The sequence below is a fragment of the Paenibacillus sp. S25 genome (assembly GCF_019454085.1).
Classification (GTDB): domain Bacteria; phylum Bacillota; class Bacilli; order Paenibacillales; family Paenibacillaceae; genus Paenibacillus; species Paenibacillus polymyxa_B.
In genome coordinates this window covers 857,501-915,171 of the sequence record NZ_CP073683.1, presented here as the reverse complement: position 1 = coordinate 915,171, position 57,671 = coordinate 857,501, and the positions used below count along the sequence as shown (strand labels likewise).

The 57,671-nt window shown below is 48.0% G+C and carries 57 protein-coding genes, 2 rRNA genes and 1 riboswitch (2 of these 60 running past the window's edge); of the genes, 16 read left to right on the top strand and 43 right to left on the bottom strand.

Going from position 1 to position 57,671, the window contains the following annotated elements:
• Together KAI37_RS04115 and KAI37_RS04110 are read left to right on the top strand one after the other, a co-directional pair.
• Positions 1 to 172: the 3' portion of a DoxX family membrane protein gene (locus tag KAI37_RS04115; protein ID WP_071639588.1), read on the top strand. Its footprint begins 347 nt before the window's first position; only the last 172 of its 519 coding nucleotides appear in the window; its start codon lies off the left edge, out of view; the stop codon is at positions 170 to 172.
• 214 nt (positions 173 to 386) lie between these two features.
• On the top strand, positions 387 to 1,310 hold the full coding sequence (locus tag KAI37_RS04110; RefSeq protein WP_220030770.1) for a hypothetical protein: 924 nt from the start codon (positions 387 to 389) through the stop codon (positions 1,308 to 1,310).
• 73 nt (positions 1,311 to 1,383) lie between these two features.
• On the opposite strand, the gene KAI37_RS04105 is transcribed toward KAI37_RS04110, so the two are convergent.
• The 3 genes from KAI37_RS04105 to KAI37_RS04095 all read right to left on the bottom strand — a co-directional run bounded on the left by KAI37_RS04105 (position 1,384) and on the right by KAI37_RS04095 (position 3,661).
• Positions 1,384 to 2,175 carry a dioxygenase family protein gene (locus KAI37_RS04105; RefSeq protein ID WP_023987081.1) on the bottom strand — a complete coding sequence of 264 codons (792 nt, stop codon included), beginning with the start codon at positions 2,173 to 2,175 and terminating at the stop codon, positions 1,384 to 1,386.
• Positions 2,176 to 2,267: 92 nt separating this feature from the next.
• Positions 2,268 to 3,092, bottom strand: a complete 825-nt coding sequence (locus KAI37_RS04100) for an alpha/beta hydrolase (protein ID WP_071644203.1) — start codon at positions 3,090 to 3,092, stop codon at positions 2,268 to 2,270.
• A 269-nt stretch (positions 3,093 to 3,361) separates the two neighbouring features.
• Positions 3,362 to 3,661: a hypothetical protein gene (locus tag KAI37_RS04095; protein WP_023987079.1), complete on the bottom strand. Its 300-nt coding sequence runs from the start codon at positions 3,659 to 3,661 to the stop codon at positions 3,362 to 3,364.
• A 197-nt stretch (positions 3,662 to 3,858) separates the two neighbouring features.
• Between KAI37_RS04095 and KAI37_RS04090 the strand changes: the two genes are divergently transcribed.
• Complete coding sequence (locus KAI37_RS04090) at positions 3,859 to 4,290, top strand: hypothetical protein (RefSeq protein WP_071639585.1); 432 nt, start codon at positions 3,859 to 3,861, stop codon at positions 4,288 to 4,290.
• A 161-nt stretch (positions 4,291 to 4,451) separates the two neighbouring features.
• Here KAI37_RS04090 and KAI37_RS04085 read toward each other — a convergent pair whose 3' ends face one another.
• The 10 genes from KAI37_RS04085 to KAI37_RS04040 form a co-directional block, all read right to left on the bottom strand.
• Positions 4,452 to 5,399: an ABC transporter substrate-binding protein gene (locus tag KAI37_RS04085; RefSeq protein ID WP_071639584.1), complete on the bottom strand. Its 948-nt coding sequence runs from the start codon at positions 5,397 to 5,399 to the stop codon at positions 4,452 to 4,454.
• A 128-nt stretch (positions 5,400 to 5,527) separates the two neighbouring features.
• Positions 5,528 to 6,553 (bottom strand): FecCD family ABC transporter permease, encoded by a 1,026-nt coding sequence (locus KAI37_RS04080; protein ID WP_071639583.1) that lies wholly within the window; start codon positions 6,551 to 6,553, stop codon positions 5,528 to 5,530.
• Positions 6,553 to 7,620: a FecCD family ABC transporter permease gene (locus tag KAI37_RS04075; RefSeq protein ID WP_481856611.1), complete on the bottom strand. Its 1,068-nt coding sequence runs from the start codon at positions 7,618 to 7,620 to the stop codon at positions 6,553 to 6,555. Before KAI37_RS04075 ends, KAI37_RS04080 begins: the two co-directional genes overlap by 1 nt.
• A gap of 218 nt (positions 7,621 to 7,838) precedes the next feature.
• Positions 7,839 to 8,813: an arabinan endo-1,5-alpha-L-arabinosidase AbnA gene (gene abnA, locus KAI37_RS04070; protein WP_023987074.1), complete on the bottom strand. Its 975-nt coding sequence runs from the start codon at positions 8,811 to 8,813 to the stop codon at positions 7,839 to 7,841.
• A gap of 220 nt (positions 8,814 to 9,033) precedes the next feature.
• The gene (gene ilvA, locus KAI37_RS04065) at positions 9,034 to 10,320 is read right to left on the bottom strand and encodes a threonine ammonia-lyase IlvA (RefSeq protein ID WP_071644201.1); all 1,287 of its coding nucleotides are present in this window, start codon (positions 10,318 to 10,320) and stop codon (positions 9,034 to 9,036) included.
• A gap of 333 nt (positions 10,321 to 10,653) precedes the next feature.
• Positions 10,654 to 11,493, bottom strand: coding sequence for a carbohydrate ABC transporter permease (locus KAI37_RS04060; RefSeq protein WP_104496698.1), 840 nt, complete (start codon positions 11,491 to 11,493; stop codon positions 10,654 to 10,656).
• A gap of 3 nt (positions 11,494 to 11,496) precedes the next feature.
• Positions 11,497 to 12,459, bottom strand: coding sequence for a carbohydrate ABC transporter permease (locus KAI37_RS04055; protein WP_023987071.1), 963 nt, complete (start codon positions 12,457 to 12,459; stop codon positions 11,497 to 11,499).
• Positions 12,460 to 12,486: 27 nt separating this feature from the next.
• On the bottom strand, positions 12,487 to 13,779 hold the full coding sequence (locus KAI37_RS04050) for an ABC transporter substrate-binding protein (protein ID WP_220030768.1): 1,293 nt from the start codon (positions 13,777 to 13,779) through the stop codon (positions 12,487 to 12,489).
• 240 nt (positions 13,780 to 14,019) lie between these two features.
• On the bottom strand, positions 14,020 to 14,244 hold the full coding sequence (tlp, locus tag KAI37_RS04045) for a small acid-soluble spore protein Tlp (protein WP_013308822.1): 225 nt from the start codon (positions 14,242 to 14,244) through the stop codon (positions 14,020 to 14,022).
• 73 nt (positions 14,245 to 14,317) lie between these two features.
• Positions 14,318 to 14,929 carry an alpha/beta hydrolase gene (locus KAI37_RS04040; RefSeq protein ID WP_220030767.1) on the bottom strand — a complete coding sequence of 204 codons (612 nt, stop codon included), beginning with the start codon at positions 14,927 to 14,929 and terminating at the stop codon, positions 14,318 to 14,320.
• Between the two features lie 217 nt (positions 14,930 to 15,146).
• On the opposite strand from KAI37_RS04040, the gene KAI37_RS04035 reads away from it, so the two are divergent.
• Complete coding sequence (locus tag KAI37_RS04035) at positions 15,147 to 15,458, top strand: autorepressor SdpR family transcription factor (protein WP_013308820.1); 312 nt, start codon at positions 15,147 to 15,149, stop codon at positions 15,456 to 15,458.
• The gene (locus KAI37_RS04030; protein WP_071639578.1) at positions 15,455 to 16,108 is read left to right on the top strand and encodes an SdpI family protein; all 654 of its coding nucleotides are present in this window, start codon (positions 15,455 to 15,457) and stop codon (positions 16,106 to 16,108) included. The genes KAI37_RS04035 and KAI37_RS04030 overlap by 4 nt, the downstream gene beginning before the upstream one ends.
• 92 nt (positions 16,109 to 16,200) lie before the next feature.
• On the opposite strand, the gene KAI37_RS04025 is transcribed toward KAI37_RS04030, so the two are convergent.
• Complete coding sequence (locus KAI37_RS04025) at positions 16,201 to 17,025, bottom strand: aldo/keto reductase (protein ID WP_025721170.1); 825 nt, start codon at positions 17,023 to 17,025, stop codon at positions 16,201 to 16,203.
• Positions 17,026 to 17,069: 44 nt separating this feature from the next.
• Positions 17,070 to 17,363, bottom strand: a complete 294-nt coding sequence (locus KAI37_RS04020) for a putative quinol monooxygenase (RefSeq protein WP_013308817.1) — start codon at positions 17,361 to 17,363, stop codon at positions 17,070 to 17,072.
• Between the two features lie 161 nt (positions 17,364 to 17,524).
• Here KAI37_RS04020 and KAI37_RS04015 point away from each other — a divergent pair, with 161 nt between their 5' ends.
• The 5 genes from KAI37_RS04015 (at position 17,525) to KAI37_RS03995 (ending at position 23,069) form a co-directional block, all read left to right on the top strand.
• Entirely contained in the window at positions 17,525 to 19,198 is a 1,674-nt protein-coding gene (locus KAI37_RS04015; protein WP_220030766.1) for an ATP-binding protein, read from the top strand.
• A complete protein-coding gene (locus KAI37_RS04010) occupies positions 19,191 to 19,913 on the top strand; it encodes a response regulator (protein WP_104496702.1) in 723 nt (240 codons plus the stop codon). The genes KAI37_RS04015 and KAI37_RS04010 overlap by 8 nt, the downstream gene beginning before the upstream one ends.
• Positions 19,914 to 20,113: 200 nt before the next feature.
• Positions 20,114 to 21,094: an ABC transporter substrate-binding protein gene (locus KAI37_RS04005; protein WP_220030765.1), complete on the top strand. Its 981-nt coding sequence runs from the start codon at positions 20,114 to 20,116 to the stop codon at positions 21,092 to 21,094.
• Positions 21,091 to 22,095 (top strand): FecCD family ABC transporter permease, encoded by a 1,005-nt coding sequence (locus KAI37_RS04000; RefSeq protein ID WP_071639573.1) that lies wholly within the window; start codon positions 21,091 to 21,093, stop codon positions 22,093 to 22,095. Before KAI37_RS04005 ends, KAI37_RS04000 begins: the two co-directional genes overlap by 4 nt.
• The gene (locus tag KAI37_RS03995; RefSeq protein WP_220030764.1) at positions 22,092 to 23,069 is read left to right on the top strand and encodes a FecCD family ABC transporter permease; all 978 of its coding nucleotides are present in this window, start codon (positions 22,092 to 22,094) and stop codon (positions 23,067 to 23,069) included. The genes KAI37_RS04000 and KAI37_RS03995 overlap by 4 nt, the downstream gene beginning before the upstream one ends.
• A 35-nt stretch (positions 23,070 to 23,104) precedes the next feature.
• Here KAI37_RS03995 and KAI37_RS03990 read toward each other — a convergent pair whose 3' ends face one another.
• The 8 genes from KAI37_RS03990 to KAI37_RS03955 form a co-directional block, all read right to left on the bottom strand.
• Complete coding sequence (locus KAI37_RS03990; protein ID WP_220030763.1) at positions 23,105 to 24,358, bottom strand: serine hydrolase; 1,254 nt, start codon at positions 24,356 to 24,358, stop codon at positions 23,105 to 23,107.
• A 183-nt stretch (positions 24,359 to 24,541) separates the two neighbouring features.
• On the bottom strand, positions 24,542 to 24,967 hold the full coding sequence (locus KAI37_RS03985) for an OsmC family protein (RefSeq protein WP_023987060.1): 426 nt from the start codon (positions 24,965 to 24,967) through the stop codon (positions 24,542 to 24,544).
• A 54-nt stretch (positions 24,968 to 25,021) separates the two neighbouring features.
• On the bottom strand, positions 25,022 to 25,768 hold the full coding sequence (locus tag KAI37_RS03980; protein ID WP_028541987.1) for an amino acid ABC transporter ATP-binding protein: 747 nt from the start codon (positions 25,766 to 25,768) through the stop codon (positions 25,022 to 25,024).
• Positions 25,769 to 25,785: 17 nt separating this feature from the next.
• Entirely contained in the window at positions 25,786 to 26,433 is a 648-nt protein-coding gene (locus KAI37_RS03975; protein ID WP_220030762.1) for an amino acid ABC transporter permease, read from the bottom strand.
• Positions 26,434 to 26,517: 84 nt separating this feature from the next.
• Positions 26,518 to 27,375: a substrate-binding periplasmic protein gene (locus KAI37_RS03970; protein ID WP_025723274.1), complete on the bottom strand. Its 858-nt coding sequence runs from the start codon at positions 27,373 to 27,375 to the stop codon at positions 26,518 to 26,520.
• 99 nt (positions 27,376 to 27,474) lie between these two features.
• Complete coding sequence (locus KAI37_RS03965; protein ID WP_220030761.1) at positions 27,475 to 28,152, bottom strand: TetR/AcrR family transcriptional regulator; 678 nt, start codon at positions 28,150 to 28,152, stop codon at positions 27,475 to 27,477.
• A 531-nt stretch (positions 28,153 to 28,683) separates the two neighbouring features.
• The gene (locus tag KAI37_RS03960) at positions 28,684 to 29,820 is read right to left on the bottom strand and encodes a collagen-like protein (RefSeq protein ID WP_481856584.1); all 1,137 of its coding nucleotides are present in this window, start codon (positions 29,818 to 29,820) and stop codon (positions 28,684 to 28,686) included.
• A 383-nt stretch (positions 29,821 to 30,203) separates the two neighbouring features.
• Positions 30,204 to 31,097: a TetR/AcrR family transcriptional regulator gene (locus KAI37_RS03955; RefSeq protein ID WP_071639567.1), complete on the bottom strand. Its 894-nt coding sequence runs from the start codon at positions 31,095 to 31,097 to the stop codon at positions 30,204 to 30,206.
• A 125-nt stretch (positions 31,098 to 31,222) separates the two neighbouring features.
• On the opposite strand from KAI37_RS03955, the gene KAI37_RS03950 reads away from it, so the two are divergent.
• Positions 31,223 to 31,801 (top strand): hydrolase, encoded by a 579-nt coding sequence (locus tag KAI37_RS03950; protein ID WP_029515795.1) that lies wholly within the window; start codon positions 31,223 to 31,225, stop codon positions 31,799 to 31,801.
• A gap of 725 nt (positions 31,802 to 32,526) precedes the next feature.
• On the opposite strand, the gene KAI37_RS03945 is transcribed toward KAI37_RS03950, so the two are convergent.
• The 5 genes from KAI37_RS03945 to purM form a co-directional block, all read right to left on the bottom strand.
• On the bottom strand, positions 32,527 to 32,982 hold the full coding sequence (locus KAI37_RS03945; RefSeq protein ID WP_220030760.1) for a DinB family protein: 456 nt from the start codon (positions 32,980 to 32,982) through the stop codon (positions 32,527 to 32,529).
• Between the two features lie 435 nt (positions 32,983 to 33,417).
• Complete coding sequence (gene purD, locus KAI37_RS03940; protein ID WP_071639565.1) at positions 33,418 to 34,683, bottom strand: phosphoribosylamine--glycine ligase; 1,266 nt, start codon at positions 34,681 to 34,683, stop codon at positions 33,418 to 33,420.
• Positions 34,684 to 34,753: 70 nt separating this feature from the next.
• Positions 34,754 to 36,301: a bifunctional phosphoribosylaminoimidazolecarboxamide formyltransferase/IMP cyclohydrolase gene (gene purH, locus KAI37_RS03935; protein WP_220030759.1), complete on the bottom strand. Its 1,548-nt coding sequence runs from the start codon at positions 36,299 to 36,301 to the stop codon at positions 34,754 to 34,756.
• 131 nt (positions 36,302 to 36,432) lie between these two features.
• Positions 36,433 to 37,047, bottom strand: coding sequence for a phosphoribosylglycinamide formyltransferase (gene purN, locus KAI37_RS03930; protein ID WP_220030758.1), 615 nt, complete (start codon positions 37,045 to 37,047; stop codon positions 36,433 to 36,435).
• Positions 37,047 to 38,087, bottom strand: a complete 1,041-nt coding sequence (gene purM, locus KAI37_RS03925; RefSeq protein ID WP_220030757.1) for a phosphoribosylformylglycinamidine cyclo-ligase — start codon at positions 38,085 to 38,087, stop codon at positions 37,047 to 37,049. Before purM ends, purN begins: the two co-directional genes overlap by 1 nt.
• A 59-nt stretch (positions 38,088 to 38,146) precedes the next feature.
• On the opposite strand from purM, the gene KAI37_RS03920 reads away from it, so the two are divergent.
• On the top strand, positions 38,147 to 38,368 hold the full coding sequence (locus KAI37_RS03920) for a hypothetical protein (RefSeq protein WP_220030756.1): 222 nt from the start codon (positions 38,147 to 38,149) through the stop codon (positions 38,366 to 38,368).
• Positions 38,369 to 38,810: 442 nt separating this feature from the next.
• Here KAI37_RS03920 and purF read toward each other — a convergent pair whose 3' ends face one another.
• From purF to KAI37_RS03895, 5 genes are read right to left on the bottom strand one after another with little or no spacing between them, the layout of a single operon-like run.
• Entirely contained in the window at positions 38,811 to 40,292 is a 1,482-nt protein-coding gene (gene purF / locus KAI37_RS03915) for an amidophosphoribosyltransferase (protein ID WP_023987052.1), read from the bottom strand.
• Positions 40,277 to 42,520, bottom strand: coding sequence for a phosphoribosylformylglycinamidine synthase subunit PurL (purL, locus tag KAI37_RS03910; protein WP_023987051.1), 2,244 nt, complete (start codon positions 42,518 to 42,520; stop codon positions 40,277 to 40,279). The genes purF and purL overlap by 16 nt, the downstream gene beginning before the upstream one ends.
• Positions 42,498 to 43,187 carry a phosphoribosylformylglycinamidine synthase subunit PurQ gene (gene purQ / locus KAI37_RS03905; protein WP_013308798.1) on the bottom strand — a complete coding sequence of 230 codons (690 nt, stop codon included), beginning with the start codon at positions 43,185 to 43,187 and terminating at the stop codon, positions 42,498 to 42,500. Before purQ ends, purL begins: the two co-directional genes overlap by 23 nt.
• Positions 43,188 to 43,191: 4 nt before the next feature.
• Positions 43,192 to 43,437, bottom strand: a complete 246-nt coding sequence (gene purS / locus KAI37_RS03900; protein WP_013308797.1) for a phosphoribosylformylglycinamidine synthase subunit PurS — start codon at positions 43,435 to 43,437, stop codon at positions 43,192 to 43,194.
• Between the two features lie 58 nt (positions 43,438 to 43,495).
• Complete coding sequence (locus KAI37_RS03895) at positions 43,496 to 44,377, bottom strand: phosphoribosylaminoimidazolesuccinocarboxamide synthase (protein ID WP_025719826.1); 882 nt, start codon at positions 44,375 to 44,377, stop codon at positions 43,496 to 43,498.
• A 167-nt stretch (positions 44,378 to 44,544) separates the two neighbouring features.
• On the opposite strand from KAI37_RS03895, the gene KAI37_RS03890 reads away from it, so the two are divergent.
• Positions 44,545 to 44,715 (top strand): hypothetical protein, encoded by a 171-nt coding sequence (locus KAI37_RS03890; RefSeq protein WP_158659088.1) that lies wholly within the window; start codon positions 44,545 to 44,547, stop codon positions 44,713 to 44,715.
• A 9-nt stretch (positions 44,716 to 44,724) separates the two neighbouring features.
• The gene (locus tag KAI37_RS03885; RefSeq protein WP_220030755.1) at positions 44,725 to 45,159 is read left to right on the top strand and encodes a hypothetical protein; all 435 of its coding nucleotides are present in this window, start codon (positions 44,725 to 44,727) and stop codon (positions 45,157 to 45,159) included.
• Between the two features lie 64 nt (positions 45,160 to 45,223).
• Here the strand turns inward: KAI37_RS03885 and purB are convergent, their stop codons facing one another.
• The 5 genes from purB to KAI37_RS03860 all read right to left on the bottom strand — a co-directional run bounded on the left by purB (position 45,224) and on the right by KAI37_RS03860 (position 49,629).
• Positions 45,224 to 46,522 carry an adenylosuccinate lyase gene (gene purB / locus KAI37_RS03880; RefSeq protein WP_013308794.1) on the bottom strand — a complete coding sequence of 433 codons (1,299 nt, stop codon included), beginning with the start codon at positions 46,520 to 46,522 and terminating at the stop codon, positions 45,224 to 45,226.
• Positions 46,523 to 46,524: 2 nt separating this feature from the next.
• Positions 46,525 to 47,700, bottom strand: a complete 1,176-nt coding sequence (gene purK / locus KAI37_RS03875; RefSeq protein WP_220030754.1) for a 5-(carboxyamino)imidazole ribonucleotide synthase — start codon at positions 47,698 to 47,700, stop codon at positions 46,525 to 46,527.
• Positions 47,697 to 48,182: a 5-(carboxyamino)imidazole ribonucleotide mutase gene (purE, locus tag KAI37_RS03870; protein WP_220030753.1), complete on the bottom strand. Its 486-nt coding sequence runs from the start codon at positions 48,180 to 48,182 to the stop codon at positions 47,697 to 47,699. Before purE ends, purK begins: the two co-directional genes overlap by 4 nt.
• Before the next feature lie 148 nt (positions 48,183 to 48,330).
• Positions 48,331 to 48,432, bottom strand: a riboswitch (purine riboswitch).
• A 350-nt stretch (positions 48,433 to 48,782) separates the two neighbouring features.
• Positions 48,783 to 49,217 (bottom strand): universal stress protein, encoded by a 435-nt coding sequence (locus KAI37_RS03865; RefSeq protein WP_071639558.1) that lies wholly within the window; start codon positions 49,215 to 49,217, stop codon positions 48,783 to 48,785.
• 148 nt (positions 49,218 to 49,365) lie between these two features.
• On the bottom strand, positions 49,366 to 49,629 hold the full coding sequence (locus KAI37_RS03860) for a DUF1294 domain-containing protein (RefSeq protein WP_025719814.1): 264 nt from the start codon (positions 49,627 to 49,629) through the stop codon (positions 49,366 to 49,368).
• 192 nt (positions 49,630 to 49,821) lie between these two features.
• Between KAI37_RS03860 and KAI37_RS03855 the strand changes: the two genes are divergently transcribed.
• Entirely contained in the window at positions 49,822 to 49,950 is a 129-nt protein-coding gene (locus KAI37_RS03855) for a DUF4023 family protein (protein WP_023987044.1), read from the top strand.
• 350 nt (positions 49,951 to 50,300) lie between these two features.
• Entirely contained in the window at positions 50,301 to 51,467 is a 1,167-nt protein-coding gene (locus KAI37_RS03850) for a type II asparaginase (RefSeq protein ID WP_220030752.1), read from the top strand.
• A 183-nt stretch (positions 51,468 to 51,650) separates the two neighbouring features.
• Here KAI37_RS03850 and KAI37_RS03845 read toward each other — a convergent pair whose 3' ends face one another.
• The 5 genes from KAI37_RS03845 to KAI37_RS03825 all read right to left on the bottom strand — a co-directional run.
• Positions 51,651 to 51,788: a hypothetical protein gene (locus tag KAI37_RS03845; protein ID WP_023987042.1), complete on the bottom strand. Its 138-nt coding sequence runs from the start codon at positions 51,786 to 51,788 to the stop codon at positions 51,651 to 51,653.
• A 98-nt stretch (positions 51,789 to 51,886) separates the two neighbouring features.
• The gene (locus KAI37_RS03840; protein WP_220030751.1) at positions 51,887 to 54,022 is read right to left on the bottom strand and encodes a DNA topoisomerase III; all 2,136 of its coding nucleotides are present in this window, start codon (positions 54,020 to 54,022) and stop codon (positions 51,887 to 51,889) included.
• A 129-nt stretch (positions 54,023 to 54,151) separates the two neighbouring features.
• The gene (locus KAI37_RS03835; protein ID WP_220030750.1) at positions 54,152 to 55,144 is read right to left on the bottom strand and encodes a ketoacyl-ACP synthase III; all 993 of its coding nucleotides are present in this window, start codon (positions 55,142 to 55,144) and stop codon (positions 54,152 to 54,154) included.
• Between the two features lie 214 nt (positions 55,145 to 55,358).
• Positions 55,359 to 55,475 (bottom strand): 5S ribosomal RNA (gene rrf, locus KAI37_RS03830).
• Between the two features lie 146 nt (positions 55,476 to 55,621).
• Positions 55,622 to 57,671 (bottom strand): 23S ribosomal RNA (locus tag KAI37_RS03825); it runs 881 nt beyond the window's last position.

Below are 57,671 nucleotides of genomic sequence, written 5' to 3'. Positions count from 1 at the left end.
GGGTACAGTAAGCACCAATGCAATCTACCTGCTGTTTGAAATCTTCCTTGTAGTTGCTGGTGCAAATGCCGGAAGAATTGGCTTTGACCGTTGGGTACTGCCCTTCCTGCGTGGACTGTTTCGTAAAAATAAAGATACCTTTCCAGCGGACCCTAGTCGAAAAATAGCTTAAACATCCCAAAATAACCGTTATCCTCCGGGATAATGGTTATTTTTTTGCGCTGTTATGCTCACAAGGGGTCTTTCAGCTCCTTCTAACTCGAACTCTTTTATCGGATTCATCATCCCCTCCAAACGTTTACAAGTTGGATACAACATGGAATGCTCACGATACATTTACCCTATACACTACAGTTACATCAAAGAACGTAATGGAGGGTTATATCATGAAAAAAATTACCAAAGCCTATCTCATGCTCGCAGCCGTAACTTTCACAGTGCAGACTATGGGAATGGGATATACGACATCAGCCAAAGCGGCGACGTCTACTACGACATCTCAGGCAGAAAGTGTACAACATATCTCCAAGACCTTCGAGCAGCTACTACGCCAACCCGGCAAGCTACCTCAGGCATTCACTTATTTGCAAAAGCATATTCAATCCATTCCAGCCTCTCAAGCTACCATCATGGTGCTTCATCTGGAAAATGCGCAGAACCAGCAATTGGATTCCTATGCAAAGACGTTCTACCCGGCCTCTGTTCAAACCAAAATAAATCAAATCTATAAACCCGGTGATTCGTTCACAAATGTAATCAGCCGTTCAAGCGATGCGAACCTGAAAAAGTTGCTAACTCAAACAAGAGATGCCGGCTACAAACTTGAAACTGCAGAAGGCATGTACTACCCAGTCATCAACTATGAAAAATATAAAGTCTTCGGGAAGCACACCTCGACAGATATCCGCAGCTATATTGACATCATGGCGATGGAATCCGGACAGACGGCTACCAAGGATGCCGCGCTCCGTATCGGCTACCAACAGTTAGCCGGACGAGTGCTGGCACAGGAGGCATTTTTAAACCAATATCCACACTCCAACCGTACACAAGCTATAAAAAAGTTGCACGATCTGTACTTCTTCTATACTTTCTATGGCACGAACAATACGCCATTATTCGATTATGATACCGGGAAGATTCATCCGAATGCCAAAAAAGGGTATCAACTCGTCGTTCAACGTAATATGGATTCGAAGAGTACCTACATTCAAAAGCTGAAAGCATTTATGACACTGTTGGATCAAAATGGATACCAGCGTACTACGCAGGTATCCACTTGGCTAAAAAAGAACGTGCCTTCTAATTAATCGAAGACGCAACATACACAAAAGAACTTCCATTCCCACACACCATGTGGATTTGGAAGTTCTTTTTTTACATTTACGTATCACTTTCTTGTCCAAAAGCCCAACAATTGAGACTCAACGAGCCAAGGACATACGACTGAAAAAGCTTATGCGCGGAGCGCTCATGATCTGCAGCCCCCATCGCATAAAACAAAGGTGAAAAATGCTCTATTCCATAAGAAGGTACCGCCTGTTTGGCATATGGAGCCTTTTTGTCATATTGGAATAGGTGACGCAAATTCCAGTCTTGGAGCTGCTGTGCAATCCAGTCATCATATTGAACGGCCCAATCGGCTGGCTCACTCGTCTGCTTGAGTGTCCGCAAGTTGTGGACCAATCCGCCGCTACCGATAATCAAAATCCCTTGTTCTCGCAACGGCGCCAGCATCCGTCCAATCTCGTATTGCTCCTGGGGAGCGCGCCGAGAATCAATGGATAAGGGTACGACCGGTATGTCCGCATCAGGATATATATGCCGCAAAACCACCCATGCCCCATGATCCAGTCCTCGGTTCCGAACCGGCTGGTGGAACAGGTTATGCTGACTGAACAGATGCTCTATCTCCTCATACAGCTTTGGATCGCCTGGTGCAGGGTAATCGATTGAGTACATTTCTTCGGGAAAGCCATAGAAATCGTGCAACGCTGCATGCTGATCATCCGCGCCGATACATTGATCGGGGCTATCCCAATGCGCGGAAAAAATGACAATTCCTTTGGGTCGGGGCAGGCTCGCGCCCAGCTTTGCAAGAAAGCTGGTATATGCGTTATTTTCTACAGCCAGTGTCGGTGAACCATGCGCAACAAAAATTGAGGGTAATGTCATCGCTGCCAACCTCCACACGCCAGTATAGTGTTACTCTTCCATTTTACTCCGGCGGAGGCGCAATTTCCAATACAATCCGTTACACTCTGAAATCAGATCATCCAGTGCTGCCAATCCCGTTGAATATTTTCCTGCTCATCCAGCCATTCAAGTGTCCGATCAATGAGCCGTTGCCGCTCTTTACCTGACGAGAAAGTGTGATCCCCCTGGAAAATAATCTCTTTATCACAGCGCCCCTCTGGGCGCATCCAGAATACCTTTTGAAACAGAAATGCATAATCTACAGGAATAATATCATCCGAGGTGCCATGAATAACGAGCACATCTCCGTTAAATTTAACGGCCTCCTGGAACGGCTGAAATTGAGCTAACGACTCAAAATAAGCAGGCGTAAACTTATAGCCCAAATAGTCGGCATGACCGGTTTTAACAGACTCATCGTACACGCTTCGCTCCGTAATTTTGACGATGTCGTTGAATGGATAGCCCACTGCTGACCAAAGAACCAGATTTTGTACTCTCTTATCCCGTACGGCTGTGAGAAGGGCAACCGCGCCCCCCAGACTGTGACCGATCAGCGTAACCTTGGTCGGGTCAATGTCCGCACAATTGACGGCGTAATCCAACACGGTACGTGTCTGATTAATCATGGACTCGAGCCCCTGCTTGCCGTATTCACCTGTGCTTTCCCCACAACCGGCAAAATCAAAACGCAGGACAAAGTATCCCCCTTCGGCCAGTTCACGCGCAGTCTTGACGAATAATCGATCTACTCCGATACGATTGCCTACAAAACCGTGACATATAACAACGAGGGGAACTCGTCTCTGACGCTCTCCCTCATTTGTACGGTTTGGATAATGAATTGTTGCGGCCAGTTCTTCATGTTCAAAGCGAATTCCAATTTGCCGTTCCATCCTGATTCCCCCTGTTTCAAGCTTCACTACATTTATGAATTCAAGCTCATATAGTAACGTGGAATATCCATCCAGGATATTCATTCACTTTAATTCCGATAAGTTTAATAAGTTTTATAGTAAAATCAGTCTATCATCGCCCTGCTTCCTTGTCAACCTGTCAGTTCACATCGTTAAAAAAGTAAACAAATAGCGCTCCCCGATGCGATTCCAGAGAACGCTATACTACACTTATTAGATTGAATCCACTACATTAAAGTAGACATTCGTTATTCGTAGCTGTTCCTAAACATTTGGTGGGTCTCCGTTCGTCCCTCCCACTCCAGCTTACAAGAGGCACCGTTATGTTCATCCTCATGCCACAGGCTGCGGTAATTCTGTGCACCTAGTTCACCTGCAAATTCTGTATCCTCAGCCACTTCAATATCATCCAGTATACGGTAGGTTGGAGAAGTTCCTTGAACACTCCGGTGACTCACATTTGTAGACGAGGCCACCCCGCTATTCCTGTTCGAAGCGTTTGCCAATCGTTTTTGGACTGAATAATCTGCCTGGTTCTCCAGTTTCATGATGCCACACCCTCTTAACGTTTATATTCAGGTTGCTCTATGTGCTCACCCTTTATCCAGTTTGAGGAGAATGCAGCGGTAATATACATTCTATAGATAAAGTCTTTTGCCATCCGACGCTTCCTCACGTATACTGTCTTTGTTACGAAATGGCGGTTCCATCAGCCCGGGATACGCTCATAAAGCAGGAGGAAGAAATGAATAAAGCAAAAAATTATACGCTTATTGCATGGATTGCCTTGTCTATGTTTTTTTTGACACAGGCAATTATCGGATGGTTTGTCACCTTTACAGGCGGGGATATCAAACCCTTTGAAAAAATCAGCCTATCCACCCTTATCATCATCGCCGCAGGAGCCATTCTACTCGTTGAAGCCCTGATGAATTTTATGGACCGTCCCGAAGAAGGCGAGGAGACACAACAGCCAGAACATGCCCCTGTAAAGCCCCAGATGAATCTTAAATCCATCTTGATGTATGTTGTGTTAGTTGTCGTGATTCTTGTCGCCGGACTAGCGTTGCGCAGTGTACTGCCGGTATTCAGGATCTCCCCTTGGGTAAATTTAATTCTCGCCGCCATCGGCTTTATTGGACTCAAACCGATTTTTCTGCGTAAAAAACGTTCATAGCCTGCAATTCTCATTATATGGAGCTGTCTCATTTTGGATCGTAGCAGCTCCTTTTCATTTCGATCGGGCAACCGACTTACAGCTTGGGTGTGCGCCAAAAAGCCGTATTCCTGGTCTGCAAGAAGCTGCATGGGGGAATACGGCTTGATATACTTTAGAACTTATTTGGAAAATAGTTGTTCTGCATTATCCAGAGCAATTTTATGTCCCATCGCGGAATAGTCCAGCCAAGGCTGTCCGTCCAACATGTAGACATGCCCTTGCTTCACCGCTTTGAGACCTTGCCATACTGCATTTCCTTCCAGCTGTTTGTATACCTTTTGGGCATCCGCACCTTTACTGATGATAACAAGGATCGCATCGGCATCATAATCCGGTAAAACCTCTTGGGAAACAACCTGATAAGCCTTGTTGATCTTTTCTACACCTTTGGCTGGCTTCAAGCCCAAGTCCTGATACAACAGCGGTCCTACGGGACGCTTCATCCCCATAACACGAACCTCTTTCGCCGTCACACGTACAGCCATAACCGTTCCGTCCCCAATTTTTGAACGAATCAGCTTTTTGACTCGTTCCTTCTGTGTATCATAATCTTTTAGAAATGCGTCTGCCTGTGCTTCATGTTTGACCATAACGGCTATTTTTTTCAATTGATCCTTCCATGTGCCTTCATCCAGATCAAAAACTTCAGTCGGCGCAATTTTTTCAAACTTGGCCACATCGGTCCCCGAATATTTTTTGTCCAAGAAAATATGATCAGGTTGAAGTTCCAATACCGCTTCCATATCCGGGTCTGTGACAACACCTAGCTTACGGGTACTTTGAAGACGATCTTTTACATGGGGCAGAAAATCCTTCACATCTCCACCAATGACCGAACCAGCCGGAGTAATGCCCAATGCCAGCAGGTTGTTCGTCAAATGAATAGACATCGAAGCAATACGCGAATCCGCACTAATGGTTGTCTGCGCACTGCCAGCCGCTTTCGTATCGGTAGCCTGTTTGTCGGCTGCTTGTCCGCAAGCGGACAGCATGATCATGCATACAACAAGAGTTGTGACTACCCATGAACGTTTAAAACCTGAACCCTTAAATTTGTGCTTTCTCATGATTACTCTCTCCTATGCTACAGAAACTCTACATTATAATGATCAATATAGAAGGCTTCTACTTAGTGTTTTTTTCAGCGTGTTGCAACCTTTGCAGCATTTGACTTCATATGTGCCTATTCCTTATGTCATTTTGTTCGGGACAACAGGAATAAAAAATACGGAGCTCCTACCACAGCAACCACCACACCTGCGGGAATCGCATTCGGCTGAAACACCGAACGCCCAATCGTGTCTGCGGTGACCAGAATAACGACCCCGACCAAACAGGCTACTGGCAGCAAATGCTGGTACATCGGCCCAACCAGACGGCGAGCCAGATGAGGCGCAATCAGCCCAATAAAACCGATGCCTCCGGCCATGGATACGCTGGCACTCGATAGAGCCACGGCTGCGCCCAGCAGTATCAGTCGCTGACGCTTCACACTTGTACCGATTCCAGCTGCAGTCTCGTCACCCAGCGACAGGTTATTCAGGCTACGCGTCTGCGACAGAACATAGGGCAACACAATGACAATCCACGGCAGCAAAGCCGCTGCATGTATCCAGTCCCGGCCCCATACGCTGCCAGCCAACCAACGTGCAGTAAATGCGTATGTATCCTCATCCAGCCGCAACGACCAATACAGCGTTATGGCGCTAAGGCCCGAGGCTACACCGATGCCGGACAAAATCAGACGCACGGGCACGATTCCTCTGTTGCGGTTATAGGACAACAAAACAATCAGCACCGCCGCAAGGACACCTCCTGCAAAGGTAAATAAGGGGATCAGCATGGCTGCCGATCCTTCCAGATCGCGAAAAAAACTAACGAACATTACCAGCCCCAACGCAGCCCCTGCGTGAAGTCCAAGAACTCCCGGATCAGCAAGTGCGTTCCGTGACAAACCTTGCATGACCGCCCCGGCTGCGCCTAGTCCCGTTCCAGCCAGCACCGTTACAACAATACGAGGCAGACGATACTCGAACAGAACGATATGATCACGTCCGTTGCCACCGCCAAACAACGTATCCAGCACGCGTAGCGGTGGAATACGAATCGTTCCGGTATTCAAACCCAAAACAAGGACAGCAAAGCTGATCCCCGCCAAAACCAAACAAACGAGCCAAGCCTTTGTCGTCCTTTTATCCCCGGTCCCTAAAGAGCGTCTCACTATAAATCCCTCCTTTCCTTACGGGCGAGAAAGAGGAAAAAGGGTACTCCGATAAAAGACACCATAATTCCAATAGCTAGCTCCTCTGGCGGGTTTGCCATTCTCGCTCCCAAATCTGCCAGCACCAGTAATACGGCTCCCAATAACGCAGACAGCGGCACGATCTGGCGATAATCCACACCGATTAGCTTGCGAGCAATATGTGGGATAACCAAACCTACAAAGCCGATGGCTCCGGCAGCCGATACAGATAGGCCAGCCAGTACCACTACAGTCAGCAGACCCAAAAGCCGGATACGCCTGAGATTCAACCCAAGGTTTAACGCCACCTCATCGCCCATCGAAATCAGCGAAATGGAACGTGCCAGCCCCATAGACCAGGCGATCACAATAAGCAAAATCGGTGCAAGAATCTCAAGCTGCGACCATTTAATCCCGGCTACACCACCCGCATACCAGAAGGCTAAATCCTGACTTAGATCAAAATAAATCGCAATCCCCGAAGTCATGGAACCTAACAAGGCAGCCGTCACAGCTCCAGACACCGTCAATCTCATAGGTGTCAATCCTCCAGGTGCAGATGCTCCCAGACCAAATACTAGTAAGGTACTCATCAGCGCCCCCAGGAACGACAATACTATTAACGTCCCATAAGGTAGATTGGGGAAAAAGGCAAAACTCACTGCAACTACAAACATCGCTCCTGCGTTAATGCCCAGCACACCTGTATCTCCCAGCGGGTTGCGTGTAATACCCTGAATCAGAGAGCCTGCCACCGCCAGCGCAGCTCCAATAACAGCTGCACCGAGTACACGCGGTAATCTCAGCTCGTGAATGATCTGATGTGTCATTAGCGAACGATCATAGTGAAATACTGCCGACCACACGGTGCTTACGATCAAATCCTTGGCTCCGAGAGAAATGGCGGCGAATATGGCCAAAGCCAACAATACAGCCGAAGCTGTGAACAACAACGCCTGCCGAACCCTACCCGCTCGAAGCACTGGACGTGCTGTTATGTCTACTTCAGGAACTGCCCTCTCTGTCTCAGCTGTATGTTTGTCCATGCTGTCTTTAGACTGCATTTGGTGAGGTCACTCCCTCCATACCTGAAAATCATCACGTCTCTTATAACGATAACGATAATGATAATTATTATCAACTTGATACATAATAGCATGTTTCTATGACATTGCAAGCCAAAAACTGTTCCCCCTTAGGAGGAACAGTTTTTGAATATATCTATATGATTTTACTGCACAAATGACTCCAAACGGGCCTCTCTTTAGTACGTAGGCCAGCCTGCCGAATCCCACTTCAAATCACTAATCAAAAGCTTTGGATTTCCACCATCAGTGGCATCATAGGCATGACGTGCAATCACACTGTTGTTATAGACAGATTGTCCACCCGGTCCCTTCCAACGGTCATTCCCTGCATCCAGTATCGTTCCACCGCCATCCATCAGGCTTTTGCCGCTCTTGTCCACATACGGTCCGGTAATACTAGTAGAGCGACCGTAAATAATCTTATAATTACTGTCTACGCCTTTGCAGCAGTTATCAATGGAAGCAAACAGATAATAATACCCGTCACGGTATGTAACATGTGGCGCTTCCAAACCACCAGCCGTACGCTTGGCGATAGAATAGATCTGGCCCGTAGGCTTCATCGTATTCTTGTCCAATCGAGTCACTTTCAAGCCTGAATTCCATGAACCAAAGGAAAGCCACGGGTTACCGGAAGCGTCAATGACGAGATTCGGGTCAATGGCATTATAATCGTTAGCATCCGTCGTACGCAGCACTAGTCCATCATCTCTCCAACTCCCCGCGCCAATGCTCGTTGCGGAAGCTAGTCCGATAGCCGAGGTCCGGGCACCAAAAGTAGAAATGGAATAGTACAGCCATACCCGTCCATTGTACTTTTGAGCATCCGGTGCCCATACATCGTTAGTCTTTTGCTTAGGTACATACGATTTCCACCATGATGGCGGCGACAGGAATATTTGCGGCAATCTGTAAAAATTGCGTCCGTCGTCCGATCTTTGAACCTGTATCCCCTGCCCTGTGGAGAAAATATACCATGCGTTGCCTTCCTTCGTAATGGACGGATCATGCACTGCCACATCGCCAGTTAACGCCCAATGCTCTGCGGATGCAGATGGCATCACTGACAGCATTAAAGCAGCCGAGGTTACGGCAGCAAACGCCGTTCGGGTCAATTTACTCTGTACTGATTTTTTCCATGCTTTCAACATTCTTTCGCACCTCCGAATGAGTATCTTATAATGAAATTCAGGTGACACGCCTATTACATTAGTGTTTTTACTTATGAAGTTACCCATATATTAACCTATCACATTCAGTTTTGTAAACGCTTTATTTCAAATAAAAAGAAATTCATAAACTACGCATAACACTATAGATACGAGGAGTTTGCAAAATCCTGATACAAAAAAGGAGCCCGTAGGCTCCTTTTCAAATTAACATATTAAATAGATTTTCGTTTTTGTTCAGTTCCGTATATTTAAGCCCCTTGCGGTTCATTCGTTCAATTAAAGGAAGATAGTCTTCCTTGTGGAACAGCTCAATGCCGACCAGAGCTGGTCCATTTTCCTTATCATTCTTTTTCGTATATTCAAACCTAGTAATATCGTCGTCTGGTCCAAGCACATCCTGTAGAAACTCACGCAGTGCCCCAGCTCTTTGCGGGAAATTCACCATAAAATAATGCTTCAGTCCTTCGTAAATTAGGGACCGTTCCTTAATCTCCTGCATACGATCTATATCGTTGTTACCACCGCTGACGATACAGACAACCGTTTTGCCTTGAATCTGCTCGCGATACAAATCAAGTGCTGCAACAGGCAGTGAACCCGCAGGCTCCACAACAATCGCATTTTCATTATACAGCTCCAGAATCGCGGTACATGCTTTGCCTTCCGGTACCTTCACAATATCGTCCAAGGTATGTTTACAAATATCGTATGTCAGCTGACCCACACGCTTCACTGCAGCTCCGTCAACAAACTTGTCTATTTGATCCAGTGTAACCACCTTGTGCAAACGCATCGCTTCCGTCATCGACGCTGCGCCGAGGGGTTCCACGCCAATTACCTTGGTGGACGGACTCACGGTTTTAACATACGTACCTACGCCTGCCGCCAAACCGCCGCCGCCAATCGTTACGAACACATAGTCCATAGGTGTATCTAGGCTCTCCATCACTTCCATCGCAATCGTACCATTGCCTGCAATAATTTTCGGCTGATCGAACGGATGGATGAAGGTCATTGCCTGCTCGCTGCACACCTTCATGGCCTCGTCATAGGCATCGTCAAACGTGTCTCCGGTCAGAATGACCTCTACACTGTTACCGCCAAAGCGACGAACCTGCTTGACCTTCTGATTGGGCGTTGTACTCGGCATAAATATTTTACCGTGGATACCAAGTGCATTACATGAAAAAGCCACACCTTGCGCATGATTCCCCGCACTCGCACACACGATTCCTTTTTCCATTTGCTCAGGGGTCAAGCTGCGGATCATGTTGTAAGCTCCACGGATTTTAAAAGACCGCACGACTTGGAGATCCTCTCTTTTCAGATACACATTACAGTTATATTTGGCCGATAGGACGGCATCCCTCTGTAAAGGTGTACGTACAATCACCTCACGCAGCATATGATGCGCCCGTACAATATCCTCCATGGCAACGGTTGACGCCATGGTCGGGTCAGTTTTCTGGGTTTCTGTTGGTTCCATAGGTTCTCCACGCTCCGCCTGAATATTTCTGTATTTGGGCATTTTGCATAAATCCCAAGAGCGATTTCAAATCAGCAATATACAGATCGAAACGATTTAGTTCGTCTATATATTGTACTTTTGAGCGTCAGGAATCGAATTATGCAAAGTGCTGTATTTGAAATCTTTCAAATATCATACCACGTTTACCCATAGCTTGTGCAGATGATAGTCATGAAAATGAGAATGAAAATCAATCGAATCTAAAAAAGGCAGACCGGGACAATGCCCGCTCAGCCTTTTCTGACGTTGCACATTTCTTGTATTCCATTGCTCTATTTAATACCTTTCCGATTATCCTTTTACTCCGCCTGCCGTCATCCCTTCAATAAAGTAACGCTGGAAGAACAGGAACACGACGAGAATCGGTAAAATAGCCAAAACGGATCCCGCGATCAGCACATCATAATTGTTGCCATACGGCGTCAGCAGACTGGACAGTCCAATTGGCAGTGTCAGCATGTCGTTGGTACGTAATACAATCATCGGCCACAGGAAGTTATTCCAACTGTTCATCGCCTGCAAAATAGCCATTGCCGCAAATGCAGGCGCCATCAGAGGCATCATAATCCGCAAGAAAATGCCATATTCTGAACAGCCGTCAACCCGCGCAGCATCCATAAAGTCCTTGGGAACACCACTCAAATATTGACGGAAGAAAAAGATCGGGATCGGCGCGACGACGAAAGGTAGAATTACGCCCCATACTGTATTAATTAGCTTCATGCCAATCATTAGCTTGTAGAGCGGCAGCATGATAATTTCTACCGGGATCATCATCACGACCAGTACCAGTGTGAAAATCACATTTTTCAATCTAAAACGGTACATCTCCAGACCGTAGCCCACCATCGCGGACAATATCAGACATAATACCGTAAACAAGACGGTAATGACAATACTGTTCCAGTACCATTGAAAATAATCCGTCGTCCCCTGAAAAATGAACGCATAGTTTTTCAAGGACATGATGCCCCACTCCAGCTTAAGATTCAAGCCGTAGCGCAGCAGCTCCGTCGATGGCTTGAACGAGGCAAGCGTCACGGCAAATAGCGGAAACAGGGCAAACCCGGCAAACAGAATGAACAGGACAACGAGCAATACGGATAACGAGCCTTTTTGTTTCTGAGCCATCGCTTAATCCTCCTTCCGGAACATGCCGAAAAATTTGAGCTGGATCAGGTTCAGCACGAGTGTAAATACGAGCAATACAATGCCCACCGCAGCTCCAAAGCCCATACTGTTCTGCTCCAGACCTTGGCGATAGAGATAGCCAACAATCGTTAAACCAATATCGTTCGGGGAGTTATTTCCGTTCCACAACATGTAGCTCTCCGTGAACATGGACAACCCCGCATAAATGCTAATCGTAAATACGTAGATCGTCACTGGTTTCAGCATAGGAATCGTTATCCGCCAAAATGAATCGAAACGACTGGCTCCATCAATCTGCGCAGCTTCATACAACTCGGGAGGAATGTTCTGGAGTCCCGACATGTAATAGAGCATGTTCACGCCCAACCATCTCCACAAGGCCAGCACGATCAACGCTAAAAAGCCGGTGTTCGCGTTCATTAGCCATTTGTAAGGCTCCAGACCGAATACCCCCAACAGGGAGTTCATCAGAGAACCATCCAATTCCCCGAACATGAGGCGGAAGATCGTTCCTGCTACCACCACCGAGGTTAGTGCAGGTATAAACATCACGGAGCGAAACAACCCTCTGCCCGGCATTTTAGGCGAATTCAGCAATACCGCCAATACCAGCGGCAGAGGAATCAGCACGACCAGGGTAAGCAGCGTGTACAGGACGCTATTCAATATCGCCTTTCCAAACGTAGGATTGATTAAGTCCTTATAATTCTCCAGTCCAACATAAGTTGTTATCCCTGGCAGAACTTCCTGAAAGCTCATAATGACTGTCGAGATGACCGGATAGGCAAAAAATAGCGCAAAGGACAGTAAAAATGGAAGGACAAACACATACGGTGCCGTACGGCTGGAATGAATAAAGCGACTCCATCGGCTCCTGGTCGGACGCTGAGGCTGTGGCGGCTGACCTGTCGGTACATTAGCGTTCGTATGAACGGGCGTTGCCATGAATCTCACTCCCTTTCCTGTTGGGGTCTATCTCAGTTCATCTGCCAGCTCATGTAGCACCGTGGCTGGATCTTCGCCATTCTGTAGTGTCCGATAAAGTATTTTATTGCGCACAGCACTGGCGATATCAGGCGTTTTCGGTCCAATATGCACCGCATTGATTTCATCTTTGACTTCGATGAGCGTGTCAAAAATATTCGTTCCGAAATAATCCGTAAATTTATTCTTGGCTTTGGCTTCCGGCAATGCCCACACTTCACTACGGATGGGATCAAAACCTAGCTGCTTCCAGATCTCCACATTCCCTTGCTTGGATAGCTTGGCAAAGGCCAGAAAGCGCATCGCCAGATCCTGGTGCTGCGATTGGTTCGTGACTACCGTTCCGGTTCCACCCATACCCGCTGAGCGATAACCGCCTTTTTCCCACGCCGGCATAGGTCTGATGATGATTTTACCTTTCAGGTCAGGCATGTAATCCGTAAAACGCCCCATGTACCACATCGGCATCCATACCGAAGCGGCCCCACCTTTGTTCATAAATCCGTAGTATTCCTCCATGTGATGCCCGCCGCCCGGTGCGGGAATAGCGATTTTGTCTTTTACCATCTGTTGAAGAAACTCGAGTGTTTTAATATTGGTTTCGTTATCCAACGTCAACTCTCCCTTGTCATCCAGAAAATCTGAATTTTGCTGGGAGATCATCGGCCAATAGCTCCATAGATCATTCGTTTCTAAGGTCGCCATGGGCTTGCCTGTTTTCGCCAGTACTTGCTTGCCAGCAGCAGCATAGTCTGCCCAGGTGACGATGGAATCCGGGTTTACCCCCGCCTGATCCATAACCTCTTTATTGTAATACATCACTTCGGCCCCAACGTGGAAGTCAATGCCGTAATATTTACCGTCTTTGCCGTAAATCTGTACTCTGGAAGGCACAATGTTATTGATCTCGGGGTCAATCACCGGATTGAGCGGGACCAGCTGCGGTATGCCTTTGAGGAAATTACCGATCTTGTTCACCTCGATATCCGCGATATCCGGCGCTCCCACCCCCGATTGCAGCGCAATCGACAGCTTACTGTGATGGTTGTCATAAGGAAATGTATTCGCTTTCAAATTAATCAATTCATCAGGGTGCTGTTGGTTCCATTGGTCAGCCATTTGCAGAAAAAACTTCTCATGCAGTTCATTGAACGTCCATAATACAAGTTCTGTTCCCGGCCCATCCTTTTCATCGGTCTTGAAAGAACAGCCTTGCAGCAGTCCAGCCATCAAAACCACCGCCATAAGCATCAAAGCCATGCTTTTTCTTCGCAGCAGCATATCCTTCCCCCTTCGCATGATGAAATCCTAATTCGTAAATGATTGCGCTTTCTTTTATTATTTAACATCAACACAAATTAGTTTACAACAACATTATTTATAAAATATTTATTTTCAACGCAGATTAGCGTCTCCTTTGCATTATAGGGGGAAAATGAATTGAATGAGGCTATGATGATTTTTGCATAAAAAAGAGGCCCCCCTCGAATTGAAACTCGAAGTTGGGCCTCGCTTTTTTAACTACTCTTGGGAATGGGCTGCTTCGTCCTTCACTTCTTCCCGAAATGATCTAATACTTTCTTTACGACGATTATTTTTTTCTTCGATCTGCTTACGCTCCTCGTTGCTGATTTCAGAGGAAAATTCGTTTAGATATCCTTCAGCTTCATGCAGGTTCTGCTGTGTGTTCTGAATACTTTGTTGCAAATGTTCAACATTATCGGCTCGATTATCTGGTTTTGCCATTCGTTTGTCGCCTCCTAATAATGGGGTCGCTCAGTAGAGCGCTAATCCGTAGCTTGATCGCTATCGGGTCATTTTATGCATTAAAATGCTCCCCAAACCACTTTCCTGCGGCTTCGGCTTCAGTCCGAGTCAATTGATGACCATTGCGTTCCCAATATGCTTCCACCTGCGCTCCGGCCCCATCCAATAATGCTTGCAGCTCCTGAGATTCTGAAATCGGAACAATCGGATCATTCTCACCGGAAGACAAAAATACAGGGATACCATTCAAAGCTGGCAAATCCAGGCCACGCAACGGCACCATTGCATGGTGCAAAATAGCTCCACGTAACGCTTTTGCATCGTGAAAGAGCATGCTGGCGGCTATGTTTGCACCATTGGAATAACCAAGAGCCACCACGTTATTACGGTCAAAATCGTATTGCTCTGCTGCTGTGTCCACAAATTCGCTCAGTTCTTTGGTGCGAAATACGAGATCCTCGATGTCGAACACTCCTTCTGCCAAACGGCGAAAGAAACGCGGCATCCCATTTTCCAGCACGTTTCCTCTCACGCCTAACACAGAAGCTCCCGGTGCTACCATCTCAGCCAAAGGTATCAGGTCTTGTTCGTTCCCGCCTGTACCATGCAACAGCAAAATAACCGGGGCTTGCGGATGATTTCCTTTACGAAATACGTGTTTCATTTATATTTCCTCCTCATTTTTTCTTTAAATTAAGATTCTTATTTTTAGTATAAATTAATTATAGCCAACTTCGCTGGCTTTTACAAACCTAATTAGCCTGATCTACATCTTTTTTCTAAAATGATGCCTTGTTCCATTGACATGTAGAATAGCTCTACTTTACTATGGTGTTAGATATTTAGAATATTATCTAAATATCTAAAGGAGGAAATGTATTTTGAACGATGCCTTCAAAGCTTTGGCTGATCCGACCCGGCGTACAATCTTACAGCTTTTAAAGGAGAAAAGTATGAGCGCAGGTGAAGTGGCTGAACATTTTCAAATTAGTAAGCCCAGCATCTCCCACCATCTCAATATCCTGAAGCAGGCTGGGCTGGTGCTGGATGAACGACAGGGGCAAAACATTATCTACACCCTGCATACAACGGTTGTGGCGGATGTCATCGGTTGGATGTTCAGCATCGCCCACTCCGATACCCCTGCCCAGAAAAATGTGAATCATATCAAGGATACGGAGGGATCTGAATGAAATTTCGAACACCTTGGGGCTTTACGGATGTTTTGACGACTTTGATTGCCTTATCACCCGCTATAGGCGCTATACTGCTGTACGACCGACTTCCCAATGTTCTAGCCTCGCATTTTGGCTTTGACAATACAGCAGACGGGTATATGAGCAAAAGTGGTTCTATTATCATGCTCGTGCTGTTGGGTCTAGTACCGTTGGTCATTCGATTGGCACGCTACATGGACCCCAACAGAGCTAATTATGAGAAATTTTCAAAAGCCTATGAAGTTACGCGTGCAGGTATTTCTTTGGTTCTCGCTGTAGCTGGATGGGGGATGCTGCTGTATAACCTGAACATACGACTGCAAATGAATACTATAATTTTGGGGGTAATAGGCCTGCTGCTGCTGGTGATGGGTAATTATATGACTCAGGTGCAGCCGAACTATACTTTCGGTATCCGCACGCCGTGGACTCTGTCCAACCCGGAGGTATGGCGTAAAACGCACCGTTTCGGTGGACCTATGATGATGCTCGGTGGTGCTTCGGGTTTGGTGGCGGCATGGGTCGATGGAGTGGCGGGAACGGTCATTTTTCTATCCGTGCTGACCATATCTGTCATCTCTCCCATACTCTATTCTCTCTTGTTGTATCGTAAGCTAAACCAGTAAGCAGACAAAGCCAATCCTGAACCTAAAAAAGGAACCTCCCAATCCACGATAAACGTAGAATAGGAGGTTCCTTGTACATTTAAATATTAATATTAGAACAACAGCTTATCGGGATGCGTGCCTACACGCTCATCAAGATGAAGACCATTGATTCGTTCAATATCCTCAGTCGTCAATTCAAAATCGAATAAATCAGCATTTTCGCGAATACGATGCGCGGTTACAGATTTGGGAATCGTCACAATTCCCCGATCCAGATGCCAACGCAAAATAACCTGCGAAGAGGTTTTACCGTATTTGGCAGCAATCTCAACGATGTCCGCTTGCTCGGTTAATTTCCCCTTCATCAGCGGACTCCACGATTCAAGCTGAATCTGGTGCTCCCGGCAGTATTGATGCAACTCTTGTTGAGTCAGACGAGGGTGAAGCTCCACTTGGTTGATGACAGGAACCATGTTGCTGTCTTTGAGGAGGTCTTCGAGATGGTGAACTTGGAAGTTACTAACTCCGATAGCGCGTACGCTTCCTTCTTCATACAGTCGTTCGAATGCCTTCCAGGTTTCCTTGTACTTATCCTTGCCAGGCCAATGAATGAGATACAGATCAATGATATCCAGACCCAGCCGCTTACGGCTTTCCTCAAAGGCACGCAGTGTTGAATCGTAGCCTTGATCCTGATTCCATAGCTTGGTGGTTACAAACAGGTTTTCTCTAGCCGCTCCACTATCACGAATGGCTTGTCCAACCAGTTCCTCGTTGCCGTAGATCGCCGCTGTATCAATGTGACGGTAACCGACCTCAATAGCTGTTTTGACCGCTTCGTAGACCTCATTGCCTTCCGCCTTGTAAGTACCGAAACCAAGCCAAGGCATCTGAACTCCGTTATTCAGTACAGTTGTATCCGCAATGTTCCCCATGTCTATTCCTCCTGTTCCTGATTATGAATTATCCAACGGGATGATTACAGTTTAGTTGCATCCTGAAAAGCATTCACTTGAAGCGGAGCAGCCAACAATTCTTTAGCCGCGGCAACAAATGCCTGGAAATGGGCAGAATTATTATGGAAATCTACAGCAGCAGCATCTTTCCACTCTTCAACCATCGTAAATGCGTTGGGATCATTCAGATCCTGCATTAACGTGTAACGTACATTGCCCTCTTCAGCTTGGGATGCGCTGATCAGCCCTTGGGTTTGTTGCAGAAAAGTCTCTCTTTTTTCAGGTAAAACTTTCATATCGGCATGAATAATAATCATATTATGTTCCTCCTCGTATTATGTAACTATTTCTATTATAGACCATTCTTTCGACAGAATAAAAGTGCGGGCATTTCTGTAATACAGTAAAATGGATCGTATGGGGGAGAAGATCGGCTGATCCGTTCCTCCTATATTTTATTTAACGGCGGTGAAGGCATGTGCGTTTTCAGACAAAACTAATGGTATTTATATCCCTTTTAGTACTGGTAGTTACCGGGCTGTTGGGATTATCCTTTCGATATATGATCACCTCCGCTCTATATGATGAAATCGGAAAAAGGGCACTAACCGTCGCCAATACCCTCGCCGTAGATGCGCAGGTCAGAGACGCTCTGGAGCAGACCGAGACGACGCAATTGCGTTCGCGTATCAACGAGGCCATAAAGCCCGTCCAAGCCAGCAGCGGCGCTGATTTTATTACTATTGCTGATCGTCATCTCATCCGGCAGTGGCATGTAAACCCGGAACGCATCGGCACGCCTATGATAGACCCCATGAATGATAAGGTACTGCAAGGGCAGTCCTTTATCACTGAATCAACAGGCTCTCTTGGACCCTCACTACGCGCCAAAACTGCCGTTTATGATCAGCAAGGTAAGGCCATCGGGCTCGTCTCTGTAGGTTTTTTAATGACAGATGTGCAGCAAAATATTCGTACATACACATATGCGTGGCTCTGGTTTATGGTGGGCGCGCTGATGATCGGCATATTGGGAAGCCTGGTTATAGCACAACGGGTTCGACGCGCACTGCATGGACTGGAGCCAGTGGAGATCGGACGGCTGTACCAGGAAAAGCAAGCCATTATTGAGTCCATCGGCGAAGGGATTATCGCGGTTAATAGTCATGGACAAATCACACTTGCCAATCCACAAGCGGCTCATTTGATCGGACTCCCCCCGGAAACCTCTATATACGGATGCGACCTTCGTCACTTGACGGGTGTCCCGGATGTACTGGTTGATATGCTTGTTGCCGATTATACAGTGGAGCATGCAACGATGGGGCCAGAGCAGGGACAGCTCGTATGGAATGAGGAAATTGAGGTCCAGCAGCGAATTGTAGTCGTCAGCCGTGTACCGATCCAGGATCGGTCCGGTCGCATCATAGGCACGGTTGCCAGTCTGCGTGACAAGACCGAACTGCTCCACATGACACAACAGTTGACAGAGGTCAAAGATTACGCGGAAGTACTGCGATCACAAACACACGAATACGCCAATCGGCTGTATCTCATATCCGGCCTGATTCAGTTGCAGTGTTATGACGAAGCGGTGGACTTTATCACCCAGGAATCAGAGGGATATCGTGTACACAGACCGATTGCCACTGCTCTCCTGCCCGATTCAATCATCGCCAGCCTACTGATCGGGAAGAAGAAACAGGCGCTGGAAAAAGGGGTATTACTCCATTCTGATATTAAAGGAGCATTCTCAACCCAGTCTCCTACGTTGGAGTGGTCCTTTCTCGCTTCCATAGCCGGAAACCTGCTGGACAATGCCATGGAAGCTGTTGCGATGTCCGCCATCCCTGACGGACAGGTCTGGTTCCGGCTTGAAGAAACGAATGAAGCCATCATCGTCGAAGTTGCGGATAACGGATCGGGAATTTCGGACGATATCCAAGAAAAGCTGTTTGTCAGGGGAGCTTCGACCAAAGCAGAAGCAGGACATGGATATGGCCTTGCTCTCGTGCTGGAGTACACGGAACGAATGGGCGGCTCTATTGAAGTGCATGAGCGGCCTGGTGGTGGAAGTATTTTCGAGGTATACATTCCTTTACATAGGATAGATATGAGTAATGATGCAAACGGAGGTTATGCCCATGAATGAACGGGTTTTATCGCACATTGAGGTTCTTATTATTGAAGACGATCCGCGAATTGCGGAGATTAACCGCCGATTTATTGAAAAGGTAGACGGGTTCACTGTATGTGCAATCGCGACGAACGAATTTGAGGCAAAACTTCAACTGGACGTGCTCCGTCCTCCTCTAGTCGTGCTGGATGTTTATTTTCCTGATACAGATGGTCTAACCCTGCTATCGTTCATCAAGCAACACTATCCGGGTACAGATGTTATTATGCTGACTGCCGCCAAAGAAGCTGAAACAGTGGTACAAGCCGTTCGAGCAGGCGTGTTTGATTTTATCGTAAAGCCGCTTATATTCGAGAGATTGCGTGCGACCTTGGAGGAATATGCCCGATTTCGGCGACAAGTTACAACATGGCAAGAGGAACAATCCACAGTGGAGCAATCGGAAATTGACAGTTTGATACAAAGCGCGGGCACCGGTCGGATGACGGGGAACGGAGAACTATGGGCCAAAGGCATCGATAAAGTAACTTGCGACAAAGTGCTAGATCTCCTGAATCGACGGGGTGAGGTGACTACAGGGACAGTGGGAATTGAGCTGGGTATGAGCCGTTCTACAGCCAGAAGGTATCTGGAGTATTTAGTGGAAAGTGGCGACGCGCACCACGATCAGGTGTACGGAACCGTCGGCAGACCGGAGCGTATCTATCGCCGACAGCGGGGAGATGCATAAACCACCCAACTCTGATGTCCTGGTACTTCTCTCTCCTCCTATTCATAATTTTAATGAATTTAATTCACTTAATCGATCAAAACGGTTTAAATGACCACATTATTTACGTCCTCCTTCCCGATTGCTAGAATGATCAACAGTTAGTTAATTGATAATGATTATCAGTTTCTCTGATAGCATACTGGAACGGGGGATAACATATGGCAACACCGAAACAACCACTGCGCACAGGCATGCTGCTTGCAGCGATCCTGGCACTACTGACGGTCATTATGGCGGGATGTGGAAGCCAGTCACAAGATAACAGCACAGCAGCACCTCAAGCAACAGGCGACACTCGAATGATTAAACATGAGATGGGAGAAACCAAAGTTACAGGCACACCCAAAAGAATCGTAACCCTAGAATTCTCTTTTGTCGATGCCACAACCCAACTGGGCGTTACTCCTGTCGGCATAGCTCAGGAAAATGACGATGATATTGATGGGCTGCTCGGTAAGAAAATCAACTTCATACCAGTAGGCACGCGCAAACAGCCAAACCTGGAAACGATCAGCTCCCTGAAGCCGGATTTGATTATTGCCGATCTGAATCGTCATAAAAGCATATACAAAGAACTAAGCGAGATTGCTCCGACCATTGTTCTAAAGAGCCGCAATTCCTCCTATGAACAAAACCTGGCATCCTTCGGTGTCATCGCCGATGCGTTGGGTGAGAAGGAAAAAGGCGAGCAAATTCTCGCTGCGCATAAAGCTACCATGGAAAAGTTGAAAGAAGGCATCAAAGCTGGCGAGTCACGTAGCGTATTGCTAGGGGTATTCCGCTCTGATTCACTATCGGCTCACGGTGCTTCATCCTTTGATGGACAATTGCTGGAGCAAGCGGGTATTCACAATGCCCTTCAAAATACAAGCGAGCCTACCGTCAAGCTGACGCTGGAACAGATTGCACAAGCGGATCCTGATGTGATCTTTTTGGTGGAAGCCGATGAGAAGCTGATTGCGGAATGGAAGCAAAATCCGCTTTGGCAAAACATTACGGCCGTCAAAAAAGGGGAAGTTTACGAAGTGAACCGGGCACTGTGGACCCGGTACCGTGGACTCGGCTCAGCCGAGAAAATACTGGAGCAAGCCATTTCGCTTCTGTATCCTGCGCAAAGTAAAGGAGACGGCTCCCGTTGATCGGACAAGTCTCACGCGACCGGCTGAATAAGCCGGTCTTCTTTGCACTTATCGCTGCGTTGCTGGCTGGATTGCTGCTCAGCGTGGCGATTGGCCCAGTCAGGATGGACATCCCCACCATGCTGACTGCGCTGTTCACCGAGCATCCGTCCAAGGATCAGCTCATTGTCTTGACGGTACGCCTACCGCGTGCCGTTATTGGCCTAATCGTCGGGGCTGGGCTCGCCGTGGCTGGAGCCCTGATGCAGGCCATCACACGCAACCCGCTGGCCTCGCCGCAGGTATTCGGGGTCAGCTCAGGCGCTTCGCTGGCTGTCGTGCTGTCCGTCGTGCTGCTGCCGAATATCGGATCGTCCGGCAGCATTTATTTTGCTTTTGCCGGGGCCATCGCAGGCGGCTCCTTCGTATATGCGCTGGCCGGAACGGCGGGTATGACGCCGGTTAAGCTGGCCCTTGCCGGGATGGCCGTGCATCTGTTGCTGGCCTCCATCACCCAGGGACTGCTCGTGTTCAACGAGCAAATATCCGATGTGCTGTATTGGCTCGCCGGAGCCATCGATGGTTCCACTTGGGCCGACACGCGTCTGGTGCTGCCATGGTTCGCCGTGGGTATGATCCTCGCGCTGGCGCTGGCCCCCTCGCTATCTGTGCTGAGCCTCGGGACGGAGGTCGCACAGGGATTGGGACAAAACGTACGTCTTGTCCGTCTACTGGCCTCGGCCTCAGTGATTTTGCTGGCAGGCTCTGCCATAGCGGTAGCCGGGTCCATCGGCTTTGTGGGCCTGATGGTGCCGAATATCATCAAGATGTTTACAGGCGACAATTACAGGCGGGTCATTCCCCTGTCTGCAATCTGCGGAGCTCTGCTGCTGACATATGCAGACGTGCTTGGACGATTCATTGCATTTCCTTATGAGTCGCCCGTTGGCATTGTAACGGCGCTGGTGGGTGCGCCCTTCTTTTTATATCTGGCGCATAAGAACGGGAGGGCTTCACGATGAAAAAATTGTGGATTTTACTCGCACTAATGCTGGGTGTTTCTTTTATAGCTATTGGCGTGGGCAGCACCTACATTACGCCCTCTGAGCTGATCACAGCTCTGACTGACCGGAATGCCTCTTCCTGGTTCATCGTTCACCATTATCGGCTGCCACGCGGTCTGCTGGCCATCATGGCCGGAGCTGGGCTGGCAGTAGCCGGTGTTCTGCTGCAAGGCATGATCCGCAACCCGCTGGCCTCGCCAGATGTGGTAGGTGTATCCAAGGGGGCCGGCTTTGCGGCGGTTCTCGTCATCGTACTGCTGCCCTCATCCCCAGTGGCGCTGTTGCCTGTAGCCGCCTTTGTCGGTGCCGGACTAGCTGCACTGTTGCTCGTACAGCTTTCGATGAAGGGAGGCATGCGTCCCAATATGCTAGCCTTGACCGGACTGGCGGTGGGCGCTATTTTTCAGGCTGCGACCGATTATATTCTGGTCAAGTATCCACTCGAAGCCAGCGACACGCTCACTTGGCTAGCTGGAAGTCTGTGGGGCAAAGGCTGGGACGAAGTGTATGGGCTACTGCCGTGGTTAATCGTGTTGCTGCCTCTCGCCTATACCCTACAGCGCAAGCTGGACATTATGAGCCTAGATGAGGAAAGCTCTGCTGGGCTGGGACTTAGCGTGAAGCGTGTGCGTACAGGACTGCTAGCCGTGTCAGTCGCCTTGGCTGCCTCCTGTGTTGCTGCCATCGGCTCCATCGGCTTTATCGGACTGCTGGCACCGCATCTGACACGGCGGTTATTTGGCAATCGTCACCGCTATCTACTGCCCGGCTCGGCGATGATCGGCGCGCTGATTCTCGTCCTCGCCGACGCGTTGGGACGGGGGCTGAGGCCGCCGCTAGAAATTCCCGCTGGCATCGTGACAGCTGTCATTGGCGCGCCATATTTTCTGTATCTATTGCTGCGGGAACGCAAACAAAAAGGCAGCGGATAGGAGTAGGATAAGAAGTTGCGCAGCTAAGCGCTGCACTATACCCTAGCGTTTAGCAGCGCTACCTGTACACCGATACGCCGATTAACTTCTTTTCTAAACGATTCATCATGTAGTAACCTCTTTTTAAAAACATTTATCATTTCAGGAAAGCTGGCATTTGTGCTAGGGTCCAAATCGTTAAAAAAGACAGCTAGCTCTGTCGAATGCCCTTCCTTATCTGTCGCATACATTGCCAGTGTCAAAACGTAAGCCGTGGAGCCTCCTTTTTGCCCAGTATGTTTCAGAAATTGCTGGTTTTCAGGAAGAACCATAAATGGTTCCTCCATGACCTCGGACAATAACTTTTGCTCAGCTTTTGTGAACCCTTGACGGCGGTTCAGCTTACTCATTAAAGAGGCATAATCGGCTGTCGTTGAAGCTATAAAACGATCCGTATTAATATGGTCATAATCCTGATCATACCAGGCCTCGATATCTGCGTTTTTCTTGTAAGAACCACTCACATCACGGCGCAGCTTGTTATGAATCACGCGGGCATATCGGCGAAACTCCGTGTCCGACATCGCCTCGATGGCTTCTTTGGCAGAAATATTATTCTTTGCATTATTCCAATTCTCACCTTGGCTCTCCTTCATCCGTTCGTAGGGAATCAGAATAGAAGATACAAACGGATAAATGGGATCATGATTTTGCAAACCCAAGTTAGCTCTCGTCCGATTGATCGCTTCCAACCCCAATTTGTCCATTAAATACTCCGCATTGGCGTTGGAACTGAATTGAATCATCCCCTTGGCGACGTCACGTACAGATACAGTTTCATTCTGTATCCGCCCTTTGGCCTCCATATTCTGTAGCCACGCTGTATGAGCACCACCATCCAAACCCGGCAAATAAAACCTTTCCAGCGAAATCAGCTTCACTCTTTCATCAGGGTTGATCTGATCCACCGCCGCTTGCTTGGCATATTCGATCGCAATAATTGTTTTGACGGTGCTCGCCAAAGGCATCATCCGGTTTTCCTCTTGGCCTGCCAGCTTTTTTCCATCTCTCAGAATCGTAATCGAAACTTTTTCTGCATTCTCCTCCACAAAATGAAGTAAACGACGAGCAGCATCCTGTTCCTTTGTTTCACCCTTAATCTCGGTTGCAATCGCATTTGTGGGCCGGACGGTATTCGGAGGATTAGCCACTTGATTCTGCTTTAAAGAGAGTAATCCTGTTGCCACCCCCATAACGATGAGCACTGTAGCCAAAATAGTTGCTACTATGATAAGGCGCTTTCGTTTCACTATAACCTCCCCCTGCATACATTTCATGCACAGGTTTATTTTCCCATTTTTATATTTCGATTTCTATTTTAAACGAAAACACAGTACAAAAAGTTTCATTACGTGTCATATTTGCAAATAACATAAAAAAGAGAGCCTCCTGTATATAACACAGGCTGACTCTCTTTCATTACCCTTCTACACTTATGCAGGATAGGGTACTTCGGTTCCATTCAATATAAGGTGCATCCGAATTTCCGCTTTTAAGGAGTCGGATACCGCACAATATTTTTCCTTACCCATCTGAATCGCTTTCCATACGCGGTAATCTGGAATATCTCCATCTACGTGGAATGTCAGATCAATCGCTGTAAAGCCTGTCGGCATTTCTTCCTTGCGCGTACCTTCTGCGTCAATATCAATGCGAGTAATGTCCGACAAGAAACGATCCAAAATCATTGTGATATCGATACCCATACATCCTGCCAGACCTGCCAACAGCAGTTCCATGGGTGTCATCCCTTTACCATCACCGCCATAAGCCGCCGTAGCATCCATCCCTACAGAATAACCGGATGGTCCCTCCGAAGTAAACGCGCGTTTGCCGTGCCAAGTTGTAGATACTTTCATGTCCAAAGGCCTTCTTTCCATCTTAATAATCTATGATTTATACTCGATCTTACTTTAAAATTCGCTGATTTGGCGTAAAAATTTCTGTGTTCTCTCGTGCTGGGGAGTGTCAAAAAACGCCTGTGGCGCTGCCTCCTCCAAAATGATACCATCTGCCATAAATATAACCTTGTCTGCCACCTCGCGAGCAAATTTCATCTCATGAGTAACGACGACCATCGTCATTCCGTCTTGAGCCAACTCTCGCATAACACCCAGCACTTCCCCTACCAGCTCGGGATCAAGCGCCGATGTCGGCTCGTCGAACAGCATAATCGCCGGGTCCATCGCCAGCGCACGTGCAATGGCTACTCGTTGCTGTTGTCCACCGGACAGACGTGAAGGATGTACATCCTGCTTGTCCGATAACCCCACCCGCTCCAACAACCGTTGTCCGATGGACATAGCCTTGTCGCGCGGCATTTTTTTTACTGTCAGCAGTCCTTCAATGACATTGCCTATTGCGGTTTTGTGCGGATACAGATTGAATTGCTGAAACACCATCCCCGTCTGTTTGCGAATATCACGAATGGCTGCTTGGCGGACACGAACGGGAGCCGTAGCATCGACCTCAATCCCATTCACCTCAAACTTGCCGGAAGACAGCTCTTCCAGACCGTTCAGGCAGCGCAGCAAGGTACTTTTACCTGAACCGCTCGGGCCGAGTAATACGACGATTTCACGAGCGGCAACCTGAAAATCAATGCTTTTCAGAACCTCTACCTGTCCGAATCGTTTACCTAATCCGTTTGTTGTTATCATCACCTATCATCTCCACCTTAATAAGCTCGAGCCAGACGCTTTTCCACCCGCTCCAGTATAGCGGAGAATCCAATGCTCATAATCCAGTACATCAGGCCAATTTCGAGCAGAAACGGCATATAGAGCAAATACTGTGCCTGTAAAAGCTGTGCCTGTCGCATCAATTCACTGACCCCGATAACCGACACCAGCGACGTTTCTTTAAGCATACCTACAAATGTATTCCCCATCGGTGCAATTGCAATGCGTACCGCCTGAGGAAGAACAATACGCCACATCGTTTGACCGGGCGACATTCCCGTCGCATAAGCTGCCTCGGTCTGTCCCTGGGGTACGGCTAAAATAGCTCCACGGAACGTCTCCGATAAGTACGCTCCTGTGTTAATACTGAGTGCCAGACAAGCAGCCGTCAGCGATCCAAATGATATTCCATAATCATCTAGTCCATAATAAATGACCGCAATCTGCACCAAAACCGGCGTCCCCCGAATGATCGATACATACATGCGCGCCAGCCATCGAACGGGTCGATTCCCCTTCAACCGGGCCACAGCAACAACCAAACCAATGATTAGGCCAAAAAACATAGAGACAATCGTAATATATAGCGTATAATAAGCACCCTTTAATAAAAAAGGGACGTTCTCCCACATTAATTCAAGCATCGTTATATTCCCTTCTTTCAGACGAGTGGCCCCATGTCAGCATAAAAGCCAAGACTGGAGCCAGACGCCTCTAACAGGCTTACGTTATTCTTTTGGCTCCTCGCCAAACCATTTTTTGAAAATTGTTTTGTAAGTGCCGTCTTCCTTCATTTCCTTCAAAGCCTTGTTCAAGGCTTCTTTGAGCTCAGGAGTTTTCTGGTTAATGGCTACACCCGCTTGATCCGATTTAATCGGCTCGCCTACGGCTTTAATTTGGAACCCGTTTTTATCGATAATCGGCTTAAGAGCATACAGATTGTTGATTGTTGCGTCAATACGACCAGAGTTTAGATCCTTTAAGGAAGTAATGACATCATCATACGTTTTAATCTCAAAATCGCCTACCTTCGGCAGTACTTCATTCCGCAGATAAGATTCATCATTCGTTCCCAAGCCGACACCAATAGTTTTGCCTTTGAAGTCCTCCAGCTTGGTAATATCATTTGTTTTGCTGTTTACGATAATGTTTACATTGTTTGTGATATAAGGCTCAGTGAAGTCAATGGCCTTCTTACGATCCTCTGTGATCGTCACCTGGCTAATCACTGCATCGAATTTTTTCTTTTGCAAACTTGGAACCAGTCCCGAGAATTCTTGTGCCGTGAACTCCGGTTTCACTCCAATCCGCTTCGCCAATTCTTTGGCGATATCCACATCAAATCCGTCCAATTCCTTGTTGTCGTTCAAAAAATTGTACGGCGGATAGGTGCCCATCATGCCTACCTTAATTACACCAGCCTTCTTGATTGCTTCGAGCTGGTTACTCGCTGCCACATTACTGCTACCCGCTCCATTGCTAGTATTAGAAGCTTCTGGCTTAGTACCGCAAGCGCTCAGCACAAGGCTGAACAATGCCAGAGCCATAAGTGTAGTTACCAAGAACCCTTTTTTACGTGTTTTCATGTATCGTTCTCTCCTGTCTGGATGTAAATGATTGAGTTCTTCTATGTGATTTGGCTATATTATTTGTTGCCAACGCCCCATTCATGCGATGTTGCACATCTAGCTTTGACCTAATAGTCCATAAAACTCAAAATTAGCCGCCTCTGCCGCCAATCTTTTAGCAGTTATCTGCGTGATGTGGTCATGTGTTCCCTCTGAACCGAATAGCCAGCGTGTAATGACACCTTCGATCATACTCATGAGTAGTGCCGCCCTTAATTCGACATCCAATTCAGCAGGCAACATGTTCAGCTCGATCGCTCTTTCCATATTGCGCCGGAATGCCAGTTCCATCGCGACCCTTGTCTCTCGGATACTCTGGCGCACCGGTTCATCGACACCGCTGCCGATCAACAGCAAACCCATCAGATAGCGGTTCTCCAATGCAAAATCAAATAACCGAACAAACAGCGCCTCCGATGCCTTAACCATATCAGCCAGCGTTCCCGCGTCACGGCGATATCCCTGTCCGATCGCTGACAGTAGTTGTTCACGACCGGTAGCGATAATCTCTAGCGCCAGTGCCTCTTTACTTTTAAAATGCCAATAAAACGTGCCTTGGGCTACTCCCGCCTCTACCACGATATCTGAAATCTTCGTTTGATGGTAACCCTGCTCGGCGAACCGCTTCAATGCAATGTGAAGAAGCTGTGTTCTGCGGTCTGTTTCTTCCCCCGCATGCTCAGCAGGTTGGTCATTTGAGACGGCCTCGGACTGCTTCGCCTTTCGTGGCTGCAATGGGTTTCCTCCTCCCGATTGATCAGTCAGTCAGTTTTGTATTTTTAATCCTATAGGATAAGTATACTTTTGTCAAAGAAAAAAGTGTCAGAATAAAATAAAGTTTTGCTGCTCCAAGCGGCTTTTAAATTTTAAAAACCGACAAATCCCATAAAATAAGTATTAGACTGGCGACAACAAAAAAGACAGCGGCAGTCTTAGACTACCGCTGTTTTATTAAACTAACGTTCCCCGTTAGTTTAATACATTTATCAAAGAAGGGATGTCCCCCATCACAGATGTCTGGAGAAACACCCCTATCTCTTGACTTTCCGTCTGGTGCATATGGCGGCCGGACGATGTGCCTGATTCCTTGCTCATTCCGCAAAAATCAGCTCCTGTTCGCCTGTCGGCGGTGATCGCTACAAAGCAATACATTTATGTCGTAGGAACACAATGTCCCCGTACCAAATTATTGCACCGCAGAAATATTGAGGGCGGCCTCTATTTGATATTGGCATTATTATCGAAAAATACTGCATTTCTTTCCCTCTATGCAACCTGCGTAATAACAAGGTGCGCGGAAACTGGTCTTGTTCCTCCAGCTAATGGAGTGATCGTGAGTGCCGCGGCATTGCCAGCAGGATTTCGCACTGTGAGTACTGAATTAATGACCGTTGTTTGCACAAGAGCCATTCCTACTATTTGAGAAGTACCTGTTGCACGCCCGACCACCGTATAAGCCAGGTCAGCGCCGTTGAGTGTTAAAATGAGTTGACCCGGTTCGTTTACACCTACCTGAAACAAAACCTGATAAGTGCCAATTGTAGCCAAGTTAAAAGAACTCGCATTTATACGGGTAATTGCAGTCCCACTGATTGGACCATCTTGCGGAAAACTCACGTCCGTGTCGGGAGCAACAGTTGCTGCATTATCAGGAGGCATCAAGGCAAAGAAATCTGCAAAGCCTAATACTCCACCTGCTGGCCCTGCTGCTCCTGTGGCTCCTGCTGGACCTGTTGCTCCTGTGGCTCCTGTGGCTCCTGCTGGACCTGTTGCTCCTGCTGCTCCTGCTGCTCCTGCTGGTCCCGCTGGCCCTGCTGGTCCTGCTGGTCCTGCTGGTCCTGCCAATCCAGCTGCGCCAATTGCTCCTGCAATCCCTGCAAGTCCCTGTGGGCCAAGTGCTCCTGCAAGTCCTTCGGGGCCAAGTGCGCCTATCGCTCCTGCAATCCCTGCAAGTCCCTGTGGGCCAAGTGCTCCTGCAAGTCCTTCGGGGCCAAGTGCGCCTATCGCTCCTGCAATCCCTGCCAGTCCTTGGGGGCCAAGTGCTCCTGCAAGTCCTTCGGGACCAAGTGCTCCTATCGCTCCTGCAAGTCCTGCCAATCCTTGGGGGCCAAGTGCTCCTGCAAGTCCTTGAGGTCCTGCTTCTGCAATTGCTCCCGCAAGTCCTTGAAGTAATTGCTGACCTTTAGGTGGGGGACACGGTACCCGCACTATTTTTTTAATAACTAGAAGACGTCGTTTCTTTTTTTTCCCTTTTGGATGGCAAACAGTTGCGGTTTTCTTTTTGCACGATTTTTTTTTATGCAGAAAACTCAACAGTTTCTTTTTTCTTTTCTTTTGGAAGGCAAACAATTGTAGCTTTCTTTTTGCACGTTTTTTTTTATCTGGACAACTCAACAACGACACCTCCCTATAAATATGGTTCAGTGTACGTGAGTTGTTTATTTTAGGCATGGACGAATAGCCGGTTATTCGCTAGACTAAAAACCATTTTTAGAATATTGGGTGTTTAGTAGGGTGATGTTATACCACAAACCACCACACTATTTCAGTATGATTACAAAATTTAATCATCCTTCACTGCGTCAACCAAAATCACATTTGGGTCTCTTTTTGTACCTCACAGTGGCAGTGTGCTCCCTGTTCTAAATTCAAATATCGTTTCCCGTTAGCGGAATGCTCGCTAACCGTAACAACATTAGACGTACCTTTCTCGCGTATTGTTCTCTCCACCCCTAGAGTCTTCACTCTTGTCCCCGATGGGGTTAGATTTGATTTCACATAACAAGCTATCTCCCCCTACCTGAATAAATAATATTCCTTAACTGGATGACCTGACTTTTAAGCTCTTTCTCTCTCTCCAAAAAGTAGAGCGAAGCTTGCAGCAACGGGAAGTTCGGTTCCGCTTTACGAGTTTCGTTCTGGATAAAATGGTAAACCTCTTTCAACTCTGAACGATGTTTTGCGCCGGATGGAAGAACATTAAGGGCCGAATCCATCTCCCGGAACAGCTCGGTAAGGAACTGCTCTCTCTCCCCTTGGCGGTCCTCGAGCCCCCAGCTTAAATACCTCTCGAACGAAGCCAGTTTCAGCAGAGGCTTCAGGTTAGAGGCCATCATATGCTTAACGAGCACATTGAGCTTATCCAAAATGAACCTTGCCGTTTCCTCAAGCGATAGAGACTTTTCTTCATAAACGATCCAAAATAAGTACTCCTTCAGAATCGCACGATAGATGGAAACCAAATCCCACAGGAACGGATAAATTTCTTCGCCATAAACCTGTATCAAGCACTCTTTATGCCATCGGATGAGCCGCCCTCTAACCTTGTGTCTAAGCGGCTGGAACTTGGGATCCTGTTGGATGGGGAGCTCCGTGAATTCGACCAGAATATGCTTGTATTCCATAAAATAACGGAATCGCAGAATGATCTGCTGCAGAAACTGCTCTTCTGGCGAGAGTTCGGGAAAGCGTTTCAGTTCATCGACTTGATCAAAATAGGCGTTATGGCATTGATCAAACACCTCGCTGAAGAGGTCTTCCTTGGAAGGGAAATATTTATAGACTGATCCTTTGGCAATACCGCAATCCTCGGCAATATCCTGTATCGTCGTCGAAAGAAACCCATGTTCCTTAAAAAGCTTCATCGCCGATTTTAAAACCTCTTCCCTTGTCACACTCATAAGAAAAATCTCCCCCTTGACTATTCATGAATGATAGTACAAAATACGAAACAGGAAGTCAAATGACTATATGTTCGCGTAATTAAACATACGGTCAAATCGAAGAGATGAGGAGAACATACAGAATGGAACGATTATGGGATCCACAAAAAACAGCGTTGGTTGTTATTGACTTGCAAAAGTGGATAGGAAATCAATACGCCCCTTATTCTGCTGAGCAGGTAGTGTCTAACGCCGCAGCCTTGGCAGATACTTTCCGTGAGCAAAGCTCAATGGTTGCACTGGTCCGGGTATCTAGTAAAGATTTGAAGGATATCCCGCGTCCTAAGTTGGATTCGCCTGGACCACCCCTGAATCTGCCTGAAGGATGGGATCAAATCGTCCCGGAAATGCGAGTCACCGAGACAGACCATATCATCACGAAGAAGCAATGGGGGGCTTTTTACGGAACGGAGCTCGACCTTCAGTTGCGCCGCCGGGGAATTGATACCATCGTCTTATGCGGCATCGCTACTGAGTTGGGCGTTGATACGACTGCGCGGGAAGCGTTTATGCATGGGTATCAGCTGATTTTGGCGATTGATGCTATGACTGGATTTTCCGAAACCGGGCATGATTACGTAAAAAATTTCATTTTTCCACGCATCGGGCGTACCCGGACAACACAGGAAATCCTCTCTGCCCTTTCAGGCAACTGTTTATAGTTGAAAAAATGACTTTCCCATTCCCCGTGTATTATTTGACCGAATACACGAAGAACGCCACAGCTTGAAACTCGCTTTGCGTTTGCTAGGAATCTCATCTGGCCATACTTAAAGGACGATTATGTGTTCTCAGGGTGCACATATTGGCTGACGGCATGGGATACGACCTGCTGCACCAAATATACAAAGTAACCGCTGAATGATATAGAGCGAACGGCTCGTCGCAATTGGCACGCGCTTCTTATATAGCAACCAGCATGAGTTCCGCAGTGCCCAATGGGACGAGTACGCCTAGTGGCGCAGCGCTAATGCTAATAAATTTGCATAATTGCCAGTGGAATTGGTGGTGCTCTTTTAAACGGTCTTTTCCAATCATGAGCTGCGCTTTTATTGTCTTTCGTAAGGCCATACGATTTATCGAAAGCTTTAAACTATCCTGCCCGTTAGCTTAAACAAGTACCGGCAGTCTAATGTAGTGTAGTGCTTATGAAAAGTAAATAAGCCCATAACCGTATTTGGAAGCAAATGAATTTTCCAATTTATAAGGGTATGGGCTCTCTTTGATCCTAAATAAGGCAGTGTAGGTTCTTATCACTTATAAAACATCATCGTCTGCTAATATACATTATCATTTTGCTCTTATATGGTAAAAGCAATTTGTTGAGCTATCGTACCCGTCGTTCAATGCCAATCCCATTCCGAGTAATGGTGATTATTAGGCCCTGTTAGAGCCTCGCGAACGCGATGTAATCGACTTGGACAGGCTCTGCCGATTCGATCCGAAGCGCCCGGTTGATCTGTCCCCGGTGATATTGCCCATGTAAGAGGACCTGTGACAGGATGTCCCGGACGGACGTTTGGAACGGACCCCCGCTCTGATTCGCATAGTCGATCATCTCGTCCAACTCGGATTCCTCAAGTCCTTCGATATAGACGCGATATTGCTCGGCATTTTCTTCGAACATCGTCCGGATCGCCGTCAGGTCTTCTGCTTCCTCCCACAACGAATATTGGGCGCTGCCCTTGCCCTGCAATCGGGACAGCCAGACTCGTTCCGCGACCGCGACGTGCCGAACCAGCTTAAGAAGGTCCTTGTTCTTCGTCTCACTCTCCTCGAGCGCATCCAAGATGCGTCCGTCCGCCCAGTACAAGTGGTCCATCATGCACTTGATCGTCTTCATTTCGGTTCCCCCCTCTTCGTCTCATCGATTACTTGAACCTACTATTAACCGTTAGTTTAATCATTTGAATGAACTAAAACAACCTTTACACCAGCCTCATTTTTACGTTCAGCCTTGAAAAATCTTTGATACTTTAATTTCATAACTCATCTCAGGCACTGCCTTTTAAAAAAAAATCATTTGGCTAGGTCTATTTTGTTATTGTCTTTTTCGGGTTTTTAGATGCTTTAATTTTCATGGGAGTTCAATAAAAAAGGAAGCTCCCGCGCCAAATATTAATTAAAGAACATACGCGGGTAGCATGTAGTGCTTTTAAAGAAGCCTTTATTTAATCCAAGCACTAAGAAAACGCTTTATTTTCTCAGTCTACAACTTTATTTTCTTTGAACAAAAAGAGAACCCCCTCAGAGGTTCTCTTTATCCTTTATATCGCTACTACAGCAATGCTTTTGCCGCAATATCCGCACGGTTTTGTTTACCTTCAAAGGTAATACGATCCGCCTGTTCGTAAGCTTTGTTCCGTGCCCCGGCAATATCACGTCCCAAGCCGACCACACCTAATACACGTCCGCCGTTCGTTACCCACTCACCCTGTTCGTTGATGCCTGTTCCAGCATGGAACACAATGGCTTCGTCTACCTGTTCCAATCCGTGGATAGGTACGCCTTTGGCGTAAGCTGCAGGATAACCTCCGGATGCCAGCACCACGCACACCGCCGCTTCATCCTTCCACTCAATCTCCACCTGATCCAGCGTGCCATTTACAGCAGCGAGAAATATATCGAGCAGATCGGATTTTAAACGAGGCAGAACCACTTGAGTTTCCGGATCACCGAAACGTGCATTAAACTCAATAGTCTTCGGCTTGCCGTCCGGCGAAATCATCAATCCAGCAAATAATACACCTCGGAACGGGCGCCCTTCAGCAACCATAGCCTTGGCCGTCGGCTTAATAATCGTTTCAATAGCTTCCTCAATAATGGAATTGGCTATGTGAGGCAACGGAGAATACGTACCCATGCCACCTGTATTCGGCCCTTTGTCACCATCAAAAATGGGCTTGTGGTCTTGCGCTGCAGCCATCGGACGAACCGTTTCACCGTCGACAAAGGAGAGAATCGACATTTCCTGGCCAGCCAGAAATTCCTCGATCACGACCTGCGCCCCGGCTTCACCAAACACCTTGGTCACCATAATATCGGAGAGAGCCTTTTCCGCTTCCTCCATCGAGTACGCGACCGTTACCCCTTTGCCTGCCGCCAGTCCGTCTGCCTTGATGACGACTGGGATCGGTTGCTCCTTCAAGTATGCATGTGCTTCCTCGTAAGTATAAAACTTGCGATAGGTTGCTGTCGGAATATGATATTTGTGCAGCAAATCCTTCATGAAGATTTTGCTGCCTTCAATTTCCGCTGCATTTTTACGCGGTCCGAATACTGGAATGCCTTTCGCTTCAAATGCATCCACAATGCCATCTGCCAGCGGATCATCGGGGCCAACCACGACAAGTCCTACCTTTTTGGATTCCGCCAGCTCTGTCAGCGCGTCAAAGTCACTCACCGGAATCGGCACACACTCCGCTAACTGTCCGATACCAGCATTGCCTGGCGCACAATAGATTTGTCCGGCCTTGGGGCTTTTCTTCAGCGCCCATACAATTGCATGTTCGCGGCCGCCCCCTCCGACAACCAAAATATCCATTCAGGTGATTCCTCCGCTCCCATTAAGATTGTTCAGGTGAAAATACTGCTGCATCCTCAACTCATTCAAGTTAGTGCTTGAAATGACGTACGCCCGTAAAGACCATGGCAATGCCGTATTCGTTAGCAACCTTGATGGACTCTTCGTCTTTGATGGAGCCGCCCGGCTGAATAACTGCTGTGATGCCTGCTTTAGCTGCCAACTCCAACGTATCCCCCATCGGGAAAAATGCATCGGACGCCAGTACGGCACCTTTTGCTTTGTCACCGGCCTGCTCGATAGCAATCTTGGCCGCACCGACACGGTTCATTTGTCCTGCGCCTACGCCAATGGTCATATTATCTGCCGCCAGTACGATGGCGTTGGATTTCACATGCTTAACCACTTTCCAGCTAAACAAAAGCTGTTTCAGTTCTTCCTCGGATGGTGCCCGCTCCGTTACAACTGTAAGTGCATCCGGGTCTACAGCGTGAATATCATTTTGCTGAACTACCATGCCGCCTTCAATGGAAGTCACGACGAAACGGCTCTCTGCCTGTTCAGACCGGGAAAGCTCACCCAGATCAAGCAAACGAATATTTTTCTTTTTCGTTAAAATCTCCAATGCTTCTTTCGTAAAGCCCGGTGCCAGTACAATTTCCAAAAAGATTTCGCTCAGCTTATTTGCTGTATCACCGTCAATAATCCGGTTAGCTGCTACGATGCCGCCAAAAATCGAGGTTGGATCAGCTGCATACGCCTTGCTGTACGCTTCATAAATACTGCCGCCAATTCCCACACCGCAAGGATTCATATGCTTAACTGCTACTACTGTAGGTTCGCTGAATTCTTTGACAATTTGCAAAGCGGCATTAGCATCATTGATGTTATTGTAAGACAGCTCCTTGCCGTGAAGTTGCTTCGCTGTTGTCAGTGTACCCTTTGCCGCCAATGGCTCACGGTAAAATGCCGCCTGCTGATGCGGATTTTCGCCATAACGTAAATCCTGAATTTTTTCATAGGTTACGGTGTATCGCTCAGGCAACGGCTCACCTGTCACATTCGACAAATAATCGGATATCAAAGCGTCGTATGACGCCGTATGACGGAAAACTTTTGCGGCCAAACGCTTGCGGGTATTCAGTTCCGTATCGCCATCCTTACGGATTTCCTCCAACACTGTGCTATAGTCATCAGCATCGACTACTACACTGACAAAAGCATGATTTTTTGCCGCAGAACGCAGCATCGTTGGACCGCCGATGTCGATATTTTCAATCGCGTCCTCATAAGTTACACCGGGTTTGGCTATCGTTTCCGCAAAAGGATACAGATTCACAACGACCAGATCTATATAACCCAATCCAAGTTCTTTCATCTGACGCTGATGCTCTTCATTATCCCGAACAGCCAGCAAGCCGCTGTGTACCGCAGGGTGGAGTGTTTTAACACGTCCATCCATAATTTCAGGAAAACCCGTTACCTCTGAAATGCCGATGACGGGAATTCCCTCCTTCGACAACAAGCTGCTCGTTCCCCCTGTCGAAACGATCTCCACACCCAATTTGGACAACTCGCGGCAAAATTCCACGATCCCCCGCTTATCCGATACGCTGACGAGCGCTCTTTTAATACTCACCCTGTCTCCTCCTTTAGCTCTTTCAGAAATTTTGCAAAATTCTCTTTTATCATTTTATTTCCCGAGAAATATCGGAAAATGCCTGTACAGCATCCTTGATATGACAATGATATGACAAATTACAATCATTCTTAGAGAAGTGAAATCACTTTGCGACCATTTAATTGGATTTTGCCTTGGGCCAATTTTCCAACTACCTCTGGATATAGCTGACGTTCCACGGATTGAATGGCTGCGGATAAAGATTCCGCTGTATCATGGTCGTCAACTTCCACGACACGCTGGGCAATAATGGCACCCGTATCCATGCCCCCGTCCACAAAATGAACGGTGACGCCACTTACCTTGACCCCATAGGTCAATGCCAGTCCAACAGCATCTTTCCCTGGAAATGCCGGAAGTAGTGACGGATGAATATTAATGATTTTTCCTGCGTAAGCATCGACCATGACGCTGGATAGCAAACGCATGTAGCCAGCTAACACGATGAGATCAATCGATTTCTGCTCCAGTAAAGTCACCAGTTCACGCTCATAGTCTTCTCGAGAAGGATATTCCGTGGGTCGAAAAGTATGGCACGCAATTCCAGCTTTCTGTGCTCTAGCTACGGCAGGAGCCGCAGGCTTGTCGCAGATGAGCAGTTCTACCGAGGCGCCGCCCAGTTCTCCTCGTGCAGCCGCATCCACCAATGACTGAAAATTCGTCCCCTCGCCTGATGCAAAAACAGCAATCCGGTACTCGTTCATTACACCTCGGCTCCCGTAAAGGTCACGATAGAACTGCCTTCCGTTACTTTTCCGATCACATATGCGGCTTCGCCCTGTTCCTTCAGAACTTCGAGTGCAGTCTGTGCATGTTCTTCGCTTATAACGATTACCATTCCAATTCCCATATTAAAGGTTGTGAACATGTCTTTGTTGGAGATTGCGCCTTTTTCCTGCATGAGCTGGAAGATTGGCAAAATCGGCCAAGTGCCGTATTCTATATCCACATTGACGTGATCCGGTAACACTCTAGGGATATTTTCAATAAAACCGCCACCTGTGATATGCGCCATGCCTTTTACTTTTACCTTGTCCAGCAATGCCAAAACGGATTTCACGTAAATTTTCGTTGGCTCCAGCAGTACATCGCCCAGTTTGCCGTTCAAGCCTTCGATTTCATCATGCAAATCATAGCCCTGCTGTTCTAATAACAGTTTGCGAACGAGTGAGAAGCCGTTACTGTGAACTCCACTGGAGGCCAGTCCAATAACGGTATCTCCGGGAGCAATGGAGCTACCGTTGATGATTTTGCTTTTATCTACAATCCCTACCGTGAATCCGGCAATATCATATTCACCCTCGCTGTACATCCCTGGCATTTCTGCGGTTTCACCGCCGACCAGCGCACAGCCCGATTGATGGCAACCCTCTGCGATTCCAGCGACTATAGCTTCAATTTTCTCGGGCACAACCTTGTCACAAGCGAGGTAATCCAGAAAAAAGAGTGGCTCCGCGCCCCCGACGACAATGTCGTTTACACACATCGCAACCGCGTCAATACCAATGGTGTCATGACGATCCATTGCGAAAGCAAGCTTCAGCTTCGTGCCGACACCATCGGTACCGGAAACGAGTACAGGCTCCTCGTACTTATCCTTATTCAGGCCGAACAATGCACCGAATCCGCCCAAGTCCGTCAGCACTTCGGGACGGAAGGTACGTTTAACGTGCTTTTTCATCCGTTCTACTGCTTCATTACCGGCAGCGATATCTACCCCTGCGTTTTTGTATGCTTCGGACATTCATGAACACTCCTTCAAATGATTGACCCTCCTAAGTCCTCCCTAAAAGGGAGGATTCCATGGGGCTGCTCCCCCTGGACCCCTCAAGAGTCGGTCAGATGTGTAAGGTTGGGTGCTGCTTGGTGGTGGTTCGTGCTGTGAGTCGCGTGTTGTCCTTTGTATTTGTGGGCATAGCCCACAAATACAAAGGACACGCTTTAGTGCGTGGCCGCCTATTCAGTGGCGGCGGGCACGTCCCTGCCTGTTTGCTTCGCAAAGGCGGGGACGTGCCGGGCAAATAAGTGAGCGGCGCCAACAAGCGGCTTACTTATTTGCCCTTTCAGGCAGCTTCGCTCTGCCTGGTGTCGAGCTTCGCTTCGCTGGCTCAACCTTATAAGAGCAGGGTGACTTTTTATGAGTCACCGCTCCTTTAAAAACTCATGGCATGAAATAGTTATGCCATGAGTTTTTAACTGCCTTACCTATCCTCTTCCCCGTGGGAACAAAAGAGGTACAGGCACTGCTGCAAAATGCTGCACACCTGAGGAACGCAGCGGGTGGAAGGATTCTGGAGAAGCGAAGCGTTCGCCTTTGCCGCTGGATTCTAACCCTGTAAGGGTTATTCCAATCCAAGAATCCAGCGGCAACAGCGATCGTAGGAACCTTCCACACGCGGAGTGGCCCCGTCAAAACCGCCATCCCCATTCCTGCCATGCACCACTGTGCCTCTTTTGTTCCCTTTTCTCAACAACTACATCCGAACTTTTCTTCACCTTTGAAATCTACCTGAGTCGGGTAATCATTATCGAAACAGGCTAGGCACAAGCCGCCTTTGTAATCCTGTTCGTTATATCCGCCTACAGCGGCAATCAAACCCTCGGCGCTCATAAAGTAAAGCGAATCGGCGTTAATTTCCTCACGAATTTCCTCGACGGTTTTGGATGAAGCGATCAGTTCCCGACGATCTGGCGTGTCGATGCCATAGAAGCACGGGTTTTTGAAAGGTGGTGAGGTAATACGTACATGTACTTCCAACGCGCCCGCATCCCGCAGCATATTCACGATTCGACGGGACGTGGTGCCCCGTACGATAGAGTCGTCGATCATAATGACTCGTTTACCTTCAACAACACGGCGTACAGCGCTCAGCTTCATTTTCACACCCTGCTCGCGTAGCTCCTGACTCGGCTGAATGAAGGTACGTCCAGTGTATTTATTTTTAATCATACCCAGCTCATAAGGAATACCTGTCTGCTCTGCATAACCAATCGCAGCCGAAATACTGGAATCCGGCACTCCCGTCACCAGATCCGCATCGACAAAAGCTTCCAGCGCCATCTGGCTCCCCATTCTTTTGCGTGCAGCATGAAGATTAGAACCATTCAAATCACTGTCAGGACGGGCAAAATAAATATATTCCATCGCGCACAGTGCTTTACGATGCTTGCCTTCACTGTAACGGTCTTCGTGCAGACCATTTTTGTCCAACACCAACAGTTCACCCGGCTCGATATCGCGCAACAGCTCTGCTCCAATCGTTTCCAAAGCACAGGTTTCGGAAGCAAACAAATATGCATCACCTAATCTGCCCATCGTCAACGGACGCAAGCCATTGGGATCAGAAGCGACCAGCAGTTTATCGTTGGTCATAATAAGAAAAGCAAATCCGCCGACAATACGCTTCAATGCATCTTTCGCGGCCTCCACCAAATCCTTGGACGATCGTGCGATCAAATGCGCCACTACTTCTGTATCGCTGGTCGTTTGAAAAATAGACCCACCCTGCTCCAGCTCATGCCGGATTTGCAAAGCATTCACGATATTTCCGTTCGTCGCTACCGCTAGATCCCCATCACGATACTTAAACACCAAAGGCTGTGCATTCGTTAGCTTACTGTCTCCACTTGTCGAGTAGCGCACATGTCCTATGGCAATATCGCCTGTCAGCGAAGCCATCAAATCTTTATTGAATACTTCTTTTACAAGCCCCATTCCACGATGATAATGGAACTCGTCGCCACTGCTCACACAGATGCCCGCACTTTCCTCCCCGCGATGCTGGAGTGCATGCAATCCGTAATATGCTAGGGAAGCGGCATCGGAGTGTCTGTATACTCCAAACACGCCGCATTCCTCTTTTAATTTATCAAACAGCCCCTCTTTACCAGAGCCTTCATTATAATAATCTCCAGTCCACAACGTCCGTGCTGTTATTTCATCAGACATGGAATGACATCCTCCCAGATTTGCTTCAAACTGGCGACTGCCTCGTTTAAAGCGGGTTGTCCGTTCACCTCAACTGTCAATTGTGATCCTTCAACTTTTCCTAATACGGTAACTGGCACTTCCAAACCACGCAGATGTGCTTCCAGAGCAGACGCTTTATCCGGCGATGCAGATAACAAAATACGGGATTGGGTTTCGCTAAACAATGCATGGTCAGGACGCAAGCTCGTTTCTACGTTGACCTGTGCTCCCAATCCGCCGCTAATCCCGGATTCTGCAAGCGCTACAGCCAATCCGCCCTCTGCCAAATCATGCGCAGATTGTACCAATCCGGTCTGAATCGCTCCCAGTACCGCAGTCAGCAGTTTTTTCTCTACGTTCAAATCCAGCTCAGGCGGGCGTCCCTCGGATACACCGTGTACGACAGCTTGGAACTCACTGCCTCCCAGCTCGGCCTTCGTTTCCCCCACTAGGAAAATTACATCACCTTCGGCTTTGAAGCCTTGTGTCGTAATATGGTCTGTATCATGAACCAGTCCTACCATACCGACAACAGGCGTCGGATAGATGGAGCCTTTGGCATTTTCATTGTACAAGCTGACATTGCCCCCGATAACAGGTGTATCCAGTACACGGCAAGCTTCTGCCATACCGTCCACGGCTTTTTCCATTTGCCAGAAAATATCCGGCTTTTCAGGGTTACCGAAGTTCAGGTTATCCGTAATCGCCAACGGCTCGCCGCCGGAGCATACAATGTTACGCGCTGCTTCGCTGACTGCAATCCGTCCGCCTACCTCTGGATCAAGGTATACATAACGTCCGTTACAATCTGTCGTCATGGCGAGCCCCTTACGAGTTCCACGCACAGTCACAACAGCTGCATCCGATCCCGGACGAACGGCTGTACTCGTGCGAACCATGTAGTCATACTGCTCGTATACCCATTTTTTACTGGCTACACTTGGTGAAGACAGCACCTTTTTCAGCGCACCGTTCAAATCCGTCACTTCAGCGTAACGAAGTGTGTCAATCGCAGCATTTTGCTCATAATAAGCAGGGACTTCGGAAGGCTTGTCATAAATCGGACACTCGTCAACCAGCGCCGTCACTGGCATATCTCCGACCACTTCATTGTGATGGAACAAACGCAAACGACCGTCATCTGTCACTTTACCGACCTTGGCACAAATAACACCCCAGCGCTCGAAAATTTCCAGCGCCTGTGCTTCATCCTTAGGCTCGACTACGAACAGCATCCGTTCCTGTGATTCGGACAGCATCATTTCATAAGGTGTCATGCCCTCTTCACGCTGCGGTACCTGATCCAGATACAGCTCCAGACCGTTGCCAGCCTTACTCGCCATCTCCGCACTGGAGCAGGTAAGTCCCGCGGCACCCATATCCTGAATACCCAGCACAATACCGCTGTCGATCAGCTCCAGACATGATTCCATAACCAGCTTCTCCATAAAAGGATCGCCTACTTGAACCGCAGTCCGGTTCGCTTCAGATTCCTCTGTCAGCTCAACCGATGCGAATGTCGCTCCGTGAATCCCATCACGACCTGTCGGTGGGCCCACATAGAACACCGGGTTACCGACCCCTTTAGCAACACCACGCTGAATTTTATCATGGTCAATCAGTCCGACACACATTGCATTAACGAGCGGATTGCCTTCGTAGCTTTCATCAAATACAACCTCGCCACCTACAGTCGGAATACCGATACAGTTCCCGTATCCCGCAATACCAGATACCACATGCTCGAACAAATATTTCACACGGTCGCTTTCCAGCTTGCCAAAACGCAGAGAGTTCAACACCGCAACGGGTCTTGCACCCATGGAGAAAATATCACGGATAATACCGCCTACCCCAGTCGCCGCCCCTTGAAAAGGCTCCACAGCCGACGGATGGTTATGGCTTTCGATTTTAAATACAACCGCTTGGTTGTCACCGATATCTACAATGCCTGCGCCCTCGCCGGGCCCCATCAGAACTCGCGGGCCGCTCGTTGGAAAACGACGCAGCAACGGCTTGGAGTTTTTGTAAGCACAATGCTCTGACCACATGACACTAAATACGCCAATCTCCGTATAATTCGGCTGACGTCCCATGAATTCACAGATCAACGCATATTCACTGTCCGATACACCCATCTGCTGATACAGTTTATGTTCGGCAACCTGCTCTGCCGTCGGTTCCTTAGCGGACACTTGCTGCGCCATGTCGATCCCTCCAAGCGTTCAAAATAGATGTAAACATACGTTTGCCGTCATCCGTCCCGAGCAATGCGTCCACCGCGCGTTCCGGGTGGGGCATCATGCCCAGCACATTACCTTGTTCATTACAAATCCCTGCAATATCCGTAACGGAACCATTAGGATTATCTTTATACTTAAATACAATCTGATTGTTCGCCTGCAAACGAGCCAGCGTCTCATCATCACAGTAATAGTTGCCTTCGCCGTGGGCGATCGGAATGACGATCTCTTCACCAGCAGCGTAATCTTTTGTAAAAGGTGTTTGGTTATTCGCAACCTGCAACACCGTATCCCGGCATAGGAATTTCATCGACAGATTACGGCGTAAAGCCCCTGGCAGCAGCCCAGCTTCGGTCAGAATTTGAAAACCGTTGCAAATCCCCAAAATATATTTGCCCTCGGCAGCCGCTTTGGCAACTTCCTTCATCACCGGAGCAAACCGGGAAATCGCGCCGCAACGCAGGTAATCCCCGTAGGAGAAGCCTCCTGGAACAAGAATACAATCATAAGGCGACAGATCCGTCGCAGTATGCCAAACATAATCGACAGGTTCACCGACCGTGTCCTCTACCGCCTTATAGCAGTCAATATCACAGTTGGAGCCCGGAAAAACCAGAACTGCAAATTTCATGGAATCAGCCCTCCAGTTCGTAGCGGTAGTCTTCAATGACCGTGTTGGCCAACAGCTTTTCGCACATCTCAATGATGCGCTTTTCAGCACTCTCGCGGTCTGTTGTATCCAGATTCAATTCCATATACTTACCAATTCTGACGCTGTCCACTTCTCCAAAACCCATAGAATGCAGTGCGCCTTGCACCGCAACCCCCTGCGGGTCCAAAACGCTTTGCTTAATCGTGACATAGACTGTTGCTTTCATCATGTTCCTTCAGTTCCTCCTCCGAATGAGTGAATCCTATTGGTTGAATTATGATTACTATTTACTGTGCCGTCAGACGCCGCCAAATATCCGTATATCTTGCAGTTGTTTCTTCTACGACCTCAGCAGGCAACGGATCGGGCTTGCTATTCTTGTCCCAACCGGATGATGCCAAATAGCTTCGTACCGGCTCCTTGTCCATGCTGTCAATCTCAACATCCAGCTCATACTTTTCCTGCGCCCAAAAACGGGATGAATCTGGAGTGAAAATTTCGTCAATCAAAATCACCTTACCGTTAACAAGACCAAACTCAAACTTGCAATCGGCTAAAATAATCCCCCGCTTCTCGCAGAAAGCACGTGCAAATTCGTACAACGCCAAGCTCTTTTCCTCAAGCTCACCTGTTAGTTCAACCCCGACCAGTTCTTTCATTTGGTGAAGGGAAATGTCCTCGTCGTGTCCAACATCATTTTTTGCAGCCGGTGTAAATAAAGGCTTGGGAAAGCGCTCATTTTTGCGCAGCCCCTCTGGCAATGGAATGCCGTTCACCTCACCGTTCTGCTCATACTGACGCCAGCCGCCTCCGGTAATATATCCGCGCACCACACACTCAATGTCGATGCGTTCAGCCTTCAGCGTGACCATGATACGGTCCTTCAGCAACTCTTTATTCTGTTCGTCGATCACATGCCCGAGCTTGTTCACATCGGTGTGCACGACATGGTTTTCCAACAAGTCTTTCGTCTGCTCAAACCAGAAAGCGCTGAGTTTATTCAGCACATTCCCCTTTTCGGGCACGGGTGGCTCTAGCACATAATCAAAAGCCGAAATTCGGTCCGTCACGACAATCAGAAAATGCTCTCCGAGATCATACAGTTCACGCACCTTGCCTTTGTACAAGAGCGGCGCATGGATCAGACCTTCGGCAGTAGACAATGACATTTCATTACACCTCTTTCAAAGAAGTTTGCCCCTCCTAAATCCTCCCCTCGGGGAGGACCCCCAGGGCTGCTGCCCTCGGGACTCCCGCAAGGGTTGGCTGGTGAGCAGGGGATGACGAGTTGTTGGAGCTGTAGTGCTGGCAAGCGCGTTTCGCTGGATGAAGGCTTGTGGCACAAGCCCTCATCCAGCAACGCTTTTACGTTGGTGAAAAGCGACGTTTTTACGAGTATGACATCGTAATGGCGTTGAAAAGCTCTAAGCTGCAATTTTATATGCAGCTTACGGGTGCTGCGGCTCTGTGCATGCCGCAGACCATTCCGGCCCGGGGCCGTAGCTGACTTGGCAGCATGACAAGTCGCCTGCCCTCGGCCCGTGGCCACAGCTCGGCACGTCATGCGGCCGAGCGTGAAGGCTTCGCCTGTTGTGCGCATATGCCTACGCTGCGCACCTTCGGGTGGCTCAAGGCTTCGCTTCTTGAGCCTGCGCGTTCTCGTGAGGACCGCAGGCTGTTTGCTACGCAAATTCGGCAGCCCGCACGAGCACGTTGCTTTGCGATAGAAAAGCAGTGGAACACGCTTTTCTATCGTTCTTCGGGGTGGTGCGGTATCTTATGTGCCGCACCTTCCCTAGTTCTGCTCCCTCACGAAGGTTGGTGCTGGAAGCAGCGGAGCGGACGGAATCCTTCTGGAGAAGCGTTAGCGCTTGCCTTTGCCTCTGGATACCAACCTTTACAGGTTTATTCCAATCCAGGAATCCAGGGGCAACAGCAATCGGAAGAATGATCCGTTCGCGCAGCGGCCTCATCACGCTCTTCATACCCTCCCAAGCACCAACCAACCTTCCCTCCTACTCCCCTAATCCCAGCTTTTTGAAGATCGTATCCACGTTCTTCAGATGCCAGGCTGGGTTGAACGCGTCCTCGATTTCGTCTGCGCTGAGCACGGCAGTAATTTCCGGGGTCGCCTCGACGATTTCACGGAATTGGCGTTGCTCTTCCCACGCCTGCATAGCACGCGGCTGCACAGTATCGTAAGCTTTTTCACGACTAAAGCCTTTGTCGATCAGCTTCGTCATAATACGACCGGAGAACGGTACGCCGTACGTACGGGCCATATTGCGCTTCATATTTTCAGGGAAGACCGTCAGATTTTTTACGATATTACCAAAACGGTTCAGCATGTAGTTCAACAGCATCGTTGCATCCGGCAGAATGATGCGTTCTACGGAAGAATGCGAAATGTCGCGTTCATGCCACAGGGTTACGTTCTCATACGCCGATACCATATGCCCACGAATCACGCGTGCCAGACCGGAGATATTTTCACTTCCGATCGGATTGCGTTTATGCGGCATCGCGGAAGATCCTTTTTGACCCTTGGCAAAGGCTTCTTCCACCTCACGGAACTCACTCTTTTGCAGAGCACGGACTTCTGTAGCAAATTTGTCCAACGATGTGGCGATCAACGCTAATGTTGCCATGTATTCGGCATGACGGTCGCGCTGTAGCGTCTGTGTAGAAATCGGTGCAGGCTTGGTGCCCAGCTTGCGGCATACAAATTCTTCTACAGCCGGGTCAATGTTGGCATATGTTCCCACTGCACCGGACATTTTACCGTATTGTACTTGGTCAGCCGCAAAACGAAAGCGTTCCAGATTGCGCTTCATTTCCTCGTACCACAATCCCATCTTCAGTCCAAACGTTGTTGGCTCAGCATGTACTCCGTGTGTGCGCCCCATCATCGGTGTATGCTTGTAAGCCAATGCCTTTTCCTTCAAAATTTCAATAAAATTCAAGATATCACGTTCCAGAATTTCATTTGCCTGCTTTAACAGGTAGCCCAGTGCCGTATCAACTACGTCTGTAGAGGTCAAACCATAATGTACCCATTTGCGCTCGTCTCCAAGACTTTCGGACACCGTGCGGGTAAAAGCAATGACATCATGTCTTGTCTCCTGCTCAATTTCATAGATCCGTTCAATATCAAAACTTGCATTCTTACGCAGAGCCACAGTATCCTCTTTAGGAATAACTCCTAATTCCGCCCAAGCTTCACAGGCACACAGCTCTACTTCCAGCCACGCTTTAAATTTATTTTCTTCCGTCCAAATCGCTCTCATTTCCGGTCTGCTATAGCGTTCGATCATGACTATTTATTCCCCCAAATATTGGTTTGTTCAATCCATTCCAGCGCTTGTTCCGCATCCTGGCACAATAGATTAATATGTCCCATCTTTCGGCCTGGCTTGGCTTCACTTTTTCCATACAAATGCAGCTTGGGTACAACATCCAATCTATCAGCTTCGACATCCGATTGCGCAAACCGCCGAACCACGTCCTCCAAATGCTCACCTAGCACATTGACCATCACGACTGAAGTCAGCAGCTTCGTGCTGCCCAAGGGTAAACCGCAAATCGCACGTATGTGCTGCTCGAATTGCGACGTCGCGCATCCCTCCATCGTGTAATGACCGGAATTATGCGGTCGTGGTGCCAACTCATTAACGTACAATTGTCCGTCTTCGGTGACAAACATCTCCACAGCAAGCAGTCCCACCGCACTCAGCGACTCTGCCACAGCCAGCGCTAACTTTCGTGCTTCCTCCTGGACAGGTTCTGGCACACGCGCAGGCACAATCGACGTGTGCAAAATATTGTTCACGTGAATGTTTTCGGCAGGTGGAAAGGCTTTGGCTTCACCGTTCGTGCTGCGAGCTACAATCACCGAGATTTCGCAGCGAAAACGGATGAACTGTTCCAATACCAGTTCCGCACCGCCTCCTGCCAATTGTTCGTAGGCAACCGTGGCTTCCTCCGGTTGGCGAATGACCACTTGTCCCTTGCCATCATAACCACCGACTGCTGTCTTGAGCACACACGGTACACCCAGTTCAGCTACCGCTTGAACCATATCCGCAAGACTACTGATTTCACGATACGGAGCGACAGGGACACCAGCAGCTTCAATAGAACGCTTCTCTCTCAGACGATGCTGTGTTGTGTACAAAAGACTGCTGCCTTGCGGAACGCTGGATTCCTGTTCCAAAAGTGCAGCCACACCTGCGTCCACATTTTCAAACTCATACGTGATCACATCGCACCGCTCAGCCAGCTCTCTGGCTGCATGCTCATCATCATAGGCAGCGCGGATTTGTTCTGACACCTGTCCACATGGGCTATCCGGTGTAGGGTCCAGTGTCACAAAGCGATATCCTAGATTGGTTCCCGCCAGTACAAGCATTCTTCCTAATTGCCCGCCTCCCAAAAGTCCAATCGTTGTACCAGGAGGGCGGATACGGCCTGTGGGTTCACATGCCCCATTCATAGCGAGTCACTACCTTCCAGTACCTCATCACGGATACGGCCGCGTCTCGCCAAAACCCGCTGGCTTATCTTTTCGTCAAAAGCGCCTAATATTTGTGCTGCCAGCAGCCCTGCATTCGTAGCACCTGCCTTACCGATTGCCACAGTGGCAACCGGAATACCACCCGGCATCTGCACAATGGAGAGCAGGGAGTCCAGACCGTTCAGAGCCTTCGACTGAACAGGCACACCAATGACCGGCAAGGATGTCTTCGCAGCCACCATCCCTGGCAGATGCGCAGCCCCACCCGCTCCAGCAATAATGACCTTTAGTCCACGCCCGGCGGCCTCTTCTGCAAAACGAAACATTAAATCCGGTGTACGATGGGCTGAAACTACTTTTTTCTCATATCCGATTTCAAGCTCGTCCAGCACAGCACATGCATGCTGCATGGTGTCCCAGTCTGATGTGCTGCCCATAATGACAGCGACCTGCACTGACATGTCCTTCACTCCCTGTTTATCAATAAGCGCCAAAAATCCGGCACTCGAAAATAACGTTATTTTCAAGACACCGGACTACGAAAAAACAAACGACAGAGCCTCTTAAAGGCATGCCAAAAGCAAGCCTCTTCCACCGCATCCAATGCGGCTTCAGCCGTATGTCTCCCGTAGTCCGGAAATTTAAGGTTTCCAGGTAGAAACTTCCGGGCCATATCCCCGGCATTATACGAGTTAGCATTGTGCCTATTCCATACCCAACGATATTCTTTACAAGTATGATCGTGGTCAGTTTCGGCTCAAACATGTGTACCTTATTAAATTGTACCTAAAGTTCATTTTTTATCGACAATACACTTCCTAGTTTAACAATTCCCTACACCTTATGTCAACTTGAAAACGAACATTATAATAATCATACAATAGAATGTTCGTGTTTAACAAAATCAACACCCTTATATACCCATAGGTCAGGACTATTGTATTACATTTAGCTATCTCTCACCTATCCTGATAACAGCGAGCGCACCGCATTTCACTGACAAAAATAAAAGTCGGCACTCCCTATACAGGCAGTAAACCGACTTTTACTTTTTTATTCAGTTATTTTACGACCAGCACAGGAATACGCGCATGCTGCACCACATTGTGGCTTACACTGCCCAATACGAATTCACGGATACCACCTAAACCGCGGCTACCGATCACAATTACATCAAAGCCATTCTCATTGGCATAATCCAAAATGACTTCGGCTGGCGAACCTTGAATGAGCTCCACCTTGGCATCTACGCCTTGCTCAGCAAGCCGCTTTCTAACTTCATCCGTAGTTTGTTCGGCCAAATCGTAATATTCTTTATTCACCGAAGCTGGAATTGGAGCCAAACCTTCGCCCATAAAAATCCGTGGAAAATCAAATGCTGTTACCACCTCAAGCTGCGAGGACGGAGATGCCTTGACCAATTCAGCCGCCTTCAACAAAGCCTTGTTGGATGCATCCGAACCGTCATAAGCAAGCAATATTTTTGAAAATAGCATAATACGCACCTCTTCCTGATTCAGTTTGTTGATTCAAAGCCTAAAATATGTATTCCTGTTGTTGTTCATGCCATGTCATCACTGGATGGCTGGAGTAGTCTTCTCACTCATCATTAAACTTCCCTATGAGAATCTAAACTCCTCCCCTTTACCGTAAAAAATACCCATACAGCAATGCATTCATGAATAGCAACGCAGGAATACCTAATCTGAAGCTCATATGCCGTGTTTTATGGCGTTTACGGTACATGGCAATTAGCACGCCTAATGCTCCCCCGATCAGGGCCAGGAAAAACAACGTCCGTTCAGGTACACGATCGCGATGTTTACGTGCTCTCTTTTTATCTTCCGACATTACCAGATAGCCTACTGCATTGATAAACAGCAGCCATACCAACAAGCCTGTCTGCAATGTCTCTCCTCCTTTTGCACACCTACCAAGTTCAGGATTAGGCCTTATATAGCGCTCTCCCCCTCATTATAACCCCACCCCTTTTACAGAAACAACGCCTCCCCTGACTTGGATAGTGCTTTTGCGGAAATAGTAAGGTGGCATAAGGGCGATCCCCGAGTGCATCTATTTTGTCTTAAAGGAGGAACTGCGATGGAAAGCACCCATGAATACGTTGAAAAGCTGCGAGAAAATGCAAAAAAGGCAGAACGCAACCGCAAACGAGGAAAAGGAACTCCCAGCGCCAGCTTGCCGACAAAACAGCATACCAACAATCCTTGATCAAGGAATCTGTACTAAGCTGTATAGCCACGTTATTAACGTATAGTATCAACTTAACCTTGCAGCTTTTCCTGAGAATTGAGTACAAGGTAAACTCCGTTGTTTAGCTTCCACAATAACAACAAGCAGACTCCTTATGAGATATCTGCTTGTTGTTTTGTTTTGCAAATATTTTTCTGAAATCGATTACATTTGTAATAAATAAGTTCTAAAGTCATATTATCTAACATAAGTGTTGACTAAAAACAATTTTACACCCTATAATTCGTGATATTAACGTAATTCGACAAAATATTTGTCAGTTAATCTATCATTAATATTTGAGGTTTAAGATTGGAGAGGAGCTTTATATGACTAACATGAAAAAAATGACGATGATTCCCCTGTTGGCTAGCTTTATTCTCGGTAGTACCTTATGGAGTGGTGGATTTACCGCCAACGCTGCGGCTGCGGCAGCAGCTACAACCCGCACAACTGCACCTGCTTCTACCACTACTACGTCGGACAAATCCGAAAATCCTCAAACCAATCATTTACCCAATATTAAAATACTTGCCACGGGAGGGACTATTGCAGGATCATCTTCCGTCAATACTGATACGACCGGCTACAAAGCAGGCGCGTTAGGTGTGGAAACTCTGATCAATGCCGTTCCTGAGATGAAAAGTATTGCAAATGTCAGTGGTGAGCAAGTTGTTAATGTAGGTAGCCCCGACGTTAATAATGAAATCCTCTTAAAACTTGCCAAACGTACCAATGAATTGCTTGCCAGAGACGATGTAGACGGCATTGTCATTACACATGGCACAGATACATTAGAAGAAACCGCTTATTTCCTCAATCTTGTTATCAAAAGCGATAAGCCAGTAGTTGTCGTTGGCTCTATGCGCCCAGCTACTGCCATCAGTGCTGATGGTCCCTTCAACCTGTATAATGCAGTGAAAGTCGCCGGGGCTTCGGCCTCTAAAGGTCAGGGTGTACTCGTCCTGCTGAACGACCGTATCGGTGCAGCAAGATACATCACCAAAACGAACACAACAGCAGTCGATACGTTCAAGTCTGTAGAGCAGGGATACCTTGGAGCTGTTGTGGGTGACCAAGTGTACTACTACAACAAATCCACGCACAAGCATACGACTTCTTCTGTATTCGACATCTCTAACCTGACTCAACTGCCGCAAGTAGATATTTTATACGAGTATCAAAACAATGGTCGCTATCTATATGATGCAGCCGTAGCAGCTGGTGCCAAGGGTATTGTCGTAGCTGGTTCCGGTAATGGTTCCTTGTCCAAGACCTCCTCAGAGGGCGCAGAGACCGCAGGTAAAAAAGGAGTGATCATTGCCCGCTCCAGCCGCGTGGGAAGTGGAGTTGTGTCCCCGTCAACAAAAGACGCGGCATCGAACTTTGTGTCGACCGATTCGCTTAATCCGCAAAAAGCACGGATTTTGCTCATGCTTGCTTTGACCCAAACACACGATGTTAACCAAATTCAATCCTTTTTTAATGAATACTAAAAGCAGTCATCCCAAATCAAATAAATAGATCATCTTTATTATGAAAAAGAAGCAGCGATTACGGTTGACCACCGTAACTGCTGCTTCTTTTTTTTGCGAGACAATTCTAGCTTAGTAACTATTTCATCTGATATCCAATCGTCTTGGTCTTAAACAGTAATTCGTTGTTCCTCCCATGTAGCATCAAGACTGCTGTTTGGGAATCCCATTCAAGCTTGGAGGATATTTCGCTTGCTTCTCTGGATGAGGAGCGATTTCTTCCTCCAGAATACTTGATTTATTTTGCTGATTATTGATTTTAAGCGACTTATGCTTTGGCATAAATACTCACCTCCTCGGATTACCATGCCAAGGAGTGATCGTTTTTATACCGACGTATACCTGCTGATTATGTTGACTACAGCACTTTTGATCATCCGTTATTTGCCCTGCTTTTGTTCCATCGCTGCTTTTAGCAAATCACCCAAACTGGAGCCAAAAGATTCCTGTTTTTCAAATTGTCTTACTAGCTTTTGCTGTTCCCGTTTGTTTACCCGTTGCTTGTCCGTATCCAACGTCTCAGTAATGCCGCAGGGCAGGCATCTTACATATAGCCCTGCCTTGCCCTCTTTCATTTCCATTTTCTTATGACACTGCGGACAACGTCGATTGGACAAACGTTTTTCCCCTGAACGACGGTAACCGCAATCTGCACTTGGACATACAAGGAACTTTCCTTTCTTGCCCTTCTTCTCCAACAGCTTTGTACCACAATCAGGACAATGACTATTCGTCACGTTGTGGGGCTTGTACTCCGCACTGCTATTTTTTACAGTGGAAACCAACTCTTTCGCCATAGCACGAATAGAATTCAAAAACGGTTCCGGTTGTCCTTGACCACGAGCAATCCGTTCCAGCTCCGCTTCCCAACGTGCCGTCAGTTCGGGCGTTCGAAGCTGTGGAGCTGCCAGTTCAATCAGTTGTTTACCTTTCCCCGTGGGATGCATCACGTTCCCCTGACGCTCAATCGTATCCGAGCTGACAAGCTTCTCGATCAGATCTGCACGGGTAGCAGGAGTACCCAGTCCATGCTTTTCCATCTGAGCGAGCAGGGCTGCTTCTGTATACCGCTTCGGCGGCATCGTTCGCCCAGCTCGTACAAGACAACGCTGTAATCGGACTGAATCTCCTTTTTGCAGCTCAGGTAAAATAACGCCTCGTCCATTGTTTTCCCGATCCTCTGCTTCTTCATCATCCATATCATAATGGTTCGCGTCATATACAGCACGCCATCCGCTATCTTTTACCGTTGCGCCTTTTACCTGAAACGTCTCCTGCTCCACCGTTACTGATACGGCTACAGCATCATAACGTGCAGGCGGATAGAATAGACTGATAAAACGTCGTGCAATCAGATCATACAGTTTACGTTCCTCCGGGCTCAACTGATTAAGCAATAATGTCTGCTCAGTAGGAATAATCGCATGATGATCCGTGACTTTACTGTCATCCACAATTCGCTTTGTGATTGGTAGGTTGTTACGCAAAAGCGGACGTGCCAAGGAAGCATATGGACCTACTGCTACACTACTGAGCCTTTCCTTAAGTGTGTCCACCATATCGGATGTCAGATAACGGCTGTCCGTACGTGGATAGGTCACCAGCTTATGCTGTTCATACAGACGCTGAAGCAGATTAGACGTCTGTTTAGCCGAAAAGCCATAGCGCTGATTAGCATCTCTTTGCAGCTCCGTTAAGTCATACGCTAACGGGTGAGGCTCGTTCTTTTCGCTCTTTTTAACACTCGCAACTGTGCCTTTGGCCCCCTCAAGCCTGCGGCGCAAAGCCTCTGCTTGAGTGCGGTCAAACATGCGTGAATCCCCGCTCTCTGCCCGCCAAGTTGCCTGAAAATCGCCGAAATCCGCCGTCAAAGTATCATATTCCTGAGAACGGAATTCGGTAATTTCTTTCTCACGCTCCATAATCATCCCCAGCGTTGGTGTCTGCACTCTTCCAGCCGAAAGTTGGGCGTTATAACGACAAGTCAACGCGCGAGTTACATTGAGACCAATCATCCAGTCTGCTTCAGCTCTACAGCGAGCCGATTCATATAAACGATCAAACTGCTGACCAGGCAATAGCTTTGCGAAACCTGCCTTAATCGCCTTGTCCGTCTGCGAGGATATCCATAAGCGCCGGAAGGGCTTTTTCCAGTTTGCCATTTGGATGATCCAGCGTGCCAACAATTCTCCTTCACGAGCAGCATCTGTTGCCACGATAAGCTCTCCAATGTCCTGCCGCTTCATGAGCTGCTGCACAGCTTTGAACTGGTGATTACTTTCGCGCAGCACCTTTAACTTTGAACTCTTCGGAAGAATAGGCAGGTCCTCCAAATTCCAGGTCGCATACTTAGAATCGTAATCCTCCGGCTCTGCTAAGCCGACCAAATGTCCCAGTGCCCACGTCACCACGTACTGGGGGCCTTCTATATAACTTTTATGCTTCTCGCGGCTCCCCATCACACGTGCAATCTCTCTGGCCACGGACGGTTTTTCTGCCAATACCAATACCTTCATGTTACGCTCCTTTCTCTCATAGTGTTAATTATACCATCCTGCCATCTTACGATAAATTCTAATGCCAACGGCTCTTATTAACATGATGCTACATACTATTGCTATTGCTTCTACATCGGTTAGGATAACTTACAAATCAGGCACACTCCATTTTAATAGCAGACCCGCATAGGTGAGGCCTCCCCCAAATCCATATAACAACACATGTTGTCCATATCGTAAACGTCCATCATCCAAACCACACTGCAAAGCCAACGGGATGGATGCCGCCGATGTATTACCATACAACTCTACGCTGGTCAGCGTTTTTTCCAAAGGTACTGTACTTCTTTCACATATGGACTCGATCATTCTCAAATTAGCGCTATGAGGGACAAACCAGTCAAGATCCTCCTTCTTCATATTTGCCTTATCCAATAATCGTTCGATTCCCGTTGGAACAGAGCGAACAGCCCATTTATAAACCTCACGTCCATTTTGAGCAATAAATCCATGGTCTTGCAGCTTCTCTCCATCCAAATGATCAGACAATCCCACACGGTAAAGATGTGCTCCCCCATGCCCATAAGTACCTATATCTGAAGTTAAAAATGAACCTTCATCCTCGTCATATTCAACAAGTGCAACTCCTGCACCATCTCCAAAAAGTATACACGTCGTCCGATCCGTATAATCTGTAATTTTGGATAACGTTTCGGCTCCCACTACTAGAACCTTACGATGCAGACCACTCGTAATAAGGCCATTTGCCAAATGAAGTCCATAGGAAAAACCTGCACATGCTGTACTAATATCCATTGACCCCGTGTTCGGAATATTAAAATGAGCCTGAATACGTGAAGCGGTGCTTGGAAAGTAGTAATCAGGTGTACTAGTCGCTACAATGATCATCTCAACATCGTTTATATTTACGTCATACAGGTTAATCATACGTGTAATAGCTTGTATACATAAATCAGATACATATTGATCTTCAGCCGCAATTCGTCTTTCACGCATACCCGTTCTTTGTATAATCCACTCGTCACTAGTGTCCACAAGTTTCTCCAAGTCGGCGTTTGTCAAAATGCGCTCAGGCACATAAGTGCCAAAGGCCGTAAGCTTAGCTTTTGAATTCAACAATCTGATCACTCTCCTTTGTAATCCTTATTCATATTATAACACCAGATACTAATACCTGGTACTAAATTATTTTAAAAACGTCTTCTTATTTACTAGTTAATATCCACTTATCCAGTTGAACTTATAACAAACTCGCTTTAAATAAAATCCCTCTGCCTTTTAACGCAAAAAAGAGACCATGATCTTCTGAAGATCATGGTCTCTTTTGTTTGTTGCTTGGCGACGTCCTACTCTCCCAGGACCCTGCGGTCCAAGTACCATTGGCGCTGGAGGGCTTAACGGTCGTGTTCGGGATGGGTACGTGTGGAACCCCTCCGCTATCGCCACCAAACGTGAATTTACATCGTAAATTCTTTTTCAGGAATCAGCATCGCCAAATGCTGTGTGTTCTCTTGCTTCATATAAGCTACTTGAGCTTATACAATACAAAACTTACACCCTGAAAACTGGATCCGAAACTCATTTGCGTTTTATTCTTAGGATAAGCCCTCGACCGATTAGTATTGGTCAGCTCCATGCATTACTGCACTTCCACCCCCAACCTATCTACCTCGTCGTCTTCAAGGGGTCTTACTAATTGGGAAATCTCATCTTGAGGGGGGCTTCACGCTTAGATGCTTTCAGCGCTTATCCCTTCCGTACATAGCTACCCAGCGGTGCTCCTGGCGGAACAACTGGTACACCAGCGGTACGTCCATCCCGGTCCTCTCGTACTAAGGACAGCTCCTCTCAAATTTCCTACGCCCACGACAGATAGGGACCGAACTGTCTCACGACGTTCTGAACCCAGCTCGCGTACCGCTTTAATGGGCGAACAGCCCAACCCTTGGGACCTACTTCAGCCCCAGGATGCGATGAGCCGACATCGAGGTGCCAAACCTCCCCGTCGATGTGGACTCTTGGGGGAGATAAGCCTGTTATCCCCAGGGTAGCTTTTATCCGTTGAGCGATGGCCCTTCCATGCGGTACCACCGGATCACTAAGCCCGACTTTCGTCCCTGCTCGACTTGTAGGTCTCGCAGTCAAGCTCCCTTCTGCCTTTGCACTCTTCGAATGATTTCCAACCATTCTGAGGGAACCTTGGGGCGCCTCCGTTACTCTTTAGGAGGCGACCGCCCCAGTCAAACTGCCCACCTGACACTGTCCTCGCACCGGATTACGGTACCAAGTTAGAACCTAGATACGATCAGGGTGGTATCCCAAGGATGCCTCCCTTCAAGCTGGCGCTCAAAGTTCAACGGCTCCCACCTATCCTGTACAGATCGTACCCAAATTCAATATCAAGCTGCAGTAAAGCTCCATGGGGTCTTTCCGTCTTGTCGCGGGTAACCTGCATCTTCACAGGTATTAAAATTTCACCGGATCTCTCGTTGAGACAGCGCCCAAGTCGTTACGCCATTCGTGCGGGTCAGAATTTACCTGACAAGGAATTTCGCTACCTTAGGACCGTTATAGTTACGGCCGCCGTTTACTGGGGCTTCGGTTCATAGCTTCGCCCCGAAGGGCTTACCACTCCCCTTAACCTTCCAGCACCGGGCAGGCGTCAGCCCGTATACTTCGCCTTGCGGCTTCGCACAGACCTGTGTTTTTGCTAAACAGTCGCTTGGGCCTTTTCACTGCGGCCCCCTCGGGCTATTCACCCTACCGAGGCACCCCTTCTCCCGAAGTTACGGGGTCATTTTGCCGAGTTCCTTAACGAGAGTTCTTCCGCGCGCCTTAGAATTCTCTTCTCGCCTACCTGTGTCGGTTTGCGGTACGGGCACCTTCTCCTGGCTAGAGGCTTTTCTTGGCAGTCTGAGATCATGACCTTCGCTACTACAATTTTCGCTCCCCATCACAGCCCAGCCTTAACGATGTGCGGATTTGCCTACACACCAGCCTCACTGCTTAGACGGACATCCATCAGTCCGCGTCACTACCCTACTGCGTCACCCCATCGCTCATAACGGATTACGGTGGTACAGGAATTTCGACCTGTTGTCCTTCGACTACGCCTATCGGCCTCGCCTTAGGTCCCGACTTACCCTGAGCGGACGAACCTTCCTCAGGAACCCTTAGGCTTTCGGCGGATCTGATTCTCACAGATCTTTTCGTTACTCATACCGGCATTCTCACTTGAATGCAGTCCAGCGCTCCTTACGGTACACCTTCAACCCGCATTCAACGCTCCCCTACCCCTGATGCATAAGCATCAAGCCATAGCTTCGGTGGTGTGTTTAGCCCCGTTACATTTTCGGCGCAGAGTCACTCGACCAGTGAGCTATTACGCACTCTTTCAATGGTGGCTGCTTCTAAGCCAACATCCTGGTTGTCTGTGCAACTCCACATCCTTTCCCACTTAACACACACTTGGGGACCTTAGCTGATGGTCTGGGCTGTTTCCCTTTCGACAATGGATCTTAGCACTCACTGTCTGACTCCCGGAACTAAATCTATGGCATTCGGAGTTTGACTGAGCTTGGTAACCCTTGCGGGCCCCGCACCCAATCAGTGCTCTACCTCCACGATTCTTCTTTCCGAGGCTAGC

Coding starts and splice junctions, on each gene's coding strand:
- KAI37_RS04110 (WP_220030770.1), top strand. CDS start 387: ATGAAAAAAATTACCAAAGCCTATCTCATGCTCGCAGCCGTAACTTTC.
- KAI37_RS04105 (WP_023987081.1), bottom strand. CDS start 2,175: ATGACATTACCCTCAATTTTTGTTGCGCATGGTTCACCGACACTGGCT.
- KAI37_RS04100 (WP_071644203.1), bottom strand. CDS start 3,092: ATGGAACGGCAAATTGGAATTCGCTTTGAACATGAAGAACTGGCCGCA.
- KAI37_RS04095 (WP_023987079.1), bottom strand. CDS start 3,661: ATGAAACTGGAGAACCAGGCAGATTATTCAGTCCAAAAACGATTGGCA.
- KAI37_RS04090 (WP_071639585.1), top strand. CDS start 3,859: ATGAATAAAGCAAAAAATTATACGCTTATTGCATGGATTGCCTTGTCT.
- KAI37_RS04085 (WP_071639584.1), bottom strand. CDS start 5,399: ATGAGAAAGCACAAATTTAAGGGTTCAGGTTTTAAACGTTCATGGGTA.
- KAI37_RS04075 (WP_481856611.1), bottom strand. CDS start 7,620: ATGGACAAACATACAGCTGAGACAGAGAGGGCAGTTCCTGAAGTAGAC.
- abnA (WP_023987074.1), bottom strand. CDS start 8,813: ATGTTGAAAGCATGGAAAAAATCAGTACAGAGTAAATTGACCCGAACG.
- ilvA (WP_071644201.1), bottom strand. CDS start 10,320: ATGGAACCAACAGAAACCCAGAAAACTGACCCGACCATGGCGTCAACC.
- KAI37_RS04060 (WP_104496698.1), bottom strand. CDS start 11,493: ATGGCTCAGAAACAAAAAGGCTCGTTATCCGTATTGCTCGTTGTCCTG.
- KAI37_RS04055 (WP_023987071.1), bottom strand. CDS start 12,459: ATGGCAACGCCCGTTCATACGAACGCTAATGTACCGACAGGTCAGCCG.
- KAI37_RS04050 (WP_220030768.1), bottom strand. CDS start 13,779: ATGCTGCTGCGAAGAAAAAGCATGGCTTTGATGCTTATGGCGGTGGTT.
- tlp (WP_013308822.1), bottom strand. CDS start 14,244: ATGGCAAAACCAGATAATCGAGCCGATAATGTTGAACATTTGCAACAA.
- KAI37_RS04040 (WP_220030767.1), bottom strand. CDS start 14,929: ATGAAACACGTATTTCGTAAAGGAAATCATCCGCAAGCCCCGGTTATT.
- KAI37_RS04030 (WP_071639578.1), top strand. CDS start 15,455: ATGAAATTTCGAACACCTTGGGGCTTTACGGATGTTTTGACGACTTTG.
- KAI37_RS04025 (WP_025721170.1), bottom strand. CDS start 17,025: ATGGGGAACATTGCGGATACAACTGTACTGAATAACGGAGTTCAGATG.
- KAI37_RS04020 (WP_013308817.1), bottom strand. CDS start 17,363: ATGATTATTATTCATGCCGATATGAAAGTTTTACCTGAAAAAAGAGAG.
- KAI37_RS04010 (WP_104496702.1), top strand. CDS start 19,191: ATGAATGAACGGGTTTTATCGCACATTGAGGTTCTTATTATTGAAGAC.
- KAI37_RS04005 (WP_220030765.1), top strand. CDS start 20,114: ATGGCAACACCGAAACAACCACTGCGCACAGGCATGCTGCTTGCAGCG.
- KAI37_RS03995 (WP_220030764.1), top strand. CDS start 22,092: ATGAAAAAATTGTGGATTTTACTCGCACTAATGCTGGGTGTTTCTTTT.
- KAI37_RS03985 (WP_023987060.1), bottom strand. CDS start 24,967: ATGAAAGTATCTACAACTTGGCACGGCAAACGCGCGTTTACTTCGGAG.
- KAI37_RS03980 (WP_028541987.1), bottom strand. CDS start 25,768: ATGATAACAACAAACGGATTAGGTAAACGATTCGGACAGGTAGAGGTT.
- KAI37_RS03975 (WP_220030762.1), bottom strand. CDS start 26,433: ATGCTTGAATTAATGTGGGAGAACGTCCCTTTTTTATTAAAGGGTGCT.
- KAI37_RS03970 (WP_025723274.1), bottom strand. CDS start 27,375: ATGAAAACACGTAAAAAAGGGTTCTTGGTAACTACACTTATGGCTCTG.
- KAI37_RS03955 (WP_071639567.1), bottom strand. CDS start 31,097: ATGAGTGTGACAAGGGAAGAGGTTTTAAAATCGGCGATGAAGCTTTTT.
- KAI37_RS03950 (WP_029515795.1), top strand. CDS start 31,223: ATGGAACGATTATGGGATCCACAAAAAACAGCGTTGGTTGTTATTGAC.
- KAI37_RS03945 (WP_220030760.1), bottom strand. CDS start 32,982: ATGAAGACGATCAAGTGCATGATGGACCACTTGTACTGGGCGGACGGA.
- purD (WP_071639565.1), bottom strand. CDS start 34,683: ATGGATATTTTGGTTGTCGGAGGGGGCGGCCGCGAACATGCAATTGTA.
- purN (WP_220030758.1), bottom strand. CDS start 37,047: ATGAACGAGTACCGGATTGCTGTTTTTGCATCAGGCGAGGGGACGAAT.
- purM (WP_220030757.1), bottom strand. CDS start 38,087: ATGTCCGAAGCATACAAAAACGCAGGGGTAGATATCGCTGCCGGTAAT.
- KAI37_RS03920 (WP_220030756.1), top strand. CDS start 38,147: ATGGGGCTGCTCCCCCTGGACCCCTCAAGAGTCGGTCAGATGTGTAAG.
- purF (WP_023987052.1), bottom strand. CDS start 40,292: ATGTCTGATGAAATAACAGCACGGACGTTGTGGACTGGAGATTATTAT.
- purL (WP_023987051.1), bottom strand. CDS start 42,520: ATGGCGCAGCAAGTGTCCGCTAAGGAACCGACGGCAGAGCAGGTTGCC.
- purQ (WP_013308798.1), bottom strand. CDS start 43,187: ATGAAATTTGCAGTTCTGGTTTTTCCGGGCTCCAACTGTGATATTGAC.
- purS (WP_013308797.1), bottom strand. CDS start 43,437: ATGATGAAAGCAACAGTCTATGTCACGATTAAGCAAAGCGTTTTGGAC.
- KAI37_RS03895 (WP_025719826.1), bottom strand. CDS start 44,377: ATGTCATTGTCTACTGCCGAAGGTCTGATCCATGCGCCGCTCTTGTAC.
- KAI37_RS03885 (WP_220030755.1), top strand. CDS start 44,725: ATGACAAGTCGCCTGCCCTCGGCCCGTGGCCACAGCTCGGCACGTCAT.
- purB (WP_013308794.1), bottom strand. CDS start 46,522: ATGATCGAACGCTATAGCAGACCGGAAATGAGAGCGATTTGGACGGAA.
- purK (WP_220030754.1), bottom strand. CDS start 47,700: ATGAATGGGGCATGTGAACCCACAGGCCGTATCCGCCCTCCTGGTACA.
- purE (WP_220030753.1), bottom strand. CDS start 48,182: ATGTCAGTGCAGGTCGCTGTCATTATGGGCAGCACATCAGACTGGGAC.
- KAI37_RS03865 (WP_071639558.1), bottom strand. CDS start 49,217: ATGCTATTTTCAAAAATATTGCTTGCTTATGACGGTTCGGATGCATCC.
- KAI37_RS03855 (WP_023987044.1), top strand. CDS start 49,822: ATGGAAAGCACCCATGAATACGTTGAAAAGCTGCGAGAAAATGCAAAA.
- KAI37_RS03850 (WP_220030752.1), top strand. CDS start 50,301: ATGACTAACATGAAAAAAATGACGATGATTCCCCTGTTGGCTAGCTTT.
- KAI37_RS03845 (WP_023987042.1), bottom strand. CDS start 51,788: ATGCCAAAGCATAAGTCGCTTAAAATCAATAATCAGCAAAATAAATCA.
- KAI37_RS03840 (WP_220030751.1), bottom strand. CDS start 54,022: ATGAAGGTATTGGTATTGGCAGAAAAACCGTCCGTGGCCAGAGAGATT.